This window comes from Haloarchaeobius iranensis (assembly GCF_900103505.1).
Lineage (GTDB): Archaea > Halobacteriota > Halobacteria > Halobacteriales > Natrialbaceae > Haloarchaeobius > Haloarchaeobius iranensis.
Window position 1 is genome coordinate 1 of sequence record NZ_FNIA01000024.1, and the last position, 47068, is coordinate 47068.

Here is a 47068-nt window from a genome sequence, read left to right on the forward strand (position 1 = left end):
GCCGGTCGAACGATTTGTAGAGTGTGGTGAAGTCAGGCATATCGTCCGGATCTAGGCCAAGTCCGTCACAAATCTCGGTCATGTACTGTAGCCGATTCGGTGTTTCACGGTAGCTGTGGCCGTCTTCGAGCCGGAAACAATGGAGAACGACGTGCTTCCAGCGGGCGAACCCGCCGCTGGCGGGCTCGCCCGCGTGCTTTCCCAACGCTTGTTTGACTAGCTGCCGACACTGCTCAACGAAGTCGAGGAGATCAACTTCCATAGCCAGAATCGATTTCCTCGGCTTCGCCCTTCTAACCCGTGACAACCGTCGATTAGATCGCTATTCAACACGGCACGTGAATCTCGAATCGAGCCGACAGCAGTGCCGGACCCTGCGACGAGCCCTATTCCAGTGACCGTCCCACTGGTGGCTTTCAGAATGTCACGTCGATTGGTTTCGATACCTGCTCTTTCGGTCTGTGCTTCGCCATCTTCTGACTTGTACTCTGTCATAATTTGAGTACACTCAGAAGTTTGTCGTAGTATATAATTTATATTTTTATTATAGAAATTAACAATTTTATAGAGTGTAATATTATACGGGAGCATTGGAGAGACAACACATAAACAGTAAATGTGTATTAATGTACGCCCCCTAACGAAAACAAATATATCTCAAGCAACAATGCTAGAATTATTATTATATTTCTCTCTTTGCGTTCTTTTGATACTCCTGGGTATCTCGCTGGGTAAGCAAATCCAATACCGGCCGATCTGGACGCAACTAATCACACCAAGCGAACCGAGATTAGCGCAGCAATCAACGGGCAACGAACAGGTTCGAATCTTCTGAGCCGACAGAATCATGGGTCGCCTGGAACGACCAGCTTCAGAGCTTCCAGCTGGCACCGATTCCGTCGACCTCGAACGGCCGTGGCAGCTTCCGACGAGTACCACGACCGGGTTGCCCAGCTCTTCCAGCAGGCCAGCGGGCTCGAGGACGGTATCACGTTGACGAGCCATATGCTAAAACACAGCCGGGACGCCGTCGGCGCCATCCTCCACGACGAATCTTAACCACCGGGGCAGGTATCGGTTAAGACGGCACTGGTGAATCGCCATACTGCGAGTGGTTTTACTGTGTCACGGCTCGCTTGGTGTTGTGAACGACACACTTCAGTACGAGTTCACGAAATTCTCGGTACCGGGTTCGCGCACGCACGGCGTCACTGTGCGTGCGCTTGATCGTCGAGAAGACCGTCTCACATATCGAGCTCTGTCGGTAGCGAGGTCCATCGACCGGCGCGTTGTGCGCGTGGTCGATGGGAAGAAAAATGCGGTGCTTAATCAGCGGTCTCACGTCTTCTTCTCTGAGTCCCCTGGAAGACCCCGATTCAGCTTCGGCCCTCCGGCAGGGGTACCAGTGCGCGCAGTACGGGCTCAGGACCGTCGGGTTCTGGGCTGCAGTGAGCCTCCCGTTCGTCCACCTGCCCCTGCTTCTCACCGGTCTCGACTCGACTGCCGACCTGCTTGCCTTCGGCGTCCTGCTACTGTCGAACCTGGTCGCCCTCTTTGTCGGTCACCCGCACGATTCCCCCTGAACGGTTCCACCCACGTCATCTGCTCGGGTTCTCACGACGACGGCAGGGCGAGGATGACGGCTGCACCCCCGAGCTCGCTCTCGTCGAACGAGAGTTCACCGCCGAGCGCCTGCACTGCCCAGCTTGTCCCCCACAGCCCCAGACTGCTCGCGTGGTCGTGTGGTTCCTCCCCGCCGCCCTCGATGGCGGATCGCTCCGCCGCCGGAATCCCCGGGCCGTCGTCGGCGACGACGACGCGGATGCCCTCCGGGGTTTCGGTGCCCCGCACCTCGACCGTCGGTCGCTCGGCATCGTTGTGTTCGACGGCGTTCTCCACCAGGTTGCTGACTGCGTATCGCAGCAGTGCCGGGTCCAGCGAGACCGATACCCCCGGGACTGAGACGGTCGTGTCCACCCGGTCTGGCCCCGGGATGGCTTCCTCGACGACGGACGTGACGATGCCATCGAGCGCCTGCGGTTCTGTCGGCGACTCTCGTTCGTCCATGAGCGTCTCGATCCGCCTTGCGTTCGTGCTCAGTGCTTCGAGCTCGGCGGCGATGTCGACGATGGTGTCGAGATGCTCGTGGTCGGAGGTATCGGCCTCGATGGCGGCCTCGGCACGGGCCCCGATGACGCTGAGGTCGTTCCGGATGTTGTGCCGCAGAATCCGGTTGAGGACCTCGATACGTTGGCGTTTGATCTCGCGGCCCGTGACGTCCAGTAGTGTTACCGTCCGCCCGAGTTCGTGGCCACGCCTGTCCGTCAGCGTCGACACACGTGGGTCGAACCGCCTGTACCCCTGGTCGGTCCACTGTTCGACAGTCTCCCGTTCACGCAACGTGTCGAGACCGACGTCGAGCACATCGTCGAGTTCCATGCCCACGATGTCGGCACCGAACAGGTGTTCGCCCTGCTGGTTGGTCCGGATGACCGACCCGTCGCGGTCGACGACGAGGAACGCCTCGCTCATCGTGTCGACGACTGCTCGTTCGCCGAGCGCGCCGGTCGCCGGTCGCCTGGTCAACACGTCGTACCGACGGACGGAGAGGGGAAAGAGGGCCGCGGTGGCCAACAGGGTGAGACTGGTGAGCCCCGCAGTGGAGAGGAGGTTCAGAATCGCGTTCGCCTGGCTCCCCAACAGCAAGAAGACGATCGGTGAGACGACGCTTCCCCCGTTCGTCAGCGAGGTCCCGCCGTGGCGATACGTCGATACGAGGACGATCCCGCCCGCGGTGAGAACGGCGGCGAGAATACCGAGCACCAGGAGTGACCCGACGAAGCTCGTGACTGACAGCCAGCCCTCGGGGATGATTCCGGTCAGTTCGGAGCCGAAGACGCCGAGCATCGAGGCGGCCAGAAGAATCGCGACTGACACCCGCGGCGGCGTGACGACCGCCCCGCGCCCGGCGTAACGGAGGGCGAACACTGTCCACGGGACCGAGACGGCGACGAGTGCCATCAACGGGACACCCCCCACCGCCGCCGTCGAACCGATCCGTTCCACGATAGGGTAGGCGAGGGCGACGGCCGTGAACGTGACCGTCGTCCCGAGGAACGGCACCACCAGATCAGAGAACTCCTCGCCGGAACGCAGACCGCTCGAACGGGCCACCACGACTGCGGTCCATCCGCTCACGGCGGCGGCGAGAACCGCGATGAGGGCCGTCGGGCTGACGCCGAGAACGGTCACTGTCATACCGCCTCCCTCGAAACCCTGAGTTAAACCATCCACGATACCGGTCGTCGTAGCTCCGTCGTCCGTTCCTCGCCGCAGTTCCGGCTATCAGAGACACTGGGGAACGCTGGCCGGACAACCGACGCACGGAGCGTCAGCCGTCCCCTGACACCGGAGATCGAACCGCCGTGACTGCGGCCGGCAATCGAGGGACGCTCGCGGCGTATCTGGCGTCGGCAGCCGGCAGTCGCTCCGGTGGCGAGGCCGGTCCTCGTCCGTGCGCGCAATCGAGCCCACAGATAGCGGGGAGAAACTACTCCGGTACCGCTCTAGGGCGGGACTCGTTGTTACTAGAAGGAACTTCTATCAAGGTACGGGAACATGCTCGGTGTACGGATGAACCTTTCAGCCGATCGCCCTGGAACTCGCCCGACATGGCGGTCGTCGTACAGGTGGGCTCGACACGGCCGGCGAGGAGGGAGATAACTCGTGGACGGCCCACCCGGCGACGCTGACGGCAGGGTGTCGGTGCCTCTCGACGCCGTTCCCGACCCGTCGCTCCGGTACGAGGTTCGTGAGGACGGCCCCGTGGTGACGCACACGAACCGGGCCTTCGATGCGACGTTCGGACAGCCTCAGGCCGGAACGCCGCTCCGGGAGTGTCTGAACGAGGAGCCCGTCGGGCTCGACGCCGATGTCGCGAGTGGCATCTGTTCGGCCCTGGCCGAAACTGGGACCGTCGACGTGACTAGCCAGTCGTCGGCCGAGGGCGCGTTGCGGCTCCGGGCCGTCGATTCGGCTGATTCGAACGACGACGAGGGGCTCCTCACGCTGGCGGCGGTCGAATCGGACGCGGAGAACTCCATCGGTGTCGAGAACATCGCGACGGTCGTCAGTCACGACCTCCGGAACCCGCTCGATGTCGCCAAGGCACACCTCCGTGCTGCCCGCGAACGCGGCGACGCGGAGCACTTCGACCGCGTCGACGAAGCCCACGACAGGATGGAGCGAATCATCGAGGACGTGCTCACGCTGGCACGCGGCGACGGGACCATCACTCCCTCAGAACCCGTCGCCCTCGATGACGTCGCGCGGGACGCCTGGTCGACAGTCGACACGAACGACGCGTCGCTCGGCGTGTCGTCCGACCTGCCGACCGTGGAAGCCGACCAGTCGCGACTCCAGCGGTTGTTCGAGAACCTGTTTCGGAACGCCATGGAGCATGGCTCGACGGGCCCTCGTGCGACCGAGTCGAACGAGGAAAGCCCGGCGGGGTCTTCACTCGCCGTCCGGGTCGGTACGACGGCCGACGGCGGGTTCTTCGTCGCCGACGACGGCGTCGGCATCCCCGAGGGGGACCGCCACCGCGTGTTCGAACCGGGCTACAGTTCGAGCGACAGGGGTGCCGGTCTGGGCCTCACTATCGTCGAACGCATCGCCGAGGCCCACGGCTGGGCGGTCTCGATTCCCGCGGCGTCGGACGGTGGAGCGCGGTTCGAGTTCCACACGAACAGCACGGAGTGAGAGAGGACCGGGAACTAACGCGCCAGCACGAGGCGCGGCGTACGCGGAGCGAACACGGATTCAGCATGAAGGAACACCTGCGAAACGCACCGATAGGCGTCCTCGAAACGACAACCGACGGAGTCGTGCAGGCGGCCAACGACGTTGCCACGACGCTCCTGGAGCTCGACGGTTCGGCCCTCGAATCACCGATTCAGTCGGTGTTTCCGAAATCGGCCACCGGGTCACTGCGGGACGGATTCGGCGGCGACAGCCCCGACGAACAGTCGTTCGAGGAGTACTATCCCCGGATCGACCGCTGGCTGGCTGTCGACGTAGTTCCGGCCGACGAGCACGTCCACGTGTACGTCCGCGACCGGAACAGTCACCACGAGCGTCGCCAACGGGTCGAGGCGCTGGAACGGCGACTGGAGCGGATGGAAACCATCGACGACCTCGTCGGAACAGTGCTCAGACAGGTCATCGAGGCGTCCGGACGCGAGGAGGTCTCACGAACGATCTGTGAGGGACTCGGGACGACAGACCTGTACGAGTTCGCCTGGCTCGGCGAACGGGACCTGACCGACGGCCACCTGCAGGTCGTCGCCGCTGCCGGCGAGGCCCCCGAGGTCCGGGACCAGCTCGTCGAGCATCTCGGGACCGACGCCGGGCTCCCGGAACAGGCGGCCGTGCGGACGGAGGAGACGCAGGTCGTACAGACGCTCGCGGACGACGACGACATTCCCCGGCAGGTCCGACGCGCCGCGTTCGGCCGGGGGCTGCAGTCCTGTATCGTGGTGCCGCTCGCGTATCGCGACACGGTGTACGGTGTGCTCGGCGTGTACGCCGCTCGCGAGGATGGGTTCAACGAACAGGAACAGGCGAGCCTGGAGACACTGGGTGCCGTCGGCGGGTTCGCAATCAACGCGATTCGGCAGGAGGAACTCCTGTTCGCCGACACCGTCACGGAGCTGACGCTCGAGGTCCGCGACGACGACCTCCCCCTGGCCAGCGTCGCTGACGAGGAGCGGTCGGTCGCGCTCTCCGGCGCCGTACACCGCGACGACGACACGGTGGTGTGTTACGTTCGCGTGGCGGGCGGTGGCGACACCGTCGAGGAACTCGCCGGCCACGACGAGGTGTTCGATGCACGGGTCGTCAGCGACGAGGACGACCTCCTGGAGGTCGAACTGAGTGGCCAGACAGCCGTCGCACGACTCGTCGCACAGGGGGCGACCGTCACGAGTGCCACGTACAGCGCAGGCGGTGCCCGCATCGTCGCAGAGGTCCCCTCGGACGTGGAACTCAGGCGACTCGTCGGCGGCGTCGACAGCGTGGTCGCAGGCACGGACGTCGTCGGGAAGGCCGAGACACAGCGCGACCCGGAGAGCGTGGACGCGTTCCGGAGTGACCTGAAGGAGGCCCTCACCGACAGGCAACTCCAGGTGCTCCGGACTGCATACCTCTCCGACTACTTCACGTCGCCCCGTGGGAGCTCGTCCGAGGAGATCGCCGACGCTCTCGACGTGACCGGGCCGACCATCCTCTACCACCTGCGGCGCGGCCAGCGGAAGCTTCTGGAATCCTTCTTCGAGACGGACCCGGAGACGCCGACCGACCGATGAGTTCACCGGCTGCTTCCCGTGTTGGACTCTCCAGCGCCTCGCAGCAGCGGGGGGCTCGACGCCCCAATCTGTATTACTAGAGCCCGGTTCGCACGGCGGTTCCGATTGATAGCGTCTCCCTACACGGCGGAGTCCGCCAAAGTGAGAGGCACGACGATGTCGAACTCCGCACTCGAGAAGCGACCGAAGAAGAACGCGAAGCCGTCGAACAGCCGCCCCGGGCTCAGCCGCGAGAAGGAGCCGAGCGTCGACCCGGACGAACTCCTCTCCCTGCTGAGCGACGACCACGCCCGAGCCATCCTGAAGGTGATCAGCGAGCAGGGGCGACCGGCGAGGACCATCGCGGAACGACTCGACCTGTCGCGGGCGACGGTCTACCGCCGTCTCAACCGGCTCGAGGACGCCGGGCTCGTCGACACGACGATGGCCTATCATTCGGAGGGCCACCACCGCAAACACTACTTCGCGGAGCTGAACGAGTTCCGGCTGTCGTTCGACGGTGGCGACGTCGCCGTCGAGACGACCACCGTCTGAGCTCCCCCGACGTCGAGCTGGCTGCGCACGTGGGAGGGACTCGCCCGTTGAGGGCGGCCCCGAAACTCCGGGGTAGTCTGCTCAGCTGACGGCCCGCCGTGCGACGAGGGCGACGGCGAATACGGCGACTGCCACGCCGATGACTGTCGGAACTGTCTGTCCGGAGCCCCACTCCCACCCGAGGAACTGGGTACCGACGATGGCGACGACGGCAACGAGTACTCCGAGTGCCGTTCCGCTGACCGACCGTGACCGTAGCATGCACCGAACTTCGGTGGCTGGAGGCATCAAAGGTGAGGCCGCGTCTCGTCGGTGGAAACGGTGGACGGGTGCTCCCTCCCTCCCCCGAATGGGTGCTCTGGTCGAAAACTGTCGTATCGAGCTTCACTACCGAGCCCGGGACAGAAAGCTGCCCCTGTCACAGTCGAGCGACCCGTAGTCCGCCAACGCAGGCGGAGTCTCCTGAACTCGTCCGCTGGCTGTTCGGCACAGAAGTCACTCGCTCGGTAGCTGTCTGAAAGAACGAAAGCCGACTATCGCTACGAACGACAGGCGGACGGTGTCGTTACTTGCGGGTGAGGTTCGATGCGCGGGGTCCCTTCGGGGACGATTCGATGTCGAACTCGACTTCCTGCCCCTCCTCGAGGTCGGGACCGCCGACGTCCTCCATGTGGAAGAACACGTCTTCGTCGTCGTCAACAGCGTCGTCGTCAGTCGATATGAACCCGTAGCCGCCTGTGTCGTTGAAGAAGTCAACTTTGCCGGTTGCCATTACAACCATACGTTGAGTGGTCAGAGGGATAACCCTTGCGAGTGTGGCGTTACCACGATTGGACTCCAAGCGCCGGCGCTGTTGCTCGGCACCGTATCTTGCAGTGGCAGACAGGTATTTAACGGGCCGCCCCAAGGTGTGACATGCATCGCCATGAAACCGTGCCACAACTGCCAGACGGTCATCGACGAGTATCTCCTGGACAAAAAACTCGAACCTCTTCGCGAGCTCACGGCCGACGACTTCAACATCTGTGCGGACTGCGTCACAATCGACATCGATTCGTGCGTGGCGTGTGGCGGCGCGGTGTACGTCCCCGAGACCGTTTCCCCGGACTACTGCCCTGCGTGCCGGTCAGACATCATCGAGCAGACCGGCCAGGACCCGGGCTGGACGCGCGACCACGTGTCGACCTGAACGGCACACCGACTCGTCCGACCTTTTATCCAGTCACCTGACCGAGGCGTAGCATCATATAACGGGATTTCCGGGGGTCAGAACCCGAAAATCGGTACGAACCGGAAGCAGAGATACGCGCCGAGCGTCGCGATAGCGGGCACGATGTTCTGCATCAGGACGACCCGTGCCGTCGTCGCCGGGTTGAACAGGCTCGCCGCACTCGGGATGTCTTCCGGTTCCTCTTCGCCGATCGGGGGTAGCTCCTCGCCCTCCTCGTCGGCCGCCAGCGCATTCACGGTTACCGGCGGGGCCTCATCGCTGGAGACGGCCTCGGGGACGGTCATCGGTCTGGTCGCCCGTCCCCAGCCGAGGCCGACGATGGACATCGTCGCGATGATGACGAAGCTCGCCGGAATCCCCAGCGCCGAGAGGAAGATCACGAGCGTCGAACTGACGGACGCGACGACGATGGCGGCCGTCAGCGGGAGCTCCGTGATGTCGCTCCCCATCGTCTCCAGGGTCCGTCTCGCGATGGTGAACGCCCCGATGGTGACGGCGACACCGCCGAAGATGATCGCCGGGTTCATCGACAGTTCACCGCTGCCCACCAGCGGCGCGACGGCGTTGGCGATGTTCGAGGTGCCGGAGCTGAACGCCATCAGACAGCCGATCGCGACGACGGTTATCGTTCCGACCAGCTCGCGGCGGTTCGTGGTCCGGTGGAGGCGTGGAATCGGCACCAGCCCCGAGTGGTCGACGTCGAACAGCGGGCCGCTGCTGCGTTCCATCGCCACGAACCGGTTGAGTCGCGCGTAGAAGTAGCGGCCGATGATAAGCGACACCCAGAACCCGATGATCGGCGAGACGATCCACCAGGTGAGTATCTCGGCCATGACGGCGAGGTCCAGGACGCCGCCAGCGAGGCCCAGTCCAGCGATGGCGCCGACGGCGGTCATCGACGTCGAGGCTGGCACGCCGAAGAGGTTGCCCATGAGCAGCGCGACGCCGATGAAGAACAGCACCGCGATGGAGGATTCGAGCGTGAAGACGCTCGTGTTGACGACGAGTTCCCTCCCGAGCTTCGTCACGACGTTCCGGCCGACGGTCCAGGCACCGATGAAGAAGAACACCCCCATCAGCGCTGCGGCGGCCGTCTTCGATATTGCGTCTGCGCCGACGGCTGGCCCGAAGGCCGGGCCCGTCGTCGAGCCACCGATGTTGTAGGCCACGAACATCGCGACGAGGACGCCGACGACGAGGAGTGCCTCGACCATCAGTCAGCTTCCTCAGCTGGGTCGGCGTCCTTCGTGTCCGATTTCTCTGCGTCTTCGGCGTCCTCGTCCTCCCAGACCTCAGTCGCGTCCTCGTCTTCCCACTCCTCCTCCGAGGTCGCATCCCCGGACTGACCGGCAGCCACGACGTCGTCCCGCTCCGCGGATTCTCCCGCCCCATCGTCGTGTGCTTCGAGTTCCCGCTCCAGCGTCTCTTCGACGGTCTTCTCGACCGTCTCGCCGACGGTCTCCTCGACGGTTTCACCCACGGTTTCCTCGACCGTCTCGCTGACTTTCTCCTCGACTGTCTCGCCGACGGTCTCCTCGACGGTTTCACCGACCTTCTCCTCGACGGTTTCTTCGACTGTCTCTCCAACTGTCTTCTCGACGGTCTCGCCCACTGTCTCCTCGACAGTTTCCTCGACGGTCTCGCCGACCTTCTCCTCGACGGTTTCACCGACCTTCGCCTCGACTGTCTCGTTCACGGTCTCGCCGACGGTTTCCTCGACGGTTTCCTCGACCGTCTTCTCGACCGTCTCGCCGACCTTCGCTTCCACGGTCTCCTCGACACTATCGTTCACCGTCTTCTCGACAGTCTCGCCGACGGTCTTCTCGACGGTTTCCTCGACCGAGCTCCCGACCGTCTCCTCGACAGTGTCCTTGACGGTTTCGTCGACGGTCTTCTCGACCGTCTCACCGACCTTCTCGTCGACGGTTTCGTCGACCGTCTCCTCGACGGTCTCCTTGACGGCCGTGGTCATCCAGTCGGGGTCGAACCGTGCCATCTTCCACACGACGTGGATGACGTACGATATCAGGACCCCGAAGCCGAAGGCCAGCCCGATGGCGTTGCCTGCGACCACGATCAGCCCGACCGAAACCGCTATCAGAAGTCCGTAGACGAGATCGACGATGGAGTCGACCCGACTTGGGTTCACAGCCCACCCGGGAGTGCCCCGGGTCGGTCAGATGCGAGCGTAGTCCGTCGGCGATCGAATACTGAAAAATTCACGTACACATTGTAGCTGCCTGCGAGTCAAGTAGTTTCGCAAAGCAGGACAGTGGTGCACGGAGCAGTCGCGGCCGGGAATCGCGAGCGGACCACGTGCGGAAGACGGTTCGACGCGAGATGCCCGCTCTCGCCACAATTGCAGTGTCGCTGTATTCCTTCAAAACGAAGGCGAGGACTCCCCAGTTTCGAGTTCGGCCTCGACGCGCCCGAGCACATCTTCGAGGGAGACACCCTCTCGCTCGACTCGTCTGAGCTGTGCTTCGACGGCTGGCTCGAGCTGTGGACTCAGGATGAACAGGGCCGCGCCGGTCGCAGTCGCCCGGAGCACCCACTGCGTGAGCGAGGGGACCGGTGGTGTGGTGACGTCGGTCCGGACCGCTGCCACCCGCCACGCCTGTTCCCGACCTTCGGTCATCGAGCGCAGCGTCAGTGATTCGTCGAGTCGGCCGAACAGTTCGTCGACGTCGTCGACGCCAGGGGCGTACAGGCCGGCGAGGGCCCGCTGTTGAGCGTCCACGACCCCGGCGAGGATGGCGTCGATGGCGCGGTGGTCGTCGTACTTCCGGTGCCTGTCGGGGTCGATACCCACCGCTTCGAGGCTGAGTGCGAGGTCGTAGTTGATGTGGGCGTTCACGCCGAGGAACGCGTCCTGCATGATGAGGGTCTCGTCGTTGACCGCTGCCCCGAAGGCGACACGCCAGGGGTCGGGGACCGCCGTGACGTCGCCGCGTTCGAAGGCGAGGAACGCCCGGCGATAGTAGTCGGCGAAGGTGACCAGATACCGGCGCATCCACTCGGGGTCGGCGAACCGGCCTTCTTCGATGCCTTCGCGGACTCGCCCCGTCATCCTGACGTAGATGGTCAGGAAGACGGCCCTGCGGTCGTCGCGCTGGCGGAGCCGCGACTCCAGTCGCCCGAGCCGCTGTTCGGCATCGCCGACCGACTCGAACGGTGTCTCGACGAGTTCGACCAGTGATGGGTCCGGAGAGGGAGGCGGGGCGAACCGTCCCGGGTCACCCCGGAACGCGTGCCAGATGGCTCTGAGCTCTGTCGGTCCGACGAGTCGCGCGGTCGTCGAGAGGCCTGCCATCCGGGATTCCTGCGCGAGGGTTCTCGTCCCCGGGGCAAAAAGGTCGACCCGGCTGTGGCTCACGTGACACTTCCGGCTACGAGGGGCCGGGATCACCTGCTTCGGTCGCGGGACGCCTGCGATCTCCTTCGAGCCCCGGTAGCTCGTTCCCATCGACGGGCCAGAGTTCACGGAGTTGCAAGCGACGGCCTACCGCCGCAGGCGTGAGAGGGAGACAGCTACATCGACGGCGGTGAGGGACGCACGCAGTGGCCACCGCTGGGTCTGCCAGCTTCGCCCGGTATCCCAAACCCGAGCGATTATTCGGGCCGGGCTCTAAATCCCTCGCAATATGCTGTTCGACTCCACCTCGCTTGGCGACCTGACGCTGGACAACCGTGTTGGCCTGGCTCCGATGACGAGAGTGAGTGCGATGGCTGACGGCTGCGCGAACGACAGGATGGCCCAGTACTACGCGAAGTTCGCCGAGGGCGGGTTCTCGTTTCTCGTGACTGAGGGCACGTACACCGACAACGCCTACAGCAAGGGCTATCGGAAGCAGCCCGGGCTCGTCACCGATGATCACGTCGACGCCTGGACACAGGTCACTGATGCCGTGCACGACGCCGGCGGGGCGATCTTCGCGCAACTGATGCACAGCGGTGCCCAGAACCAGGGGATGCCACAGGATTCCGACCAGGAAACCATCGCGCCCTCGGCAGTCCAGCCGGAGGGCGAGAAGAACCCGGCCTACGGTGGTGACGGGCCGTATCCCGAGCCGAAGAAGGCCACCAAGGAAGACCTCGAAACTGCACGCGAGGGCTTCGTCGCGTCGGCGCTGAACGCTCACGAGGCCGGCTTCGACGGGGTGGAACTGCACGCCGCGAACGGCTACCTGCTCAACGAGTTCCTCTCGGACAAGATGAACCGGCGTGACGACGAGTACGGGGGTGCGCCGGAAGCGCGCGTGCGGTATCCCGCCGAAGTCGTCGAGGCGGTCGCTGCGGCGGTCCCCGACGACTTCGTCGTGGGCGTCCGTGTATCGCAGTCGATGGTGACCGACTACGGCTACGTCTGGCCCGAAGGCGAAGCGGCAGCGGCCGTGTTCTTCGAGGCGCTCTCGTCTGCCGGGGCGGACTACATCCACACGACCGAACGCTACGCCACGGAGCCGACGTTCGGGGACGACGGGCCGTCCCTCGCGGAAGCCGCAGTCGAGTACGTCACCGACGACACGGTCGTCATCGCCAACGGTAACCTGGGCACGCCCGAGGCGGCACGCCAGGTACTCGACGACGGGGCAGACCTCCTGACCCTCGGGACGAGTGCGCTCGCGAACCCCGACTGGCCGACGCGGGTCGCGGCGGGCGAGGAGCTCGCACAGTTCGACCGGTCGCGGCTGCTGGAACCGAAGGCGACGATCGGCGACGAGGAACTCCTGATAGACGCCTCGGCCGTCGACGACTGAGCCGTCGAAGCGGAGTCCACCGTACAGAGCCCGAGGAATCGCGTTCCGGTCTCGCCACCACGCCAGTTGTGCGCGCGAGTCCGTTCGTCGCTGTCTAGCCGATATTCGCTCGTGGCGCGTCACCGGCTGTCGACAGTCTCACCGGTACCGACCCAGCTCGCTGTCGGAGTCAGAGGGTCACGACGAACTTCCCGATGTAGCCGCCCGTCACCTCGAAGAACGCCCTCGGCGACTGGGGCATGCTCCGGTCGATAAGGCCGCCATGCCAGCGGGACAGAGTCGGCTGTGGGGAACTTTGAAAAATACCGCACACGACGTGCTTGTATGGCAAGCGATGGCGGCAGGCGTCTCCAGCTGCTGGTCGCTGATGGCGATGCCGCGTTCGTCGATGCCACGGAAGATGCTATCGGAGAAGCGTATCCGGGGGTCGACGTCGAAACGGTCACGACCGGTGAAGGGGCGATACGACGGGCTAGGAACGGTGACGCGCTTGATGGAGTCCTCGTCGGCGAGACGCTGGAGCGGCCCATCGGCGTTATCGAACACCTCGACACAGTGACCGACCTCCCGGTCGTGTACCTCACCGACGGGTTCGACGACTGGAGGGCCGTCGCAGACGCCGTCGAGGCAGGCGCGGACGACTACTTTCCCCGGACCACGTCGAGCGCACAGTACGAGGTCGTCATTGGAGTCCTCGCGAACGATCCCCGGACGGATTCCGCTCCGACCGACATCCAGGGGGAGTCTCGAGCCTCTGGCCACTTGGAGCGCTCTTCGGTCCGAGATGAGTCGTTCGACCGGACTTCCCGCGCGGTGTTCGAGCACGTCAGCGACGGCCTGATCGTCCACGACGCCGCCACTGGTGAGATTCTCGACGTCAACCAGCGGTTCTGCGAGTTGAACGGCTACGACCGCGCGGAACTGGTCGGCCAGGACATCGGACTCGTGACCCCGCCCGACGAGGAGTACAGTTACGAGGCCGCCCAGGAGAAGATCGAGGCCGCCCGCGAGGAGGGCCCGCAACTGTTCGAGTGGCGCAACCAACGCAAGGACGGTGAGACCTTCCCCGTCGAGGTCCACCTCTCGGTCGTCCATTTCGGTGACGAGGCGCGTGTACTCGGTTCCGTGCGGGACATCTCCGAGCGCAAGCAGCGCGAACGCGAGTTCGAACAAATCTTCAACGCAGTTCAAGACGCTATCGGGGTGTTCGATCCGGAGACGCTGGACCTCCTGGACGCCAACGAAGCGTACCTCGACATGCTGGGATACGAGGAGCTCGAGAGCCTCCGAGATGCGGGCGTGGAAGGACTCAGTGTTGCCGAAGAGGGATACACGCTCGAGCGGGGTCGAGAGATTCACCAGCGGGTCGCCGACTCCGGCGAACCGGCGGTGCTCGAGTGGCGGGGGGAAACGAAAGACGGGGAACGACGCTGGCTCGAGGTGAAGGTCGCTCCGGCCAGGATCCGTGGCGAGTCGGTCACGATCGCGATCAACCGCGACGTAACCGAGCGCAAGGAACGTGAACGGGAACTCAGGGAGAACGAGCGCCGGCTCGGGCTGATCGCAGAGCACATCGACGAGATCATCTACCTCGCGTCGGGCGATTACTCCGAGATTCTGTACGTCAACCCGGCCTACGAAGAGATCTACGGCCGCTCCGTCGAGGAGCTCTACGAGGACCCCCGGTCGTTCGTCGAGGCTGCCCACCCGGCGGACCGGGAGCGGTACGAGGCTGACGTCCGGACGCTCATCGAGGATATCGAGACGGGTGATACGGAGGACGCATACGGGGGCGAGTACCGGATCGAACGGGATGGGGAGGTCCGGTGGGTGACCGTCACCCGGTTCCCGATCGAAGACGAGCTGGGTACCGTCGATCGGATCGTCGGGCGAGTACGGGATATCACCGAGCGAAAGCGGCGCGAGCGTGAGTACGAGCAGATCTTCAACGGTGTCAACGACGGGGTCACGATCCACGACCCGGACACCGGCGAGATACTCGACGCCAACGAGACGTACCTCGACATCTTCGCGTACGATACCGTCGAAACGGTTCAGGAACTCGGTATCGAGGGACTCAGCGTCACCGAGGAGGGGTACACCGCGGAGCGGGCGCGGGCGCTCGTCACCGGCGTCGCGTCGAGCGGGGAGCCGAGGACCGTCGAGTGGCGGATCGAAACGGCGGACGGCGAACAGCGCTGGTTCGAATCGACGATGGCACCTGCGGAAATCAGCGGGGAGACACGAGTGCTCGCCATCCAGCGGGACATCACGGAACGGAAGCGCCGCGAGCGCGAGTACGAGCAGATATTCAACGGTGTCAACGACGGAATCGCCATCCAGGACCCCGAGACCGCCGAGGTGCTCGATGTCAACCGGACGTACGTCGAGCGGCTCGGCTACGGGAGCGCCGAGGAAGCCCTGGAACAGGGATACGAAGGGCTGACTGCGACCGGGGCCGGCTACACGAAGGCGACGGCGCGGGAACTGTGTCACCGAGTCATGGAGACGGGCGAGCCTGAGACGGTGGAGTGGCAACTCGAAACCAAGGCGGGCGACAGGCTGTGGATCGAAGCGACGGTGAGCCCGGCGGTCATCGGCGGCGAGGACCGCATCATCTCGATCCAGCGGGATATCACGGAACAGCGCCAGCTCGAACGACGGCTGCGGACCATCGCGGAGCGCATCGACGAGGTCGTCTACCTGACGAACGGCGACCTATCCGAAGCGCTCTACGTCAATTCGGCGTACGCAGATGTCTTCGGCCGTTCGGTCGACGAACTCTACGAGGACCCGGAGACGTACTTCGAGCCCGTCGTCCCCGAGGACAGGGACGCGTTCGAGTCCGTGGTGGCCGAGATGAGGGACGGCATCGAATCAGGTGAGCCCGCCGAAAGATACGAATTCGAGTACCGGATCCGACGTCCCGACGGCGAGGTACGGCGGGTAGAAACGACCAGCTATCCAGTCCTCGGTGAAACGAGCGATTCCCACCGGTACGTGAACGTCACGGAGGACGTCACCGGGCGTCGCGCCCGCGAGCAACGACTGTCGGTCCTCAATCGGGTTCTCCGGCACAACGTACGCAACGGCCTCGATGTCGTCCTCGCGCACGCCGACCGCATCGGGGACGACGACGTCCGGGCCGAAATCCGTGACCAGGCGAGGGACCTCCTCGAACTGAGCATGAAAGCCAGGGAGGCAGAGGAGGTCATGGCGGCAACCACCGACACGCCGGACACGATCGACCTCACGGCGGTGGCCGAACGCGTCGTCGACCGGTTCCAGTCCAGTGACCACTCCGGCGAAATAACGCTTGATTGCCCTCGCGAGCTGCGGACTCCATCCCATCGGACGGTGATTCGACGGGTCCTCATAGAACTGCTCGAAAACGCGCTCACGCACAGCGATAAGGACACGCCGCAAGTCGAAATCAGTGTTCGACGACACGCGAAAGCGGGGGTCGAGATCGCGATCGCCGACGACGGGCCGGGAATCCCCGAGCAGGAACGGCAGATCCTGACGAACGGGACCGAGACCCAACTCGAACACGGGCGGGGAATCGGGCTCTGGTTCGTCAACTGGGCCGTCACACAGTTGGGCGGCGATCTGTACTACCGGCCGAACACCCCGGAAGGCAGCGTCGTCACGATTCGCCTCTAGGGAGGCTCGAGGAGCCGGGGGCCTGCTCCCAGCGCAGTCGCACCACGGGCTCGACGCCCGGACCGAGTTTCCGTCGACCACCGCGATTCGAGCCGGGTCCACCACTGGCGGCTACGCGCCCGAACGTCTCTCGGATACGACGGTCTCGCGGGTGTTTCAGGCGATGCAACGGTGGCTTCCACTATTTGTCACGTGAACTGCTCTTCCCGTCTATGAGGGCCCACACCACAGGACGAACCAGCAGTTCGCTACTCGGTCGGATCTTCGGGGTCGCTGTCGACCGTCAGACCTACAGGAACGCACTGTACCTCCTGCTACGGTTCCCCCTCGGCATCGTCTACCTGACCGTTTTCGTCACGTTGCTCTCGGTGGGCGTATCGCTCGTGCCACTGCTCGTTGGCGTTCCGATCCTCGCGGGTGTGCTCGCAGTCGCCGGCTACGTCGGTGTCATCGAGGCCGCACTCCTACGAACCTTGGTCGGACGGGAGGCCGCGTGGACACCGACGAGCCCGAACGACACCCCGATCGTCCCGTACCTCAAACAGGTCGCGACAGAGCCGCACAATTACCTGTTCCTGATTCTGGCGTTCGTCTCTTTCGTGACCGGAAATACCCTGTTCGTGGCTCTCGTGGTCTGGTTTGCGCTCTCGCTCAGTTTCGTTATCGCGCCGGCGGTCTACCGGGTCGAGGGCGTCCAGTACTTCAACGTCGCTGGACCGGTCGACCTCGGTATCGTCACGGTCACTGAATCACAACTGATCGTCGATACCCTGCCGGAGGCGCTGTTGGTCTCACTGGTTGGCATCGTCAGCACGGTCATCGGTCTCCACCTCGTCAACCTCACGACACGGGTCTACGCCGACATCACCGCGGCAGTGCTGTCCACCTCAGAGTGATTGAGTGAACGGCCAGAGCCGCTGCGACCACTGCAGCTTCTTGCTGGGGACCGTTGCTCGTTTCACGTCCTGACACACGCGGTCCATGTTTAAAGGGACGCATCGTCTCAGATGAACTGCTACTGCCATATGAGTCCAGAGGAACGCCGCACACACAGGTCGATTGCGAGACGGCAGGTCCTCGCGGCTGGCGGGGCCGCGATCCTGACCGCTACCGCCGGATGCTCGACGGTCCTCGACTTCGTCGGCGACCGGATACTCGAGGAAGTCAACATCCTGAATCAACTGAACCGGGAGATCAGCGGGTCGATCGAGGTTGTCGGCCCTACGGGAGCGACCCTTCTCGATACTGCATTCACAGCTCCCTCGACGGAAGCCGATAACGAGAGCAACATCGTCGCGTATTCCGACGTATGGACCGACGCGGGGAGTTACGCGGTGAGCATCGTGCTCACCGATATCGAACTCGAGGGCGTTTCACAGGCGAGTCGCGAGATAACCATCGACGATACCGAAGCGGATATGCTCGCCATCTCTATCGGGTCCGGCGACGAAACCGAGCCCATCGCTTTCCGCGTGGGCGAGTCGTTCTCCGAGTTCGGTCAGACGAGCGAGAACGGGAGTCAGTGAAGCACTCGACGGGGGAGCCGGTTGGCTACCTGACTCTGAACCGGGTCGGGGGCACGCCCCGAAGCCCTCTGCCTGCTCGGCCTGGAGATATCTGCGGGGGCGTGGGTTACTCACTCCCCCGGTTCTGGCTCCCCCTGGACAGTTCGGTCTCGTCCAGTCTTTCGAACCCGTGGAACGCAACGACGACGGCCGTCCCCTCCGAGTTTGCGCGCTCGAATTGGAGTTCGGCCCCAAGTTGGCTGACAGCCCAGTTGACGAACCACAGTCCGACACCGAGCCCGTGTCGATGCTGTGACTCACCAGTTCCTGTCAGGAGGTCACGTTCCCGGTCCGGAATCCCGGGACCGTCGTCGACGACCCGAAGCTGTGGTGTTCCGTCGGTGGCCGTGTCCACTTCGATTTCGACCCTGGCGGGAGCGGCCGAATGAACGAGAGCGTTTTCGACGAGTTCCGTCGCAAGCCGCTGAACGACGGTCCGATGAGAGACGAGCCGGAGCCGTTCCGGTGCGGAAACTGAGATCTCGGCGTCGGGGTGTTCTTCGCGGGCATTCGTCGCCACAGTTCGGACCACGGCCACCAGGTCGATCGGTGACGGGGACCCAACGGTGTCGGTCATCACCGCTTCGGCGTCCCGCGCTTTCTGACTGATCGAAAGAAGGTCGTGGGCACTCTCCTGAATCGCGGTTCGATGTGCGTCAGCTTCGATACAGTCGGCGTGTGCAAGGATCACGTCCAACTTGTTCTGCACGTTGTGCCGGAGGACGCGGTTGAGGACGGAGAGACGCTGCTCTCGCGTGCGCTCGTCCGTGATGTCTCGAAGGAGAACCGTCCTCGCGACTGGCGCGCTGTCGCTGTCAGCGCCTTCCCCGTCGACAGCTGAGACGGTGTACTGAAATCGCCGACGTCCCTTCGCAGTTCGAAGCGTTACTGTCTCGGTCGTTCCAGGCGACAGGTCCGCCCCGCTCATCCCCTCGATGACTGACGGTATCGGCGTGCCTATCATCGACTGCGTCGAGCGATCGAACAGGTCCGCTGCCGTCGCGTTTGTATCCAGGATGTGGCCGTCCCAGTCGACGACGACTACAGCTTCCTGTAGCTCTTCGAAGACCCGGGACCGAGCCACGTAATCCGCCTTCGGGAACCCGATCAACACAGGGTACCGTCGGAGTGTAACCCCCAACAACAGCCCGGACAGCAACAGCCCACCGGTTACCCCGTCGAGGATCTGGTTCCCGTCGATCCACAGACCGACGACGTACGGTGCGGAGACGGCCCCGAGCTGAGCGACGAGTTGCATCTTCGAGATCCGGTCGTGATCCCACGCGTATCTGAGAAAGAGGGCAGCTGCGTACACGTATACGAGGAACAGCAGGAGAAGTTCGGTGCCGATAAACGATGCAATCGAACGTTCTACGGTTTCCTGAGAGCCCCCACGGCCGACGGTGACGGCCGCGCCGACCAGCGGCAGCGCGAGCAGCACGAACATCCCTATCCTGCCGCGGGTCAAGTTGGTCCCGCGACCCGTGTATCCGAGCACGTACACGAGCCAGAGTGCGGGGACGAAGACGAGGGGGAGAATCTGTGCAAGACCAGCGAGACCCCCGCCGACGGGCCACGAATGTGGGAATTCAGAAACGAACGACAGGGTTGCCCACAGTAGTAGTCCCCCGGACATAGCGGCGAAGGCCGTCGCATTCGGTCGGTCTCGCTTCGCTACTGCACGCCACGTCACCACTGCTAGCAGGACGACAGCGACACTATCGAGTGCGAGCGAGGCTACAAGAGTTGAAGGTATCATATCGTTGTTTGGCGTCTGTGGGGTTACTCGAGTACTAGTTTCCAGATTATGCATTCCCGTCGCAGGACCTGTCGGAAGTTCTCTGATAGCTAGCTTCCCCGGTGTGAACTTAAAAACACAGCCGGTGTTTCTGATAGAGAAGGTCACTGCAACACCGAACGGGGTTCGGGGTCGACGGCATCATTCGATCCGGTCGTCGGCTGGCCGGTACCATGAGTACGAACTTGATGTCCCTCTAGATGCGGTTCTCGAGGTTCTACTTTCGACCAACCGGTTCGAAGACGTCGCGAACATTATCCAGTCTACAGCTACCGACTCCTCGGGGCGGGTCTCTCGTTCCTTGTGCTCGGCGAGCGCTTCGGCGTATGTCGAAACGTCTCGGAGCTGCTCCGGGCTCGACTCGTTGAGCGTGTTGACGATCTCCGTCGGGAGATTCGCCGGTGGGTCGGTGGTTCGGAGGAAATCGGTTGCTCCCTTTAACACAGGCACTGATTCCAGAGTACTGTTGGGTAAGACGTTGTCGCCGGTTTCCATATCCGCTGGCTGTACCACTACTCGAGATTTCGAAGACGAGAATCGAGACCTTGTCGAGTCAATTTCCCAATGCGGACCGAATACGACCTCTCATCTGGAGCGGTGTACGTACTAAGGCGACGACGTGGAACGCGGCGTCTCCAAACAACCTGCCAAGATGCTCTGGTAGCTGACCTGTGGCCAGGGTCTCGAAAACTGAAACGCTGCTAGTGGAGACCAACACCGATAGCGCTGGAGCTGAACGACGCCTCTACGCGCTCACTGCTGGCCCAGGGACTCGTCATCCGACCGCACCTGCTGGTTGATCTCTTCGAGGGCGGTAAGGAAGTCCACTTGTTGGATCTCCGTTCGGCCGGAACGAAGTGCAGCGTACCCGGCTTCGGTGCAGACGGCGGCAATGTCCGCGCCGCTCAAGTCGCTCGATCTTTCGGCTAACCCATTGAGATCGATATCATCGGTGGTCACGAGGTCATCCATCCTGGCCCTGAATATTTCCCGTCGTGCCTCCAGTCCCGGTAGCGGCACCTCGATTTTCCGGTCGAAGCGCCCGGGTCGTAAAATTGCATCATCAAGGCGGTTGATTCGGTTCGTCGCCGCCATCACCCGGACATCTGATTGCTCCTCAAACCCATCCATTTCCGACAGAAGCTGGAGCATCGTTCGATAGATCTCCTCAGTGCCTTCGTTGGCGCCTGCAGCGCGTTTAGCCGCGATGGCGTCAATCTCGTCGATGAATATGATGGCAGGACGCTGCCGTCTGGCGTACTCGAAGCAGTCTCGTACTAGCTCGGCCCCCTCTCCGAGGTATGCCCTGGCGAGTTCCGGCCCCGCGAGCTTGATGAACGTCGCGCCAGTATCGTTCGCCACTGCGCGAGCAAGCATCGTCTTCCCCGTGCCCGGGGGACCATACAGCAGCACGCCGTCGGGGGGAGTAATACCAATCTCCTCGAACTGTCCAGGATCGATGAGGGGATCACGGACGGCCTCGCGGACTTTCCGCTTCTGATCATCCAGACCACCTATATCATCGAAACAGGTATCTGGGGAGTCATCCACGACCATTGCAGTGATACGATCGTCGATGTCCGAGTCTTCATCCGTCTCGCCGACTGTGACTTTGTCCTGGTCGAACTCCTCGTATGAAACCGTTAGTCTCTCCCAGAGGTCTCCGCCGATCTCAATCCCGTAGGTCTCACCCGAGTAATCGTAGAACACGCGCTCGAGTCGCTCGTCTGGATCGAGAGCTACGTCAGTGACACACCGGGAGGTCGCTCCAGGTTGAATCTCAGGTTTGGGTTTATAACCCTCGATCGAAACATCCGCGTCGGTTATGAAACCACCACTGACTGTTCCGACCTCTGTATGCTGGTAGCCCTGTGTATCGACAAAGGTGTGCTCATCGTACCACCACTGGGTCGTCTGGTGTCCGATGTTCTCGACATCAAATGTCAGTAGCATAATCTCTTTCTCCGGGATGTCAGTAATAATGTTAGTCAGGGTAACCTCGAAGTTCTCACTAGAGGCTGTTGGGTCTGCCTCGGAGTTCTCGGTTGTACTATCCGTCTCATCGCTCTCCTCGTCTCCTGGTTTAGTCGGGGTAGAAAGTCCGATGGCCGCTGGATCGAGTTCTAAATCACCCACGTCTGCGTCTTGGAGGTCAAGCTCGTACTCAGCGTCGCCATACTGGTAATGAATACGGGCTGGCTCCCGTCCAGCTGGGATCTGAACGTCGGTTACGCAACGGACTCGTGCATCGGGAACTATCTCAGGCTTTGTTCGCAAATCACCTTCGACTTCCAAGTCCGGATCACCGTACCCTCCATAGGTGAGTTCGCTGGGCGGATGCTGGTACCCCTCGTCGTCGATAAAGACGCTTTCGTCGTACCACCACTGGAGGATTTGATCGGTGCTGTTCGTAACTTCAAGCACGAACACGAATGCGTCTCTGTCTCCTTCCAGCCGATCCGTCCTGACGAACCCTTCGAGTTCAACGCGAAAACAATTACCCTCCACCGTTGGCCGTATACACATCTCGAATTCTAATTTGTCACCGTGGCTAAAATAACTAATCTCTCGACTCCAGCACCACGCGACGGGTCGGCGCTACTCCTCGGACACCTCGACTCACCACTGTGGGCCCACCTAAACGAAGCAATCCCTGCCCCAGAGGGACCCCTTCCGGGCTTGCGCTCGCGCTTCAGGCCCCGCGACTAAGAAGCCTCAGGACTGTTTCTGTCGCGCTTGTTCTTCGGCGTTGATCGACTGTACGGCGCCGACGAGATCGATCTGCGTCACGGACTTGCGGCTCTCCCGGATGGCCGTATATCCAGCTTCGGTGCAAGTCGCCTCGATGTCAGCCCCGGTGAACCCGTCGGTGATACTGGCCAACTCCTCGTAGTCAATGTCGCTTGTGGTTTCGACGCCGCGAAGATGCACCTGGAAGATCTGTTCTCGAGCCGCCGTGTCTGGCTTGGGGACCTCAACGAGCCGGTCGAAACGACCCGGTCGCAAAATGGCTTGATCAAGCACGTCGAACCGGTTCGTGGCAGCGACAACCCGAACATTGCCATAGTTGTCGAAGCCGTCCATCACGGACAGTAACTGCATCAGCGTCCGCTGGACCTCCTCACTCCCGGAACTCTCCCCCGCACTCCGTTGTCGTGCAATGGCGTCAATCTCGTCGATGAACACGACCGCGGGACTCCGCCGGTCGGCAACATCAAACACCTCCCGGACCATCTGAGCGCCCTCACCGACGTACTTCCGGACGAGCTCGGACCCGGCCATCCGTATAAACGACGCATCCGTGCTGGCGGCGACCGCCTTCGCGAGCATCGTCTTCCCCGTCCCCGGCGGGCCGTGCAACAGGACGCCATTCGGTGGCTCGATTCCAATCTCTGTGAACCGGTCGGGATTCGCCAACGGCTCCTCGATAACTTCACGGACCCGCTGGGTCACGTCCTCGAGACCACCGACATCCTCGAAGCCAACCGACGGCCTGCTCTCGGTTTCCATTGACCGAATACGAGTATCGACCTTCTCAGTCAGCACCTTCGCAATGACGCCGTCATCGAGTGCGACCCGCGACCCGGGCTCCAAGTCTGCGGAGAGGCGGGATGGGGCGGCGACGAGCGTGCCATGACCTCCGGCCCCCTGATCGATAATGACGCCGTCTCGTGTAACCGTCTCCACTACCGCGATATCGTAGGGGCCGTCGAAGTCAGTAGCCTCCATATCTCCCTCGACGAAATCCTTCGGGTGCGTGCGGAGGAACTCGATCTGTTTGGGCGAGAGCTCGAACGTGAACCGCTCGCCCTTGTAATCGTGCCGTATCTCGAGTGGTGCCATCTCCGAATCAAGTTGACCGATGTCGGTGACACACCGGGACGTCCAGTATCGAGGGATTTTGGGACTCGTCCACCAGTCCGTGGGTAGGTGACCCGCATCTCCAGTCTCACCAGAGACCACGTCACCGAGTTCGTGCTCGGTGCCGTCAGCGTCAATCAACACCATTTCGTCATACCGCCAGACGTGCTCCTCGTCGCCGTGGTTCTCGGCCTCGAAGACCAGCAACGAAACCTCGACGTGGCCGATGGTCCGGTCGAGGATTCCTGCAAACGTTACTTCTAAGTTCTCGCTCTTCGCGACGGGATACTCCATCTGTCAACCTATCTGAGTCTATCGGAGGTGGTAATTAAAACATGTGTCCGACGAACATTCCCTGCCGTCTCGCCATCGCAACCAACAGCCACCACGGGAGCTAGTGCCAGCTGATGGCCTCAGCCCGTACCGCTGGGCCGCTCACAGCTTCGGCATGTCGTCGTCGATACTGCTCTTCTCGTCCGACGACCCACCAATCCCGGGCGTTCCAAGGTTCTCCTCCGAACCGTCCTCTTCGGTTTCTCCGGAGTCCTCCTCGGGTTCGGCAACCTCGTTCTTCACCGACGATTCGAGCCGGTCGAGTTCGGTGAGGGCGACGGAATCGTCGACACGTCTGCGAGCCCGGGAGAACGCTGGCTCAATCGCGTCCCACGACACCGATTGCGGCCGCCTGAAGTAGACGATGGTAGCTCCTAGGACAGTCCCCGTAAGCCCGACGAGACTCAAGACTGTCGGGTTGGCAAACGGCCCGGTATCGCCTGCCGGCTGTGCACGCTCGTGCCACGGATTCGCCGCAATGTCAGCCGTCGGTTCGTAGCGCTGGGAGAGCCGTTGTCCCCGCTGCGTGTAGGTGACCGAAATCCACGCGGCGTCGACTGTGGTCGGCTCGAGCGTCTCCAGCGCCACCTGGAACTGGATGGTGATGGTCTCACCGGGGTCCAAGCGGTCGGTCTCGAAACCACCCCTCCCGACGGGCGTCACGTTCACCTCCTGGTTGCTCGGTATAATCGTTGTCCTGAAACTGTCCGGAACGACGAGTGTCTCGTCGGCCCGACCGACATCAATCTGGACGTCACGGAGCGCACTGTCTGTGGCTGCCACGGTCACGTTCACGGTGGCGGTCTGAGCCGGGGACGAGGGGTCGTACTGTGCCGAGACGTTCACCTCCTCCATTGACGTGACCGACCGATTCTCTGTGGTATCGGCCGCGACGATACCGCCGGCCAGGATGACGACCAATAGCCCAACTACCACCGTGAGGCGAGTGGCAACTCCGCTCATTGCTCGCCTCCGTCCTCGACGAGCGGCCCCGAACCGGGGCGTTCGCCCGCGATACCTTTCGAGGGCGAGGCGTTCAGCGAGCGGTTCGACGCGAAGAGTTCCGGATAGGCGATGCGAGAGTCCAGGTCGACCGGTTCGCCGAACAGGTCCTGGAGACTGCCATCCTGCCACTCTCTCGTGATGTGGTGGTACTCGGACGCGTTGTCCAGTCGGATCTCATCGAAGAGCGTCACCAGCGTGATCGAGAACGGGGAATCGACCTCGTCGATGGTCAACCGGCCCCGGATATCTCGTCCGGCCAGCGTGGTCCTGACGGCGGACTCGGAGAGGAACTGTCGATTCTGGGCATTCGAGATGGTCGCCAGGGTCTCACCCGGATGGTTGTGGCGCTCGATATTGTCCTCGAGTGGTTCTTCGAGTCGGTTCTCGAGTGCGTAGCGGAGGTGCTCGACCAGGGACTGGCGGTCGATCACCCGTGCCTCAACGAGCTCCGTGAGGTCCGAGGCCGTGGTGATGGTTTCACGGCTGACCTCGTCGAGTGCGTCGACATTGAGGGGGAGCTGTGCGATTCGACCGTACGATCCGTCGAGCACGGTCTCGGAGATGCTCTCGATTGCCTGCTCGCGGTCGGTGATCCGGTTTTGGATCTCCGACTGCCGAGATTCCTGTTCTTCCAGGTCGTCCTCCAGGGTCTCGACATGGGTGGTGAGCTTTTCCTCGATGTCGGCGAGGCATTGGTTCGTCAGCGTCTCCATCGCGTTCTGCTGGGCGACGTACCGATCACGGAGTGCTCGCAGCTCCGCCAGCACGTCTTCGAGTTCCTCTTTGCTTTGCTTGAGGGACCGACGCTTCCTGAAATGGTAGGACTTGGTGTCCTCTATTCGTGCTTCGATTGCCTGGAGCGAGTCGGCGAGATACGGTTCCAGGGACTGTTCGAACACCTGGACGGGCGCATCACTCACTCGGTCGAGGGAGACATCCACGTCGTCTGCGTTCTTCTCACAGATGTCTTCGACGCGACTCTGGAAGTCATTCTCGGCGATGCGGTCGCGCAGCTTCGACCGGGCGAGGGTGAAGAAGACGAACTGTGCGAGGATCTCCTGTGGCGTCTCGTCGTCCGCGGCAGCACTCGACTCGGAGACACTGGACGCGTAGGTCTTCGCTTCGCTGGTCAGCGTCGCCGCCTCGCCCTGCTCGAGGCGCACTGCATCGAGACGTTGGCGTGCCCGGTCGAATGCCGAGGCGACTCGTGAACTGACGACCGTAACGTCCTCCGGGCTGGGTTCCTCAGTCACCGGCATCTCGTCGAGGGCTTGGTAAGCCTGGATTCGCTGCTCGAGGCTGTCGATTCGGTTCTCGACCTCGGTCAGAGTCTCGCGGAGTTGGTCGAGTTGCTCAGTGATGTCGAAGTACCGCTTGGCGTCGTCGATCGGGGCGCGGACGTCGACTGTGTCGAACGTGTAGAGGCGTTCGGTGAGCACGTCCTCGAAGAGGTTCTCGATGCCATCGTCGACGAGCGTGCATCCCACCACGACCGACGAGATGGCGTAGTTGACGCCCTCGATGTAGCTGTTCGTCTCTTCGCCCCCGGGAGTGGATGCGTCGCTCCGCTCCTCGTCGACGGGCATCACGAACAGCGCATCCAGCGGGGGAGAGTCGCAGGTGAAGGTGTTGGTGCGGAGTGCGGACACCTTCGTTGGGTCAGGGGCCGCTGGCATGTTGACCTCCATCGGATACGAGGCTTGCATGTCCTGTTGGAGGGTATCGAGGTCCAACAGCGACGCCATCTCTCGGAGGACGATGTTCGAGTTGAGGTAGTAGGCTGGGTTGGGACCAGGGACCGTCCGCTGTGGGAGGCTGAGTTCGGATACACAGGCGATGCCGAGGAGACGCGCGTCGACCTCGACACTATCGGATATATCTGACACTATCTGGTCGAGCATGACGCTCATCAGTGGATACATGCCAGCCCCTGTACCTCCTGCGACCGACGCACAGAGCCAGACGGTCAGCTCGTCGTCCTGCGTCGTATCGATTGCTGAGCGGATGGTCGAAGTCAACTGGCGGTAGATTCGGTGACTGTGGTACTCGAAGTAGAACCGACCGTTCTTCGGGTCTCGGACTGACCCCTGGTTTGCGAGCTCGAGGTCCTCGGATAACCACTTGATCGACCCGTTCTTCTTGAGGCGGTTGAATATCTGCCCCATCCGGTTGTCCTTCTGGAGTTGCAGTACCTCGAAGTCCCGTGGGAACTCGTCGGTGGGTATCGAGCCGCTGTCGATGACTGCGAACTTCCAGCGTTCGCCGACGCCAGCGTTCGAGACCCGTCTATCGACGGTCTGTGCGGCACGGTAGCCACCGGTGCCGACGGACACGAACACGTGCTTCCTCGTTGTTTCACTGGGCATCTTCGGATACTCCTATCTCAACAGACTCCCCAAGGTCTGACTCCCACCAGTTGCCGACTCGGGCGGGTTTGGTTCCGGGCGCTGTTGCAGTCTGTAGCGGCCCGCTCAGATAGAAGCGGCTAGAGCGTGCTGTATCGAAATGATGGGTACTCTGGGCCGAGCGACTTGGTATGTTGCCAGCAGACGTAGTCCGGAGTCGGTGTCCTGGCTGCGTACGTGGGACTGAAACGGTGTGTTTGGTGCCCGCTGGGGAGTTCTGAGTTGAGTCAGATTCCGGTCGATGTCGAACTGGTTGATTCTCTGCCATTATGGTTCGTGCGTATCGATGAGAAACAGTAGCAGGCCACTCTGCTGTGGCGTGCGAAAACCAGACTGAATGGTACTGTCGGTAAGGGTATCGCCCACAGGGCTGGTCGCCAAAACAGTGGCCGACCCTACACGTCCCAAACGCTTATTTCAGTTCGATTGATGGTCCCCACCATGCTGTTTAGAGTCTCTCAGAACGATGTCGGTCACGCGCCATCCCGTACCGGATGGGAGCTGCCGCGGGCGTTCTGCATCGTACATGCAGAGTGACCAAGCACCCTATCTCGACTCCGATCCTGACCCGCTGGCTGTGTTGTCTCACCTCGAAGCGGCGATCGAACACACTGCCCCCGAAGTCTTCGACCGTGAGACGGATGACGTCTCCGCGAGCGACCGGATGGCGGCCACCGGAGCAGTTGCTACCACGGCCGCGGAGCATCCGCTTGCAGCTTCACAATGCGCCCCCCAGCTTCTCACAGTTCTCACCCACGTTACCACCGCCACGGAAACCGAAGCCTCGCTCACCCAAGGGGAGCGCCAGCGATTAGTACGAGAACTCTGTGGTGCCCTCCGTGACATCGCTACTGAGACCCCATCAGCGGTCTACGACCATCTCACCGACCTCCAAACGCTCCTAGCAGCCGACGCCCTCGAAGCGAGAGCTGTCGCAGCAGAGGTCCTCGCACAGGCGGCCGACGAGTATCCCGCCCAATTCCAGCACCCCGACGCCGTTCTCAGTGCTACACTCGGCGACTCGCTTGTCTCGATACAGAGACACGGCGCAGACATCGCCGCCACGCTTTGCGCGGAATGGCCAGCCGAGGTATCCGCGAACATCCCAACACTCATCGACCTGCTCGACGCTGCCGACGACGACCTTCGACAGAAAGCAGCAAACGCAATCCACGAGATCAGCATCGTCACTCCCAGTCGCGTCGCAGAAGACACAGACGTCTTGGGCGCTCACTTACGCGATAGCGACGGCCACTTTCGCTCCCTCATCATACTCGTCTTTCTCGAACTCGCAGAGGTCGACCACGAGGCCATCTGGAACTACGCAGACGATATCAGATGGAATCTGACGCAGAGCCACGAATCAGCCCGAGAGCGAGCAGGCGTGTTGCTCGCTCGACTCTCGATTCTGTCGACAGAGAAACTACCAACACTCGTGGATATCCTCGAGACTGCGCTCAAAGTCGAAACCACCGAAAGTCTCTCTATTCCCGTACAGCAGTTGGCGAACATTCATCCGGCACCCGCCACGGAGCTGTACGACCTGCTCCTCCAGGAAGCCACAGGCGAAGATTGGGAACTCGACACACGGGAAGACTTCATCATCGCTGCCTACTGGATTACCGAAGCCACTGACGCTGTCCCAGCCGAGGAGACACTAGAGCGACTGAAACCTGTCCTTTCGTCCGAGCACGCAGCCCTCCGTGCGGCCGTCGCACTACTATACTTGGAAGTACACGAAATCGCGCCAACGAAGGTAGAGAACACCCTGCGCGCTCCTGGTGAAGCGGCGTCCGAAGATCTTACCGAACTCGCTTGGATCGATACCGATGCGTTCGACGAGCAGGCCACGGCGCCAGTACTGAAACAGATACAATCACAGGCCGAATCCAAGGTCGGTGAAGTCGACACTACACCGCCAGATACAGCTGACCTGATCGAACCGACGTACACCTGGGCACGAAAGGAGAACCCTTCGGTGGTGCTACAACGTGCAGTGGACGCGATGCAGCGTGAGGACCGAACGGTGCTTGCTGAGATTGATGAGGTCGTTTCGTATCTCAGCCGGAACTCGAGAGTCACGCAGCGTGTAGCCATCCGTGTCTTCTACCTGGCGAGCCTGAAACACCCCCAGCAGGCTGCTCGGCATCTCGATGAGGTGTTGGACCTTACCACCAGTCCGTTTACACAGATCCGGCGATCCGCCCTCTGGATCGTCTTGACTCTCGTTGATAATAACCCAAAGCCTGTCGTTGAAAACCCCGAGCCGTTCCTCGATGGGCTCACGCACGAGGATAGACTCACCCGTCAAGCAGCGGCGTGGACCCTGGTAGAGATCAGTTCACGCGAGACGTCCGGCCTCGCGGCAGTTGTCGACCAGTTGATCGCAGCAATCGAGACGGAGCACGTGCTGAGTAGTTTCGCCGTTGAGGTTGTCCTAGCGGACATCGTCGCCACGAATCCAGAAAGCCTTCAACCACACACCGGGCCGCTGCTAGAGAAGTTACAGTTGGGGCTTCGAGCCGACCCTGACGAATTCAAGACGGTCGATTCACTGGTTGACTTAGAGACTACAGAGGCCGAAGACGAAATCTCACTGTCACTGTTTCCCATGAAGGAATTCCTAAACGACCAGAACCGCATTGATGAACGTCCACTGATGTCTGCCCTCCTGTCCCTGTTCTTGTTCGACTCATCACTCAGCGTAAAACACAGTGACGGCATTCGTGACCTTCTGGGCGGGGCTGCCAGAGATACGAAACAGGGGTTGTGGCTGCTCGGGCTCACGGCCAGAGCAGGCGAACCGGGCGTAGCGGAATTCGCTGAGGACATCTCTACGCTTTTGCTGACCGAAAAGGCCCTCAACCCACAAGTGACCGAAGAGCTCGCAGACTGTCTCGTTTCAGTTACTGACGTCATCCCTGCTGCATTCGTTCCGTGGGTGGATGAACTGATATCGAGACTGTTAGAGATCGAAGAGACAGCAGCGACGGATGCAGACCACCACGGTCTCGTAACCGCGCTCCTTGGACTTATCTCGGCGTGTCTCACAGAGATGGACCCGGAGAGATATCCAACACCAGATCGGTTCCTCGCGTTTCTCAAGTATGATGACGATGCTGGGAAACACGCAACCAGTATCCTCGGACGATTAGTCGACACGTATCCGTCAGAAGGTGGCGAGGCACGGGAAGCAATCGTCGAATGGTGTGCCAGTAGTCAAGACACTGCGGACTTGGTTGGGGCCGTCGAGTTTCTAACCAGGACTGGCTCGGTATCGACGCTCAACGAGACCTTCGAAACGGCCCATGAAGACTGAAAACCCGCGTCGAACGGCAAGAGAGCTCGCACTGCAAGCTTCGCGGAATCCCGACCTCTCCCAAGCGGAGCTGCGAGAAGCATTTGACCTGCTCGAAACCGACCTACGCGGTGATTCAGCGTTCGAGGCCGTTGAAATCCGGAAATATGCCGCGGAGACGATTCTCGCAGTTAGCTTCGAGCAGACAGCGGCCGTCACGGAGTACACTGACCGACTCATTACACAGATTAAGACCCAACAGGAGGTTCTGACACAGTCTCCCGTCGTGTACGAATCGACGAGTCTCATCAGTACCCTCATCAACGTACAGGAGTCCTTGCTGCAGGCGATGAAAGAGGTTGCTCGGACAACGCCGGCTGCAGTACGGGAGTCTATCGAGGCTCTCGTCCCGGTGTTCGCAGAGGATGGAATGTACCCTGAGCTCACCTCGGCGTTCCTCAATCTGGTTGACGTCTTCGTTATCAGTGAGAAGAACGCGGTCGACATCGACCCGTCGCGATTCTGGGGTCTCGTCGGCGCAGGCGACGAGTCACTGACTGCAAGCGCTCTCGGCCTCCTCCAATCCCTGCACAAACATGGCCGTATGAGTGTCCTCTCGGACAAGCAGACACTCGTCGAGGAGCTCGAGACAGGGTCGCCGTCAGGGCGACGTGCTGCAGCCGAGTTAGTCAAAGTCGCCGTCGTCGAGTCTGGTCCAGACGGACTGCGGGACCTGCAAGAAGCGCTTGAGTCGCAACTCGAAGCCTCGAACGTCGAGGTACGGCTGTCCGCGCTTTTCGCGCTGTTTGTCTTCCCGAACATCAAGAAATCAGCGTACGAACCAGAGGTCGAGAGTGGGCTGGCGGCGATTGCTGACTCAGACCCGGAAGCACAGAAGGCAGCCGTGGACGTGTTCTCGGACTTCGCGGATGTCGCTCCAATCACACGAGTCCCAATCGAGGCGTTGGTCTCGTTGCTCAATTCCGACGATCAGGTAACCACGATATCGGTGAGGATACTCCTGGGAGAAATTGCGGAACGGCAGCCCGAGAAGGTAGCTGAGTATCTTGGCGCGTTCGCCGAACCGATCGGGAACAGTGGCTACAGCGAGCGCAGTAAATTCACGTCGCTCTCGATTATCTACCAGCTGGCGATGCAGGACCCTGGGTTGGTCGTGCCAGTCGTTCCGACAGTTGCGAATGAAATCGGCGGGAGCAGTGCTATGCACCAGGGGCATCAGCGACGCGTGAAGTCCCAAACCGAACTGTATTCGCACGCAACCGACGCCGATCCACATCTTAAACACAGCAGTGAAACCATCCGCTCGTCACGCGTCTTCTCCTCCTTAGTCGGCCGGTCGGGGTTCGATGTCGAGTGGGAGTTGCTCCCGGAGTATCTTGCCGTGCTAATCTTGCTACGGGTCTCCCAAGACGAAATTCGACCGGTTGCGGAGGTGTCCTCGGAGATCGTGTCCGGGGTTAACTCCCCTTCCGAGAAAGTCCGGAGCACGACGATCTCGATCCTCAGTTCGATCACCGAGTCCCATTCGCATCAGGTCTCCCCCCATCTTGGATTTATCCTCGATTCGATCACGCAATCTGGAGGCGACAGCCAGACGTTGGACCAGACGGACCTTCGTGGACTCTTCGTCATCTTCAGGACCGTCATCGACTCGTCTGAGGCGTGGTGGTTGTCCTCCCGCGACCTCGACAAGTTCTTCATACTACTTGACGCCGAGTTCGACGACAGTGTCGCATACCCGAGCCTTGGCAGACGACTTGCGCTCCGTATCCTGACGAGTCTGCTCTTTCGGTTGCTCATTGAATCATCGACGCTTGGAAGTAGTCCCGGCGACGGGGGCGACGCAGAACACGACCTCGAGGAGTCGAACAGCACCGACACTCCGTCATTGAACCCAGACACGATCCGAGAGGAGATCAGTGAGAAGCGCATTCAGGACCTGGTTGCCCTCGGCGAGGCAGGCTCACTGTACGAACGAGAGAAAGTCCTCAAAATCCTCTTTCTGGTCACTCCCAGCAGCTGCGAGCAGATTGTCCCCCACGTGTCGACCTGTGCAGAGTGGGGACGCGAGACAGCACCCGACCGCGCCTTGGACCCCGACAAAGACGTGGCACTGGATGCGGATGTTACGGCCGAGCAGGTCGAAGACACCGACGGGAATGCCAACCTCCGCAGGCTCGGGCCGCACCTGAGCAGTGACATTGACACTGTTCGAGCGAAATTGGGCAATCTCTACATGGCCGTCGGCAATGCACAACCAACCGCACTCGTCCCAGTACTCGACACCCTCCTCGACCTGGCAGCGGACACTGATCCAGAGGTGTCCCAGACTGCGCTGTCTGCACTTGAGGAGGCTCTCGTTGCCCACCGAGCACTCAGCACGGACCTCATGGAGACGGTAACGTCACAACTGATACATGGTGACCCGGAGGTCGAAGAAGAAGCTGCGCACCTCCTTTCTGTCGCCGTCTCGGAGGCGACCGAACCGGCCACAGCCGAGATGTCCGTCATCACGGTCGCATTCAAGCAAGCATCGTCTGTTGCTGCCCGCCTGTTCCTCGCACGCTCGATATCGATCATCGCTGAAAGCCATCCAAGCGAAGTCATCTCCATAAGCTCTCATCTCACCACCGAGCTCGAAGCCGCCATCCCAGACACACTCCAGCAGCGCGACACCGATTACAAGACGGGCGGTGCGGACTTGCTGGGAGCCGACCGCACCCACAACATGGTGCTCGTCCGTCGATACCTCTACCGTGCATTGGAACACTGCCTCTCGGTCCCTGAACTCACGGACCAGTGGTCCCCACAAGTGTTACAGGACATCATCAGGGCTGCTCCCGAGATAGCCCCCACCGCTGCCCGACGCTACGTCGCATACCACGAGGATGCGTCCGGGGACCTGATGACTCCCGACGAACTCGCCTCTAGTCTCGAAACCGACATCCAAGAACGAACCAAAGCAATCCTCCAGAACGAACTCTAACCCCGGACTCGGAGTCCTGGATTCGCTTGCCTAGACGGCGTGGCGTGCACCGAGTAACCGAGCGTTGTCGATGTACATACTCGCGCCACAGCCATCGACGCCGCAGTTCCCACCGGTCGTCTGCCTGCACAGTGGGCATTCTATCCGCGTCGGGGTCGAGACGAGCTGGCGGATGATACTATCGAGGACGTACGCGTGCTGCCACACTCGATGGTACTGCCACGTGTCCCCCCGCCATTCTACAGGCTGATTCCGGATTGCTGGGTTCACCAGCCACCGTCTCGCCCCATCGGGGAGTTGATACACTGCGCCACCGAATCCTCCCGGGAACGAGAACCCACCGTGGACGAGCCGACTCAACGGGTCGCTGTGCTCTTCCCATAGCTGCCAACTCCGTTGTTCGCCATCGTCCGACTGCGTCGCCCTGAGCGGCAGGTCGAGCAGCGGAAGTGCTATCTCACGGAGGGTGCGTGCCTGCCCTAGTGCCGACGGTTCGTTCATTACGCTCTTTAGTTCGCCAAAGAGGCGAGAGCGCGTGGTCGATGCCGGGTTCGAGAGCCGGTCCCGTGTCTCCAACTCCGAGAGTGCTTCCACCGCCTGGTCCAGCCTGCTATCGATATCTATCTCCTCGACCGGTCGCGTCTCGAACGCCGCCCGCGTGACTGGGGCGACGAGATACGGGATATCTAACGCCGCGTTCGCAACTGCCTCTGCCGTCAGCCGGTTGTACTCGCTTGCAATCGACACCAACTCCGCATAGATGTGGTCCGCCGAGTCTGGTGTCTGTGCGTCGAGGTCGACGGAGTCGACAGCTTGCTCGATCGTCCGTCGCGCGCTGGCCGGAGCGTCCCTATCAGCCACCAGGACATCGATCTCGTCCTGAATGTGGGCGTCGTCTTCCAACAGGGAGTACGCGAGGAACTTATCCACCTGCTCGAGAGGATACCGGACCTGGCCGAACAGCGTCTCGATGGTATCGTAGTACGCCCGTGCCGTCGCGAGTGCATCGTCGGGGTCGTGTCTGCCCTTGAGTGCATCGTACACTAATCGGCCAGCTTCTCGTTTGAGGAGCCGGACGTTCCGCATCAAACCGAACCGTTGTCGGCGACCGTGGAGTAACTCCTCTCGGAACGATACGACCTGGAGCCGCGCCATCGACTCGAGATTTCCGGGGTCGATTGTGATCTGGAACGTGCTGTCACTCGGCCGAGCGAGCGCCGCGAACTGCTGGTTCTCGAACCAGTGTTCGTAGCCGCTGCCTGATCCACTATCGCTGTCGGCGACCGAGGTCGCTGCAAGCCCGAATCGATACCTCTCCCGCCCGTAGTCGCTCATCTGTCCTCGGCGTTCTTGAGGTCGGCCAGGACGGCTTCGACATCGTCGATGGCGAGCTCCGACTCCTGGATGAACTCGTAGAGTTCAACAGCGTTCGACGGTCGCTGGGTGTCCGATGATTCTGTCGCCGTGGCCGTGCTCCCGAGAGCTCCCGTTCTGCTGGGCTGGGCCGTCACCGACGTATCCTGTTCTCCGTCGTCGGTCATTCGTTGTTCGATGTCTGCCCGAAGGGTCGTCGTGAGCTCCGCTCGGAGAGCCGGTTCGTCTTCGGTCGCCGCAAGCGGCCCCGTCAGGTCGAGCTCTTCGATGACTGACCCAGCGACGTCGATGACATCGTCGACGTCGTTTGCCGTTGTCACCCGCATGGTGTCGAGTTCCGGGTCGCCCGCGATTCTCGTGGCCAGCATCCGCGCCTCGGATTCGCCGATGCCGTCGTAGCTCTGGATGATCGCTGTCCAGGTCCGTACGAGTCCCGGGGCAATTGATCGGATCATTCACGATCACCGTCCCCTGAGGGCCTCCTTTGTGTTGCAGCGGGGCCGGGAGAGTGTGGGGTGTGCGTTGGTTGCATTGGTGTATACTCGTGTTCGGAGACTTGTGAAAGTGCATGTAACACCATCACATACTCACCCGTGGCTTGAGCTCGTACTCGAATCGAATCACCGTCTCGGACGTACTGGTCTCATCCGTGTATACCGGCGTCCAGTCGACATCCCCTCCCTCGCTCACGTCGGTGAAGTCCACCGTGTTCGTGGGCTTTCGATCGGTCGACTCAACCGCGACATTCGAGCACAACATGAGCAACGCGTTGTTGAGCCCATATTCGTTCGTGACGGTCAGGTCGCCACGGATACTGGCTTTGATTGTGAAGCCTTTCATCGTCCCGGAGAGTTCCTCGGCTTCATATGGTCCGAACTCCTCGAATTCGACCGTCGGAAGGCCATTCAGAGGGATTTCGTCCGTGAATCGTTCATCCTCACTCGAGTCCACCTCCAGGTCGTAGAAATCAGCGGTCTTTGCGTACCAGTACGCCTTCAGCGGCCGATTGGTCACCTTGAACCCGGGGTCGTACGACCAGTCGCTGGTCTTGTCGTTGATATACGCGACGACCCGGGCGACAATCGGATCGACCGGGGCGTGGAATGGGTCCACGAGCCAATCGAGCACAGCGGGAACCCGAACGAGTAGCGGATCGCCCGGTCGATTGACCTTCGGAACCGTGTACGCGCCGCCATGCTGGAGTGTGGGTTCGAAGTGGCCGGCATCCGAGAGGTCGCCGCCTGTCACGTCTTCCCGATCTTGGAAACTGGGGAACGAGAGCACTCTATCCGCAACCTCACCTTTGCGGAGCACAACCTTCCGTGCGGCTTGAAGCGAGAGGTACGTATCCCGTTTCTTTGGGTTCCCGAACGTTCGCTTCCAGAACTGGTTCCGGTAGGGACTCGGCGTGAACCTCTGCCAGTCCCAGAGTGCGCCACCTGGAGTGAGAAGAGAGTGGTCGCTCGACTCAGTCATCGGCCCGATCACACGTACGAACGATTCCCATGACATCTCCCGCAAGTGGCTGGAATAAGTAACTTATGAAAATGCACGTACACTACCGGGACGGTGCGACAGCGCTGGCAGCTCTGCACGTGGGCGAGCGGTCGGATTTGAATCGAGGTCAGAATAATACCACACGAAACCCAATTATCCGGGCTGATACGCCCGACCGCTTGTACTGGTGAAGCGAGTGATATCACACCGCAGGTTGTCAATTTCCGTCAGTCCACGTAAAAACAACCTGTGTTCGTCGCACCGAAGAACACTCAGTCCCCCTCATTCGGTCGGCTCACGGTCGGAAACACATCCAGTACCTGGCCCGTGCCTAGAGCATTCGTGACGGCCAACAGCAACCTGACACCCACCAGTTGGCTGTTCACAGGGCAGTGGAGCAACAGATCCTGCTGTCTCTCCCTACCCAAACCACCAACACACCCGACCGATGAGATCATGAAAGTCCCAATATCGATCGACGACGAGACGTTCAACATCACCGATGACACGACCGTCGCAGACCTCAAACGGCGAGTCGGTTGCAACGATGACTATGCACTCGTGTACAGAGATGACCAGACAGTACTGGTTCTCGACGACGACGCCATCGTGGCTGACCACGTCGAACCGCAAACCACCCTAGAAGTCCACCCGCTCTCAGACAACTATGTCTTCCGCTGATGACTTCCGGACGTGTCCTCGCGGACATCGCCGAGCTTGCGAGCGTGTTGCGAGAGCGATCCAACACGCAACTCACCTACGATGTCCAAGACTCCAGCTTCGTAGAGATCGGGCACTTCAGATTTCCCGATGGCTGGCAAACGACGGACGGAACCCGGGTCGGCGCAATCCGGTTCGAGCTTCCAGCATCGTATCCAAACATGCCACCGTCAGTCGCTGTTCCAGCGGGCATGCGTTACCAGGGTCAACGGACCCAGGCCATGCAACCTACCCGAGCGTGGCCGCCCGAGAACTGGGTTGCCTTCGAGCCGGACTACGGCCAGTGGAATCCGGCAGCCGATGGCCTTTTAACGGCGCTTGCGGCCATCGAACGACGGCTGCGCGACCCTCAACCGAAAACACTGTGACACCCATCTGGCGATCGAACCGGGCGCTCGACTACTCTCGCCTCTTCGCCAGCAAACAGGAACATAGCAGGGAGGCCAAGGCAAGGTATAGTTAGTTCAACTGTCGCCCTCGTGCGACGTCACTTGGGTCGTAACCACATCGACCCAACCACCTTGCTATCGCACTACCTTCATCGCGAACGGAATCGCATGTCACTCGACTGGCCCGAAACTTTCGACCGAACACCACCCGACAACCGCGAACCGTATCCACACCATTTCCAAGTCTCGTTGGAGCGCGCCTTCGGGAACGTCGTCACCCAAGTCGACCGATTGGAAGGCGCGGAGTTAATCGCTATCGAGACCGCTTCCGGAGCAACTGCCGGTCCACCAGCCACGACGGGCGATATCGAGAACCCGGGCGTCGTGGTGCGGTTCAGGAACGACGGTGTCGTGTATGCCGTCCCCTGTGACCGGTGGGCTGCACTTCGCGACAACGTCCAGGCGGTCGCCAAGTACCTCGAAGCGAAGCGCGCCCTCGACAGATACGGGGTCGAAACGCTCACCGACGAGTTCGCAACCCAGAAGGTCAGACTCGACTGATGCCTGACAACGCTCCGAGCAACGATCCGCGAAATCACCCCTCGCCGCAGCACGGCTACGAGCGTACTGCCTGTCGAGCGGACGGTGGGCGGTCGACTCGTGGCTGGGCAGACGGGTTCGACGGCTGGGCCGCCGCAGCGAAACCGGAGTCGACCGACGCCGAGTACAGTCGAAGCTTCCACTGGTGTCACGCCGGCGAGCGTCGAGAGCTGACGCTCTCGATCCCCGTTGGCACGTACGACTACTGCGTGAATCGCGCGCGCACCGGCGACTACAGACAGTACGTCGTCGACCCGCTCCAGGAGCCGTTCATCGCCACTGTCGCCGAGGATATCGAGGAGACCATGCCCGGAGGGACCGCGCGAGACACGGTCACCAGCTGTGTGCGATTCGTTCAGAGCCTCGAGTACATCCGCGACCGCGAGGACACGGGTCACGAGGCCTACCCGAAGTACCCGGTCGAGACGCTGGTGCATCAACGCGGCGACTGTGAGGACGGGACGTTACTGCTGTGTGCCCTCCTGGAGACACTCGGCTACGACACGGCGGTGCTGGTCCTCCCAGCCCACCACCACATGGTTGCTGGCGTCGCGTGTGACTGGGGTCACGGGGCCAGCGTCACCCATCAAGGCACCCAGTTCTTCACCGTCGAGACGACCACCAGTGGCTGGGATATCGGCGAGCTTGACCCACAGTTCCAGGGGTCGCCCGTGGACGTGCACCGCCCGGACGATACGCCGATACTCGTCCACCAGTGGGACGCCACCCCGACAACGGAGACCGGTGTGACCGTCACCGTCCACGCTGCAAACTTCGGAAGTGCACCCGTCGAGGATGTCCAAGTCCGCTTCCTGTTCGAACGTCGGAACGGAACCATAGCAGAGCGTGTCTGGTTGGGCGACGGTAGTCGAACGCTCGCGGCCGGCGAGTCCACGCAGTTCATCCGTGATATCGTGCCGCCACCGGACTTGCAACTCCGTGGGCGATGTCGCCTCATCGCTGCTGGCGCGCTCCACGACGAAAGCGAGAGCGAGTGGCACTGACTGACCGACCACGCGATACCACAATTCGAAACGAGAGATACAATGTCCGAAAATCGACGAAACCAGACCGACCCTGACGGGGCCGAATCGATGACCGACGACGACGAAAACGAACAAGCCGACACCCAGGCACCGGAATCCACAGAACGCGTCGACCAGCAGGCACCGCTCGGTGACGTGGGGGAGCGGAGCATCGACGGCGACAAATGGCGACAGCGACTCGCCCAACTGAAAGTCGACAGGGCTATCGCCACATCCGACGAACAGAAGAAAGCGCTCACTGACAAGATCGAAGACCTCAGAGCGCGGATGCACGACGCTGGCGTGCCTACTGACGCCCCCGATGGAGAACCCAGTACGGACACCGAATCACCCGACAAGTCCACCGATTCACAATACCAACCCACCGAGCAACATCCCATCGACGCCGATGACGACAACGAGGAGGGAGCGACGGACTCGACGGGAGCTGCCGGCTCGGACTCACCCGGGTCGTCGAGCGACGCGGACTCCGTCCCCGGGAAGTCGCAACACCAGATGGGAGCTGAGGGGACGGCCAGTGCCGACTCGCCGAGCGAACTCACGTCGGACAGCAACACCACCTCACAGGCCCAGTCTGAGGAGGCACAACAGCCCGACCAGTCACCCGAAGACGGCATTGACCGGGAACGTGCTACGGACTCGGAGCAAGAACCAACCGAAGCGCGCTCTCCTCGGGACCAGGACGTTAGCCAGACGCCCGAGCCCGATGCCTCACCAACTAATCCCACGCCCGACCCAAACGAGTCCACTCCTGAACGTGCTCCGAGCCCGACATCCACTCCAACCGAGAACACGCAGGAAACGGATTTCGAGGACACGCAGGACACCGATTCCGACCCGGACCCCGACTCGGGACCGAAACTCGAGTCACTCGAAGAGTCCGATGCCGGGGCAGATGACCGCGCGGATTCACATCCCACGTCGAATGCACACCTGTCACTCCGTGACGACCGTGGGGGAGAGTCGACACCATCCAACGACCAGCGGAACGACGCGACCAGCAGAACCGAAACTCTCGCTGAGGAGGTCTCGGTGCTCCAGACTCAGCTCGAGACCCTCGGGACGACAGTCGACGAGTATCGCCAGAAGAACGAGCGCGAACACGAAATCCTCCAGAAAGAAGCTGTCGAACAACTCGGTGAGCGCATGCTTCGGGTCCGCGACACGTTGAACCGTGCTATCGAGTACAACGAGTTCGACGACGACCAGGCCGCGATGCTCGAAGCAGTCGTCACGAAGTTCGACCAACAGTTCACCGCTGGTGCCATCGACAAAATCGATCCGGACCCTGGCGACGAGGTCGACGACCTCCGCCATGCACTGGCGGGACCGCGCGAAGAGACGACTACCGTTCCCCCAGGCTGTATCATCCGTGTCGAATCCCCCGGCTTCGAGATCGACGGCTACCCGTTACAGGAAGCGGAAGTCATCGCCGCAAAGCGGAAGTAATCACGGTATCAGCGCCCTGGGGCGAACGGTTGTCGTCGTACTCGGTCCGGGGTTCGCTGAACGGATCGACACTACTTGTTGGTCGGACGCTGGGTGACTGGTACGCGGGATTCGACGCTGGCGTCGTATACGGTATTTAAACTCGACTCTGGGTGGGATGTGAGCAGTCACCTTGCATAAGCAGTCCGAACACCAGCATGCATGAGCGTGGAAATAGACGCCGAACTGAGTCAAGCACTTCCGGCCGGCAGCGGCCGGACGACGCTCGCGGCAACGATCATCCCTACTGACAAACAACAGCCGACGAAACGACACATCGCTGTCGTGGTCGACGTGAGCGGGTCGATGTCGAAGGACGTCGCGTTCGTCGACGACACGCCCGCAAAGATCGAACTGGCCCGCCAAGGCGTCGCGAAGCTCCTGACCGAGATGCACGAGGACGACCAGCTCAGCATCATCGCGTTCGACTCTACCCCTGACGTCTTGGTGCCGATGACCGAGTGGGGAAACGCAGACCACGACCAGATTGAGACCACGGTCACCGGCACGCCGGGCTCGGGGTACGACGGTGCCCTGGACGCCGGCGGCGGGACGAACATCAAGCGCGCAATCCAGACCGCAGCCCAGCAGTTCACGGCGGACGGCGACGGCGTCGTGAGCAAGGATATCGTCCTCCTGTCCGACGGGATGGACCGCCGTGACCTCGACGAGTTCAGACAGCAGGCCGATACGCTGGATTCGAAGGGTATTACCGTCAGTGCAGGCGGAATCGGCCGGTCTTACAACGAAGACGTCCTCCTGGCGCTCACGAATGGGACTGGTGGGTCGGCCGAGCATCTGGAAGCGCCACGTGACATCGAGTCGTTCCTCCACGACAAAGCCCAAGATGCCCGAGACACCGTGGCACCTAACCCCCAGCTCCGCTTCGAGTTCGCCGACGGCTTCAGAATCGCCCCCGGCGAGCCGGCGTACCTCACCGAACCGCAGGCGACTTCGGAACCGGTCTCGACTGACGGCAGCACCGCTGTTGTCGACCTCCCGAAACTCACCGCCGGAGAACGCATCCGCCTCACCGTCGAGGTGCTCGGCGGTCACAAGTCCACGGGCATGATTTATCCGATGGCCGAACTCTTCGTGGAGGACGACGCCGTGTTGGCCTCGACGGCAGTCGAGGTCCGATACGAGGATGACCCGACGAAGCGTCTGGACATCGAGAAGGAGCGCCTGAGTGGCGACATCACGACAGACATCATCGACCCGGAGGTCGAGAAAGCAACCATCGAGTCCCGCATCGACAGCATCGAACACGACCGCAGCTGGAAACACCTCGCGGCCGTCCTCCGTAAGCGACTGGCGGACGCCGAAGCCACGGGCGGGAACATCGCCGTCTCGAAAGCGAAGTACGACCCCGACGACTAGACCTTCCCTGTCGCGGTTTATCGTCCTCGAATCACTCGGATATCAGTCGGAGTCAGACCGTTGATGTCCCTGTCCCATTGTTCGATTGCCGATGAGCTACTTAGGAATCGACCTCGGGACGACTCGCAGTGGTGTCGCGGTTGTCGAAGCCGACGACCCAACGCTGTTACAGAACAACGCTGGTGACCGACTGACCCCGTCAGTCGTGTACTATCGAGACGACGACGACGACGTTCTCGTGGGGAAGCCAGCGAAGAACAAGCAGAAAGAGCAGAACGACCGCATCGTCACCGACGCGAAGCGTCGGATGGGCGACGACCACGTGTACGCAATCGACGGAGAGGAGTACACGCCAGCAGCGGTCTCGTCAGAGGTGCTCAAGCAGCTGAAGGACGACGCAGAGGAGTTCGAGGATGACATCTCGGGTGCCCACATCACGGTGCCGGCGTACTTCACGGTCGACCAGAAGGGAGCCGTCAGGGAGGCCGCCGAAATCGCCGGGTTCGATGAGATTGACCTCCTCCACGAACCGACTGCTGCCGCCATCGGTCACGGGTTCGACCAGGAGATGAACGAGACGGTATTCGTCTACGACTTCGGTGGTGGAACCCTCGACATCTCGCTGATGGATGTCGAGGGTAACAGCTTCGACATCCTCGCGACCAGCGGCGACACCACCCTCGGTGGCATCGACTTCACCGAGGCAATCATGGACCTGTTGGCCGACGAGTTCGAACAGAACAACGGCATCGACCTGCGCTCGGACCCAGAAGCTAGAGAGAGCCTCCGCGCCGAAGCGGAGCAGGCCAAGATCGACCTCTCCGGGCGCGAGGAGACAGAGATTAGCGCACCGCTCCTCGGTCAGATCGACGACGAGGTCGTCGGGATCACCGAACGTGTCCTGCGTCGCTCCGAGTTCGAGTCTGCCGCCTCCGGACTGCTGGACCGCGCCATCGATCCCGTCGAGGATGCGCTCAAGAAGGCCGATATGGATGCCGAAGACGTCGACACGGTCCTCCTCGTCGGTGGGTCGTCGAAGATTCCAGCGGTGCAGGAACAGCTCACTGACTTCTTCGGTTTCGAGCCGACGAAGACCAACGACCTCGCCAAGGTGGTCGCGAAGGGCGCAGCCATCGTGGCCGACCTCGAGGACGGCATCGATGAGAAGTACGTCTGCCCCGAGTGCCCGCAAGGGTTCGACTACTTCGACGACCTCAACGATCACCTCTCGACGCACGACCCGGACGACGGCATCGCGTGCCCGTACTGTGATGAGGTCTTGGATACGAAGGGCGACCGCGAGGACCACATCGGCCTTGAGCACCCCGGAGAACTCGGTAGCGGCGGTGAAGAAGGCGGGAAGTATCCCACTGGAAAGAAGAAGATTCTATCGCGGTCGCTCGGCACTGACCTGGTCGGTGCACGCATGGATATCCTCATCGAGGAGGGGTCCGAACTGCCTGCCACTGCAACAGAACGGTACGTGCCGACCGCCGACGACCCTGAACAGATTCCGGTCCACGTCTACCAGGGCGAGGACGTGGAGAACCTCTACTCGAATGAGAAGCTGAAGGACTGGTACGTTGAGGATATCCCGGAGACGGAGAGTGGCCGTCCGACCATCGCTGTGACGTTCGAAATCGACGACGACGGCCTGCTCGAGGTGAGTGCAGAACTTGTCGACAGCGATAAGAGCGTGTCTACGACGGTCGACAGAATCACTGGCAGCCGGTCAAACGGTACGTCGAAGGGCCCCGCTGACGACGACTAGAGTACGTCCTCGTCGAACGTTGTCGTGTAGATGTCACTACCAGGCATCTGAGTACGCTCCGAGGCGGTCGCCTGCTTGACGAACCCCTCACCCGACAGGGGTCAATAAACTCACAGTAGTGGCACCACACTTAACCAACTGCCTCGGAGCGGATTAACCAACATGTAGCTAATTTAGGGTTGAGCGGCGGGAAGTTCGGGGACGCCACTGTACTAAGAAAACCCCCAACGCAGGTTAGCCCGTGATTCTGAGTTCGTCGTCGACTCGGTAGAGGTAGCCCCGCATCTCGAGAACTTCGAGTGCTTCCTTGGCATCAGCAGTAGTAAATCCTTCAGCCTCGAGTATCTTGAGCGCTGATTGCTCTCCGAATTCCTGAGACTCATCTGTTCTGTCTTTGATCACAGCGAGGGCCTCCTCTGCGAACGGGGGAATCGGAGTAGAACCGCCGTCCATGTTCCTATTTCCCCCGACGTTGTGACTGCAATGTAGTAGTGATACCGACTCCGGAACGTTTCTGGAGTACTTGTTCTATGACTGTGAGTTCCATCTCGAACGACAAAATGACGGACAAGTTGGTGAGCTATAATCTAGTACCTTGACAACGACGAGGAGTTCAACCGGTGCTACGATTCACAGTGACACCTGAACTCAATGTGGGACGCGGCTTCGCTCGACTGATAGGACAGACAGTGCTGGGAGCTAGCTATCCTGTGCGGGCACGTCACCGATGGCACCAAGAGCATCTATGCGGTTCGATGTGAAGAATACGGCCCCGTCAACCAGTACCGGTTGTGAAGTCACACTGTTATGAAAGCCCGGATCGAATCCGTAGTACCATCGCATCTCGCCCGATTCGCGATCGAACGCGCTGATCGTTTTCTTATCGGGTGCGAATTCGGGTGTCTTGACCGGGAAAACAACCGTCTCGGTTCCAACGCAGAGGCCTGCTTCGTCTGCTTGAGTATCGCGATGCCATCGTTCTGTTCCAGTTTCACTGTCGATTGCGACGGCACCGGAGTCGCCGCTAACGAAGACGGTCCCGTCGTCGACAGCAACGGTCCGGTAGACGTCGTAGCTGTCGTTGTCGAATGAATAGAGTTGGCGTAACTGGTCGCCGGTCTCCCTGTCGTATATGATTAGCGTTCGGTTATCGTCTACGAAGATTCCATCCTCCGTTACGACAGGTGCGGCCGACTCGGGTGCGGCCGTGAGTTCGGTCCGCCAGTGCTCAGAACCATCCTCCATTGAGAGCGCAACGAGATACGGTGCTTCATCTACTTCCCCCACGGCGAACACGCGGCCATCGTATACTGCGGGGGCGGGAAAGATATCACGTACTGTGTTTGTTTCCCAGCGTTTCTCTCCGGTCGCTGCCTCGAAGGCTTCAATAGCGGTGTCGGAAGCAATCAGGACGGTCCCGGTTGATTCTTCCGCGACGAGAAGTTCCGGGTGATCAAGTCCGTTCGTCGTTTTTGTCCAGACTTGCTCGCCCGTCTGGGAATCGAGCGCGACGAGTTCCGTCTCGTACGCCACAATAAACAAATCGTCGACGAAAACACTTCCTGGGGACTCGCTTCCACCGAGGGTGGTCCGCCATTGTTCAGTCCCGTCCTGTGCATCAAGCGCGATCGCACTTCCATCGCGGCTGGAGTCGAAGTTCGTCATGTACACTGTCCCGTCGGAGACCACCGGCTGCCAGCGTGTGAAAGCGTCCGATGTCCAAGCGAGGTTTCCGTTTGCTGGAGCGGAGACATCCGGTGAGAACGTATTGGCACCGTCAACTCCGTACTGTGTCCACTCCCCAGTTGGTTCCTCCGGCAGAGGCCTGTCCGAGTGTGACGATAGGAACATCGACAGACAACCCGAGAGTGTACTCGCGCCAACAACCACCGTCGACAGGAGAGCCCTTCGTTTCACGGACAGGACTAAAAATTGTTGATATATATATATATGTTTTCTGGATGGCAGCACAATCAAATCCCAACGACGAACTTCGGAGGTCAGTCAGGGGTGTTCTCGAATTGAATCGTTACTCTATCTCCATGGTTCAGGCTCTGCGCTACGTCGTCTGGGTTGCAAAGACGGAGGAACAGACACCCGTCGCCGGCGTCGACGACACGAACCTGATGAGTCCCGAAACCTGACTCCTCTCTGTCGGTGAGAGTCTCCTCGAAGCGGGAAAGCCGTGACTCGAGCTCGTCGACGTGGTCGAGAATATCCGTATCCTCGCTTTCGACAGGCGAATCAGTATACTGGGACGCAGATTCTGACTTCGATAGTTCTGGGGCTGATTGCTGAAACCGGGTCCTGAGCGAGGAGACATCGAGACCCTCTGCCTCGAGCCTGATTTCACTCCGTTCGACGTCGGGGAATGCTCTCTCAGTGTCGATGAACGAGCCGAGGCTACTCCCGCACCCACTCTTGGGGGCGAAAAACTGACGCGAGAGGTCGCTCCCATCGCTCGTCGACGTCCGCCGGCTCGGGGGGCCACGTGTCGCCGCTGCGTTAGCGTCGCCAGTGTCGTCCGGCACTGAATTGGGATCGTCCTCCGGAGCGAGATGTTCGCTGTACACCTCCACGAGAGTCGCCTGCCGGGCATAGACATCCGCCGGCGGCGCCTCGACACGGTCCGGTTCACGTCCGGTGATGACAGTTTCGAGGGGCTGTGTTGAATCGCCATAAGGCGGTGGATTTCACTGTTTGACGGCACGCTTGATGTTGTAGACGACACACATCAGAGCGATTTCTCGGAACTCGCGGAACCAGGAACGCGCTCGCACGGCGAAGCCGAGCGAGCGCTTGACAGCCGAGTTCACGGTCTCGGTCATAGAGCGCTGATTGTAGCGCTGTTCGTCGATTCTGGCGTTATGCGCGTGATCAGACGGTGCGAAGATGCGATGTTTGATGAGCGGGCGAATCCCGAGGTCACGAAGGGATTCGCGGAGCGACTGCTTGTCATAGCCTTTATCGGCGGCAAG

Annotated in this window: 36 protein-coding genes and 3 pseudogenes; 19 read left to right on the top strand and 20 right to left on the bottom strand. The window is 61.4% G+C overall.

The window, feature by feature from the left end; genetic code table 11:
- Positions 1-262 (bottom strand): annotated as a pseudogene (locus BLT27_RS15875) (IS5/IS1182 family transposase); the annotation flags it as partial.
- A 653-nt stretch (positions 263-915) separates the two neighbouring features.
- On the opposite strand from BLT27_RS15875, the gene BLT27_RS19915 reads away from it, so the two are divergent.
- Positions 916-1059: a hypothetical protein gene (locus BLT27_RS19915; protein WP_175526488.1), complete on the top strand. Its 144-nt coding sequence runs from the start codon at positions 916-918 to the stop codon at positions 1057-1059.
- Between the two features lie 58 nt (positions 1060-1117).
- Here the strand turns inward: BLT27_RS19915 and BLT27_RS15880 are convergent.
- Positions 1118-1357: pseudogene (locus tag BLT27_RS15880) on the bottom strand (transposase); the annotation flags it as partial.
- 91 nt (positions 1358-1448) lie between these two features.
- On the opposite strand from BLT27_RS15880, the gene BLT27_RS20445 reads away from it, so the two are divergent.
- Positions 1449-1583, top strand: coding sequence for a DUF8028 family protein (locus tag BLT27_RS20445; protein WP_281241462.1), 135 nt, complete (start codon positions 1449-1451; stop codon positions 1581-1583).
- A 31-nt stretch (positions 1584-1614) separates the two neighbouring features.
- On the opposite strand, the gene BLT27_RS15890 is transcribed toward BLT27_RS20445, so the two are convergent.
- Complete coding sequence (locus BLT27_RS15890) at positions 1615-3258, bottom strand: sensor histidine kinase (protein ID WP_089735659.1); 1644 nt, start codon at positions 3256-3258, stop codon at positions 1615-1617.
- A 468-nt stretch (positions 3259-3726) separates the two neighbouring features.
- On the opposite strand from BLT27_RS15890, the gene BLT27_RS15895 reads away from it, so the two are divergent.
- The 3 genes from BLT27_RS15895 to BLT27_RS15905 all read left to right on the top strand — a co-directional run bounded on the left by BLT27_RS15895 (position 3727) and on the right by BLT27_RS15905 (position 6899).
- The gene (locus tag BLT27_RS15895; protein WP_089735661.1) at positions 3727-4761 is read left to right on the top strand and encodes a sensor histidine kinase; all 1035 of its coding nucleotides are present in this window, start codon (positions 3727-3729) and stop codon (positions 4759-4761) included.
- Between the two features lie 65 nt (positions 4762-4826).
- Positions 4827-6365, top strand: a complete 1539-nt coding sequence (locus tag BLT27_RS15900; protein WP_089735664.1) for a bacterio-opsin activator domain-containing protein — start codon at positions 4827-4829, stop codon at positions 6363-6365.
- A gap of 156 nt (positions 6366-6521) precedes the next feature.
- The gene (locus BLT27_RS15905; RefSeq protein WP_089735665.1) at positions 6522-6899 is read left to right on the top strand and encodes an ArsR/SmtB family transcription factor; all 378 of its coding nucleotides are present in this window, start codon (positions 6522-6524) and stop codon (positions 6897-6899) included.
- Between the two features lie 81 nt (positions 6900-6980).
- Here the strand turns inward: BLT27_RS15905 and BLT27_RS15910 are convergent, their stop codons facing one another.
- Both BLT27_RS15910 and BLT27_RS15915 read right to left on the bottom strand, forming a co-directional pair.
- Positions 6981-7160, bottom strand: a complete 180-nt coding sequence (locus tag BLT27_RS15910; protein WP_089735667.1) for a multidrug transporter — start codon at positions 7158-7160, stop codon at positions 6981-6983.
- A 304-nt stretch (positions 7161-7464) separates the two neighbouring features.
- Complete coding sequence (locus BLT27_RS15915; RefSeq protein ID WP_089735669.1) at positions 7465-7671, bottom strand: cold-shock protein; 207 nt, start codon at positions 7669-7671, stop codon at positions 7465-7467.
- A 153-nt stretch (positions 7672-7824) separates the two neighbouring features.
- Between BLT27_RS15915 and BLT27_RS15920 the strand changes: the two genes are divergently transcribed.
- The gene (locus BLT27_RS15920) at positions 7825-8088 is read left to right on the top strand and encodes a DUF7571 family protein (protein WP_089735670.1); all 264 of its coding nucleotides are present in this window, start codon (positions 7825-7827) and stop codon (positions 8086-8088) included.
- Between the two features lie 77 nt (positions 8089-8165).
- On the opposite strand, the gene BLT27_RS15925 is transcribed toward BLT27_RS15920, so the two are convergent.
- The 3 genes from BLT27_RS15925 to BLT27_RS15935 all read right to left on the bottom strand — a co-directional run bounded on the left by BLT27_RS15925 (position 8166) and on the right by BLT27_RS15935 (position 11443).
- Positions 8166-9344 carry an inorganic phosphate transporter gene (locus BLT27_RS15925; protein WP_089735673.1) on the bottom strand — a complete coding sequence of 393 codons (1179 nt, stop codon included), beginning with the start codon at positions 9342-9344 and terminating at the stop codon, positions 8166-8168.
- Positions 9344-10279 carry a hypothetical protein gene (locus BLT27_RS15930; RefSeq protein ID WP_089735675.1) on the bottom strand — a complete coding sequence of 312 codons (936 nt, stop codon included), beginning with the start codon at positions 10277-10279 and terminating at the stop codon, positions 9344-9346. Before BLT27_RS15930 ends, BLT27_RS15925 begins: the two co-directional genes overlap by 1 nt.
- 231 nt (positions 10280-10510) lie before the next feature.
- Entirely contained in the window at positions 10511-11443 is a 933-nt protein-coding gene (locus BLT27_RS15935) for a DUF5995 family protein (RefSeq protein WP_089735677.1), read from the bottom strand.
- A gap of 319 nt (positions 11444-11762) precedes the next feature.
- Between BLT27_RS15935 and BLT27_RS15940 the strand changes: the two genes are divergently transcribed.
- The 4 genes from BLT27_RS15940 to BLT27_RS15955 all read left to right on the top strand — a co-directional run bounded on the left by BLT27_RS15940 (position 11763) and on the right by BLT27_RS15955 (position 18079).
- Positions 11763-12890 (top strand): oxidoreductase, encoded by a 1128-nt coding sequence (locus tag BLT27_RS15940; RefSeq protein WP_089735679.1) that lies wholly within the window; start codon positions 11763-11765, stop codon positions 12888-12890.
- A gap of 324 nt (positions 12891-13214) precedes the next feature.
- Positions 13215-16553: a sensor histidine kinase gene (locus BLT27_RS15945; protein ID WP_089735681.1), complete on the top strand. Its 3339-nt coding sequence runs from the start codon at positions 13215-13217 to the stop codon at positions 16551-16553.
- A gap of 212 nt (positions 16554-16765) precedes the next feature.
- Positions 16766-17449, top strand: a complete 684-nt coding sequence (locus BLT27_RS15950; protein ID WP_089735684.1) for a sensor domain-containing protein — start codon at positions 16766-16768, stop codon at positions 17447-17449.
- A gap of 129 nt (positions 17450-17578) precedes the next feature.
- Entirely contained in the window at positions 17579-18079 is a 501-nt protein-coding gene (locus BLT27_RS15955; RefSeq protein ID WP_089735722.1) for a hypothetical protein, read from the top strand.
- A gap of 106 nt (positions 18080-18185) precedes the next feature.
- Here the strand turns inward: BLT27_RS15955 and BLT27_RS15960 are convergent, their stop codons facing one another.
- Positions 18186-19877 carry an ATP-binding protein gene (locus BLT27_RS15960; RefSeq protein WP_089735685.1) on the bottom strand — a complete coding sequence of 564 codons (1692 nt, stop codon included), beginning with the start codon at positions 19875-19877 and terminating at the stop codon, positions 18186-18188.
- A gap of 196 nt (positions 19878-20073) precedes the next feature.
- On the opposite strand from BLT27_RS15960, the pseudogene BLT27_RS20535 reads away from it, so the two are divergent.
- Positions 20074-20199, top strand: a pseudogene (locus BLT27_RS20535) (cell division control protein Cdc6); the annotation flags it as partial.
- Positions 20200-20669: 470 nt separating this feature from the next.
- On the opposite strand, the gene BLT27_RS15970 reads toward BLT27_RS20535, so the two are convergent.
- The 4 genes from BLT27_RS15970 to BLT27_RS15985 form a co-directional block, all read right to left on the bottom strand.
- The gene (locus tag BLT27_RS15970; RefSeq protein ID WP_175526489.1) at positions 20670-22424 is read right to left on the bottom strand and encodes an AAA family ATPase; all 1755 of its coding nucleotides are present in this window, start codon (positions 22422-22424) and stop codon (positions 20670-20672) included.
- A gap of 207 nt (positions 22425-22631) precedes the next feature.
- Entirely contained in the window at positions 22632-24071 is a 1440-nt protein-coding gene (locus BLT27_RS15975; RefSeq protein WP_245707814.1) for an AAA family ATPase, read from the bottom strand.
- A gap of 141 nt (positions 24072-24212) precedes the next feature.
- Entirely contained in the window at positions 24213-25073 is an 861-nt protein-coding gene (locus BLT27_RS15980; RefSeq protein ID WP_089735691.1) for a hypothetical protein, read from the bottom strand.
- Complete coding sequence (locus BLT27_RS15985; RefSeq protein ID WP_175526490.1) at positions 25070-27454, bottom strand: coiled-coil domain-containing protein; 2385 nt, start codon at positions 27452-27454, stop codon at positions 25070-25072. The genes BLT27_RS15980 and BLT27_RS15985 overlap by 4 nt, the downstream gene beginning before the upstream one ends.
- Positions 27455-28046: 592 nt before the next feature.
- Between BLT27_RS15985 and BLT27_RS15990 the strand changes: the two genes are divergently transcribed.
- Positions 28047-30839 (top strand): hypothetical protein, encoded by a 2793-nt coding sequence (locus tag BLT27_RS15990; protein WP_089735695.1) that lies wholly within the window; start codon positions 28047-28049, stop codon positions 30837-30839.
- A complete protein-coding gene (locus BLT27_RS15995) occupies positions 30829-33825 on the top strand; it encodes a HEAT repeat domain-containing protein (protein WP_089735697.1) in 2997 nt (998 codons plus the stop codon). The genes BLT27_RS15990 and BLT27_RS15995 overlap by 11 nt, the downstream gene beginning before the upstream one ends.
- Positions 33826-33855: 30 nt before the next feature.
- On the opposite strand, the gene BLT27_RS16000 is transcribed toward BLT27_RS15995, so the two are convergent.
- The 3 genes from BLT27_RS16000 to BLT27_RS16010 form a co-directional block, all read right to left on the bottom strand.
- Positions 33856-35160: a hypothetical protein gene (locus tag BLT27_RS16000; RefSeq protein ID WP_089735699.1), complete on the bottom strand. Its 1305-nt coding sequence runs from the start codon at positions 35158-35160 to the stop codon at positions 33856-33858.
- Positions 35157-35654, bottom strand: a complete 498-nt coding sequence (locus BLT27_RS16005) for a hypothetical protein (RefSeq protein ID WP_089735701.1) — start codon at positions 35652-35654, stop codon at positions 35157-35159. Before BLT27_RS16005 ends, BLT27_RS16000 begins: the two co-directional genes overlap by 4 nt.
- A 124-nt stretch (positions 35655-35778) precedes the next feature.
- Positions 35779-36675: a hypothetical protein gene (locus tag BLT27_RS16010; RefSeq protein ID WP_139172367.1), complete on the bottom strand. Its 897-nt coding sequence runs from the start codon at positions 36673-36675 to the stop codon at positions 35779-35781.
- Between the two features lie 363 nt (positions 36676-37038).
- Here BLT27_RS16010 and BLT27_RS16015 point away from each other — a divergent pair, with 363 nt between their 5' ends.
- From BLT27_RS16015 to BLT27_RS16035, 6 genes are all read left to right on the top strand, one after another.
- A complete protein-coding gene (locus BLT27_RS16015) occupies positions 37039-37377 on the top strand; it encodes a ubiquitin family protein (RefSeq protein WP_139172368.1) in 339 nt (112 codons plus the stop codon).
- A 596-nt stretch (positions 37378-37973) separates the two neighbouring features.
- Positions 37974-38366: a hypothetical protein gene (locus tag BLT27_RS19310; protein WP_139172369.1), complete on the top strand. Its 393-nt coding sequence runs from the start codon at positions 37974-37976 to the stop codon at positions 38364-38366.
- Positions 38366-39409 (top strand): hypothetical protein, encoded by a 1044-nt coding sequence (locus BLT27_RS16020; protein WP_089735707.1) that lies wholly within the window; start codon positions 38366-38368, stop codon positions 39407-39409. The genes BLT27_RS19310 and BLT27_RS16020 overlap by 1 nt, the downstream gene beginning before the upstream one ends.
- Before the next feature lie 90 nt (positions 39410-39499).
- Complete coding sequence (grpE, locus tag BLT27_RS16025; RefSeq protein ID WP_175526491.1) at positions 39500-40900, top strand: nucleotide exchange factor GrpE; 1401 nt, start codon at positions 39500-39502, stop codon at positions 40898-40900.
- A 201-nt stretch (positions 40901-41101) separates the two neighbouring features.
- On the top strand, positions 41102-42319 hold the full coding sequence (locus BLT27_RS16030; RefSeq protein ID WP_089735711.1) for a vWA domain-containing protein: 1218 nt from the start codon (positions 41102-41104) through the stop codon (positions 42317-42319).
- Between the two features lie 91 nt (positions 42320-42410).
- Positions 42411-44090 (top strand): Hsp70 family protein, encoded by a 1680-nt coding sequence (locus BLT27_RS16035; RefSeq protein ID WP_089735713.1) that lies wholly within the window; start codon positions 42411-42413, stop codon positions 44088-44090.
- A 234-nt stretch (positions 44091-44324) separates the two neighbouring features.
- Here BLT27_RS16035 and BLT27_RS16040 read toward each other — a convergent pair whose 3' ends face one another.
- The 4 genes from BLT27_RS16040 to BLT27_RS16055 form a co-directional block, all read right to left on the bottom strand.
- Positions 44325-44543, bottom strand: a complete 219-nt coding sequence (locus tag BLT27_RS16040) for a hypothetical protein (protein WP_089735714.1) — start codon at positions 44541-44543, stop codon at positions 44325-44327.
- 246 nt (positions 44544-44789) lie between these two features.
- Positions 44790-45941 (bottom strand): outer membrane protein assembly factor BamB family protein, encoded by a 1152-nt coding sequence (locus BLT27_RS16045; RefSeq protein WP_175526492.1) that lies wholly within the window; start codon positions 45939-45941, stop codon positions 44790-44792.
- A 149-nt stretch (positions 45942-46090) separates the two neighbouring features.
- Positions 46091-46669, bottom strand: coding sequence for a hypothetical protein (locus tag BLT27_RS16050; RefSeq protein WP_139172370.1), 579 nt, complete (start codon positions 46667-46669; stop codon positions 46091-46093).
- A 114-nt stretch (positions 46670-46783) separates the two neighbouring features.
- Positions 46784-47068, bottom strand: a 285-nt coding sequence (locus tag BLT27_RS16055) for a transposase (RefSeq protein WP_139172371.1), incomplete at its 5' end; no start/stop codon positions are given.

Bases quoted from the DNA above. Each gene is read 5' to 3' on its own strand.
- BLT27_RS15890 (WP_089735659.1), bottom strand. From the start codon at position 3,258: ATGACAGTGACCGTTCTCGGCGTCAGCCCGACGGCCCTCATCGCGGTT.
- BLT27_RS15900 (WP_089735664.1), top strand. From the start codon at position 4,827: ATGAAGGAACACCTGCGAAACGCACCGATAGGCGTCCTCGAAACGACA.
- BLT27_RS15905 (WP_089735665.1), top strand. From the start codon at position 6,522: ATGTCGAACTCCGCACTCGAGAAGCGACCGAAGAAGAACGCGAAGCCG.
- BLT27_RS15910 (WP_089735667.1), bottom strand. From the start codon at position 7,160: ATGCTACGGTCACGGTCGGTCAGCGGAACGGCACTCGGAGTACTCGTT.
- BLT27_RS15915 (WP_089735669.1), bottom strand. From the start codon at position 7,671: ATGGCAACCGGCAAAGTTGACTTCTTCAACGACACAGGCGGCTACGGG.
- BLT27_RS15920 (WP_089735670.1), top strand. From the start codon at position 7,825: ATGAAACCGTGCCACAACTGCCAGACGGTCATCGACGAGTATCTCCTG.
- BLT27_RS15925 (WP_089735673.1), bottom strand. From the start codon at position 9,344: ATGGTCGAGGCACTCCTCGTCGTCGGCGTCCTCGTCGCGATGTTCGTG.
- BLT27_RS15935 (WP_089735677.1), bottom strand. From the start codon at position 11,443: ATGGCAGGCCTCTCGACGACCGCGCGACTCGTCGGACCGACAGAGCTC.
- BLT27_RS15945 (WP_089735681.1), top strand. From the start codon at position 13,215: ATGGCAAGCGATGGCGGCAGGCGTCTCCAGCTGCTGGTCGCTGATGGC.
- BLT27_RS15950 (WP_089735684.1), top strand. From the start codon at position 16,766: ATGAGGGCCCACACCACAGGACGAACCAGCAGTTCGCTACTCGGTCGG.
- BLT27_RS15955 (WP_089735722.1), top strand. From the start codon at position 17,579: ATGAGTCCAGAGGAACGCCGCACACACAGGTCGATTGCGAGACGGCAG.
- BLT27_RS15960 (WP_089735685.1), bottom strand. From the start codon at position 19,877: ATGATACCTTCAACTCTTGTAGCCTCGCTCGCACTCGATAGTGTCGCT.
- BLT27_RS15975 (WP_245707814.1), bottom strand. From the start codon at position 24,071: ATGGAGTATCCCGTCGCGAAGAGCGAGAACTTAGAAGTAACGTTTGCA.
- BLT27_RS15980 (WP_089735691.1), bottom strand. From the start codon at position 25,073: ATGAGCGGAGTTGCCACTCGCCTCACGGTGGTAGTTGGGCTATTGGTC.
- BLT27_RS15990 (WP_089735695.1), top strand. From the start codon at position 28,047: ATGCAGAGTGACCAAGCACCCTATCTCGACTCCGATCCTGACCCGCTG.
- BLT27_RS15995 (WP_089735697.1), top strand. From the start codon at position 30,829: ATGAAGACTGAAAACCCGCGTCGAACGGCAAGAGAGCTCGCACTGCAA.
- BLT27_RS16000 (WP_089735699.1), bottom strand. From the start codon at position 35,160: ATGAGCGACTACGGGCGGGAGAGGTATCGATTCGGGCTTGCAGCGACC.
- BLT27_RS16005 (WP_089735701.1), bottom strand. From the start codon at position 35,654: ATGATCCGATCAATTGCCCCGGGACTCGTACGGACCTGGACAGCGATC.
- BLT27_RS16010 (WP_139172367.1), bottom strand. From the start codon at position 36,675: ATGACTGAGTCGAGCGACCACTCTCTTCTCACTCCAGGTGGCGCACTC.
- BLT27_RS19310 (WP_139172369.1), top strand. From the start codon at position 37,974: ATGTCACTCGACTGGCCCGAAACTTTCGACCGAACACCACCCGACAAC.
- BLT27_RS16020 (WP_089735707.1), top strand. From the start codon at position 38,366: ATGCCTGACAACGCTCCGAGCAACGATCCGCGAAATCACCCCTCGCCG.
- grpE (WP_175526491.1), top strand. From the start codon at position 39,500: ATGACCGACGACGACGAAAACGAACAAGCCGACACCCAGGCACCGGAA.
- BLT27_RS16030 (WP_089735711.1), top strand. From the start codon at position 41,102: ATGAGCGTGGAAATAGACGCCGAACTGAGTCAAGCACTTCCGGCCGGC.
- BLT27_RS16035 (WP_089735713.1), top strand. From the start codon at position 42,411: ATGAGCTACTTAGGAATCGACCTCGGGACGACTCGCAGTGGTGTCGCG.
- BLT27_RS16040 (WP_089735714.1), bottom strand. From the start codon at position 44,543: ATGGACGGCGGTTCTACTCCGATTCCCCCGTTCGCAGAGGAGGCCCTC.
- BLT27_RS16045 (WP_175526492.1), bottom strand. From the start codon at position 45,941: ATGTTCCTATCGTCACACTCGGACAGGCCTCTGCCGGAGGAACCAACT.